This window comes from Bacillus sp. FSL W8-0629, assembly GCF_038593225.1.
GTDB classification, from domain to species: domain Bacteria; phylum Bacillota; class Bacilli; order Bacillales; family Bacillaceae; genus Bacillus; species Bacillus altitudinis.
Window position 1 is genome coordinate 2,208,181 of sequence record NZ_CP151975.1, and the last position, 56,057, is coordinate 2,264,237.

Sequence of the window (56,057 nt, forward strand, 5' to 3'; positions counted from 1 at the left end):
AACTTTTTCATAAGATAACCTCCACTTTCTTTTGAAGTATTTGTGCATCGAATTTCTTTTCAAGAAAACGAATGGCATTTTGATAATCATTTCGTTCCTTGAAGTATTTCGATATTTGTTCAGACAAATCCTCAAGCTCCACATATAATCTATTTTTTTCTATGTAGTCTAATTTTTCAGAGAATACGTCTGCTGCTCCACTATTTTCGCACATCAAATCCAAAATTTCAAATTTTACTATATATTCATTATTTTGGATATCACAGCTATATTGAATCCCCTCTTTAATATATTCTTTCGCCTCATGATCTCCTAAATGAACTAAGGCATTTGCGAGAACATATAAAGATTGGATGAAATAATGGCTATTGTCGCGATGAATTTGAATGCCCATCCCTTTTTTGGCGTATTGCGCGCTTTTTTCATAATCAGGTTTTGCGTAATAAAGAACCGCTAAATTGTGATAGCACTTCCCAATCAGCACTTCATTGTTAATGCGCTTACTTTTCTCAAGTGCCTCTTGGTACTTTTCCTCAGCTTCATCAAATTGTAGTAAATCTATACAGTTGCTCGCATGTAAGATTAAGCTGTCAATCGCCTGTGCGGTATATTCCTCATGCGCTTTAAACGTATCAATGGCTTTTTTAATATGATTAATGGAAATGAAATTTTGCTTCAGTTCGTAATAAATGGAAGCGACTTTATGATGAAAAGTTCCTACTTCAAGATCTTCATTCACACGTTTTAGACGCTGCTCAGCAATCTTATAAAAACTAATCGCCTCATCATATTTTTTGACATAGGCAGCATATTGGCCTTTATAAAAGTAAAAATAAAAATTAATAATGTCATCTGCTTTTTCATCCAGCGTTCCGACACTTTTCATAATCTGATTGGCCTTTTCAATATTTCCAAGTAACATTTCATGTCTGCCGTCGACTAGCTGATAATAAAGAAGAACTTCTCGATCCTCATCTGTATTTTTTAGCAAATTCTGAATTTTCTCTTTATAGACAGCAGATTTTTCTAGGTCATTCTGAGAAATGACCCTCGTCCACTTGCTAATTTCGTTCGCAACCTCAGCAGAGTGGATTTTCAGCTTTCCCATAACCTCACCCTCTTCTTTTCATTATTATAGCATAGTAAAAGAATGTGAAAATTATTAAATTCGACAATGGGAATATTCAGTTCAAATGGCACAATCTCTAAGAAGCCAGTGACTTTAAAACGCCAACCAATCAGGTCAATAGAAATAGAACTTTCGATCTCATTTACTTTATTTACTAATTACATAAGACCTTTTCCTCTCATCCTTTTTCTTACGAATGAGCGTTTTCTTCTTCTATAAGCCAATTGATTAGCGTAGCTGATTACCACTATTTTATGTCCTATTCATTTCTTTCATGCTTTATTTTTCATTTTATTCTGAAAATAAAGCGACCCGTTTGTCCAATTTAAACATTAAAGATGATTTTATCAACATAACCATTTTTTAGCAATATTTTACGAAAATAAAAAAACGCCTCATTGAAGAAACGTTTTTTTATGGAAGGTGACTTAGCTTGCTCTATGCTCTAAACGCAGACGATCAGCCACCATGGCAATAAATTCGGAATTGGTCGGTTTGGCTTTTGACATGCTGACTGTGTAACCAAAGAGTGACGAAATGGAGTCAATATTCCCTCTGCTCCAAGCCACTTCAATGGCATGACGAATCGCTCGTTCTACCCTGCTGGCTGTCGTGTTAAATTTCTTTGCAATGTCTGGGTACAATACTTTTGTAATACTGCCGAGTAGTTCAATATCATTGTACACCATCGAAATGGCTTCTCTTAAGTATAAATAGCCTTTAATATGAGCTGGCACGCCAATCTCATGAATAATCGTCGTAATGCTCGCATCTAAGTTCTTACGTTTCGGTTCAGGTTTGCTGCGAAGGACACTGTTTTGGATAGATGAAGATCGATGGCTGACTTGTGTGCCGTTTCCACTGACTTGACGAATATGACCTACGAGGTTTTCCATATCGAATGGTTTCAAAATGAAATAGGATGCGCCCAAATCGACTGCTTTTTTCGTTACGTCTTCTTGTCCGAAAGCCGTCAGCATAATGACACTTGGCTGTTTCGTCATTTCATTGTTTTCACGGAGGCGTTCCAGTACAGCAAGACCGTCTAAATGAGGCATGATAATATCTAAGAGGAGAACGTCGGGCTCTTTATCTTTAAATAATGTCAGACATTCCTGACCATTATACGCCACGCCAAGTACTTCCATATCTTCCTGTCCCTCAATATACTCTGTCAAAAGGCCAACAAGTTCTCGATTGTCATCAGCTACACACACTTTAATTTTCTCCACGTTCTTTCCTCCCCAATGTCGATTCCTTAGTCTTTTGCATTTCTCTTCTGAGTGTTCAATTCGACAAAACCATGCTATCCCCTTTAAAAAAGTTTAATTTTCCGAATAATAGAGCATTATCTAGCTTTTTCTACGTTTTTCTTAATGAATCGACGATTATTGCAATTTGACAACACACTGTTTTCCATTTTGTCGAAAAATCTCTTTTTCCTTATTTTATAACATGATGGAAGAGAAAGAAAGGGTAGAAAAAAACTGCCGGAAGATTCGCGGCAGTTTTTCATCAGCTTGCTTTTTTGTTTTTTTGATAAAGATCAATTCCTGCTTCTGACAGCATCCATTCAATGTGTACACCGTATCCGCTTGTCGGGTCATTGACGAACACGTGAGTGACCGCTCCAATGACTTTGCCATTTTGGATGATCGGACTTCCGCTCATTCCTTGAACGATCCCGCCCGTTTTGCTTAATAAGCGTTCATCTGTTACTTTAAGCACCATTCCTTTTGTTGCCGGGAATTTTTGCGGTGTTGTGCTGACGATTTTAATATCAAATTTCTCTACTTTATCATGGTCCACAACCGTTAATATTTCGGCTGGACCTTCTTTTACTTCATTTGATAATGCGACGGGAAGTGGTTTGTCTGCTACATGATTTTCAAGTTTTTCGGTTAACGTACCAAATATACCGAATGGACTGTTACGTGAAATATCACCTATCGTTTTTCTTTCGGAAGAAAACCTGGCCAATTTTTCTCCAGGGTTGCCTCCTGTCCCTTTTTCAATGGATGTGACAGTTGATCTGACAATTTCACCATTGTCGACCACGATTGGTTTTTTTGTATCCATGTCAGAAATCACATGCCCAAGGGCGCCATATTTTTTAGAAGATGGTTCAAAGAAGGTCATCGTCCCGATTCCTGCTGCGGAATCACGAATATAAAGACCGATTCGATAAGTACCTTCACTTGCATCTTTCGCGGGTGTTAATGTCGTTTGAAAGGTTTTATGGTCTCTTTTTATGAGTAAATGAAGGGTTTCCCCCGTTTTTCCGGCTTTCTGAATAAATGGGGTGAGGTCATTCATCTTCTCCATTTTCTGACCATTGATCTCAATGATCATATCCCCTGATTGAATGCCTGCAGCTTCACCTGGTGATTTTTTGCCGTCTGCTGTTGTGATTTGATGAAAACCGACAACGAGAACTCCGACAGAATGGAGTTTGACGCCAATGGATTGTCCTCCAGGAATGACTTTTAATTCGGGAAGAACATCGACTTTTGTTTTCTTAATAGGAAATCCTTTAAAATCATAAACAATTTCGGCTTTTCCCGCCTTTTGTCCCGTTACTTCAAGTTGATTCTTTTTCTCTGAAAGACTAAAGGCTGGTGAAGAAGCATTGGCTGACGCTTCAATGGACGTATCAATCGAATGCTTCTCGTGTTCAAATACTGCGACAGTTGTTGGAATGCTGATATATTCCTTCACTATGCTCATAAACCCTGTACTTATTAAAGAAACAAGGAGAATCACACCAATGGCTTTTCTCATCTTTTCGGGCATTCATTTTTCACTCTCCTCGCTCCTTACCCACACCAGAACATTAATGTTTTGGCTACATCTTTACTTTTGCCTTCTTAGCGAGGATTTATAACCGACACCTTTAGAAAATGATTGGATAAATTGATAAAAGAAAAAGACGATTTCATGCGTATATACGGCGAATATGAGACAATATAAAAAAGGCAGCTGTTGTTTCAGCTACCCTGTCGTTTTGACATCATTTGCTTGGTGCAGTAATTCTTTTGCATGCTGTTTTGTGAGCTCAGTGACTTCTACACCAGCAATCATTCGGCCAATTTCACTCACTTTTTCATCATCACTGAGTGGTTTGACGTTCGTCATTGTTCTACCAGCTTTAGCGCGTTTTGAAATAAAAAGATGTGTATCAGCCATTGCTGCAACTTGCGGCAGATGGGTAATACAGAGTACTTGTGAGCCTGCTGCTACTTTATAAATTTTTTCAGCAATGGCTTGTGCGACTCTGCCGCTAACACCCGTATCCACTTCATCAAATATAATGGACGTCACTTCTTGTTTCGCTGAGAAAATACTTTTCACTGCCAGCATGACACGTGAAATTTCTCCTCCAGATGCTACTTTTGACAAAGATTTCATCGGTTCACCCGGATTTGTAGAAATGACAAATTGCGCTTGATCTATGCCATTTTTCCCGAGCTGTACGGGTTTTCCATCTAAAAGCGGGCAGTCCGTACTGCCAAAAGGTGCATATCGAATCGTAAAAGCGGTATCAAAAGAAGACTTCTCCATATATAAATCCTTCAATTCAGCTTGAATGTGCTTCGCCAGTTTTTTCGCCCATTTTTTACGGAGCTCTGACACGTTGAGCGCTTCAAGCAATGCATCCCGGCTTATCGCATCAAGTTTGTTTTTAAGTGTCTGCAAATGGCTGTCTCGATTTTGGATTTGGTCTATCTCCTCTTCAATCTTAGCCGCATATTCTAAAATTTCCTCAACGGTTGTGCCGTACTTTCGCTTCAGCTGCTTCATCTCATTTAGCCTAGACTCTATAAAATCAAGACGGGCTGGGTCAAATTCTAATTGATCAAGCATGCTGCGCATTTGAAAAGTAGAATCTTCTAATAAATAATAGGAGTTTGACACTTGCTCAGAGAGCTTTTTCAGATCGTCATTGATCTCAGAAACTTGCTCAAGCTCGCTTGAAGCCATCCCAACCCAATCAAGTCCTCCCTGCTCATTACGCAGAGCATTATACGCGTTTTGAAGCGAGGAAAAGATTTTTTCAAAATTGCTGATTTGATGACGTTCCTCTTGAAGTTTCTCATCTTCCCCAGGCTCTAATTGTGCCGCTTCAATCTCTTCCAGCTGAAATTGCAATAAGTCTAACCGGTGAACCATTTCTTGTTCATTTTCAGACAGCTGTTTGAGTTTTTGCGCCGTCTTCATATATTGATCATACGCTTCTTGATACTGCGAGAGAGCAGGTGCAATTTCTTCTGCTCCAAATTGATCAAGCAAATGCAAATGATTTTCATCCTCCATTAACAGCTGATTATCGTGCTGTCCATGTATATCAAGCAAAAGCCGGCCAACTTCTCTTAAAAGCGAGATGGTGACAAGCTTACCATTAATGCGGCAAATGCTTTTCCCGCTTTGATTGATATCACGGCGAAGAATCATCATTTCATCAGATGCATCAATGCCTTGCTCCTCACAAAGGGCAAATACAGGATGATCTGCTGGTACAAGAAAAAGACCTTCCAGCTCTGCTTTTTTTTCGCCATAACGGACAAATTCGGATGATCCTCTTCCCCCTACGAGAAGTGAGACAGCGTCAATCATGATTGATTTTCCGGCACCTGTTTCCCCTGTTAGAACTGTGAGTCCTTTTTCAAACGAAACCGTTAACTCCTCAATGATTGCAAAGTTTTTAATGGTTAGTTCTGCTAACACTCATTTGACACCTCTTTTTGTAAACCTGATCTCTTTATAGAAGCTCTAAAATTTTGGACGAAACGGTATCCGTATCATCTGGCGTGCGGCAAATGATTAAGATGGTATCATCCCCACAAATGGTTCCCATAATTTCTTCCCAATCTAAATTATCCATTAAAGCACCGATGGCTTGAGCGTTCCCAGGCATTGTTTTTAAAACGATTAAATGACTGGCAGCATCCATTTTAATAAATGCGTCCATTAAGGAACGCTTTAATTTCGATAGCGGGTTAAACCGCTGATCTGCAGGAAGGCTGTATTTATATGTTCCGTTATTTGTTGGCACTTTGACTAAATGCAGTTCTTTGATATCTCTTGATACGGTCGCCTGTGTGATGTTATATCCATCCGCTTTCAAAATATCGACTAATTCGTCTTGTGTTTCGATTTCTTGGCTTGCGATAATTTCTCTAATCTTAATATGTCTTTGACCTTTGTTCATTTTGACCCCCCTAGGCGTTAGAATCTCAGTTTGTCTTTACGTTCTATGTTATATGATGCACACTTCAAAAAACAAGCATTACGTGAGAAACGGTCAATTCTGATCTTTTGACCATGTAAAAAGGAATAATAGCGAGCGATTATTCCGTTCAGCATGTAGACAAACCCTCGCATTCTTTGTCAGTCCTGCGCTCTGGTGCTCACGAATCCCAAATTCGCTCCGCGCCAGTACTCGTCCTTCCTAGGGCTGCAAAGGTTTTCTATCACGCTGAAAAGAAGACAAAGGGCTAAAATCAAGTTCATTTTAGCCCTTTGTCAACAATCTAAAAGGAATAATAGCGAGCTATTATTCCTTTTGTTTCAATAATTCATGTGTCAGCCGGCTCAGGACTGTTTTTCTTTTCTTTCAATACGGCATGGGCTTCTTTGACGACTTTTTCAAGTTCAGATACTGGAAGTGCCGTATTCTCTTCTTGATCGGGATGCAGGACCAAGTGGAGGAGAAATTCGATATTTCCATCTCCGCCTGTAATCGGTGAAAACGAAACATCCTTTACATCATAGCCTTCTTTTGCAGCAAATTGATTCATTTCTTCTAGCACACCAAGATGTACAGAAGGTTCTCGCACAATGCCTTTTTTTCCAACAAGCTCTCTGCCCGCTTCAAACTGCGGCTTCACTAGCGCAATACAGTCGCCGCCTGGGATAAGAATATGCTTTAGTGCGGGAAGAATGAGTTTGAGCGAGATAAATGATACATCAATAGATGCAACCTCTGGTAATCCTTCGGTGAAATCTGCCGGAACAGAATGGCGGAAGTTGGTGCGTTCCATGACGATCACCCGATCATCCTGTCGTAATTTCCACGCAAGCTGATTGTAACCAACATCCACAGCATAGGATTTGACTGCTCCATTTTGGAGTGCGCAATCTGTAAATCCCCCTGTTGATGAGCCGATATCAATTAAAAGCTTTCCTTCAACGGTTAAATCAAATTCCTGAAGTGCCTTTTCGAGCTTTAGCCCACCTCGGCTGACATATTTCAGCGGATTCCCCTTCACAGTCAGCGGGGTATCACGAGCGATTTTTTCTCCTGGCTTATCCAAACGGTTTTCATTTGAGTAAACGATCCCTGCCATAATGGCGCGTTTTGCTTTCTCTCTCGTTTCCATTAGTCCTTGTTCGACTAATAAAACGTCAAGTCGTTCTTTCTTTGATGTCATGATCCAATTCCTTTTCTTGGTGCTGCGGGAAGCAGGTCACGCAATGTTTCAGCAACCTGTGTTTTCGTCAGTCCAATTTCCTCAAGTAGCGCATCGACACTTCCATGCTCAATAAATTCATCTGGAATGCCCATACGTTCTACTTTGATATGAGATGCTTTCTTATCGTGTATATATTCTAAAACGCTGCTGCCAAATCCACCCTGAAGCACCGCTTCTTCTATTGTTAAAATTGGCAAACCTTCAGACAGTATCTCATTTAACATGCCTTCATCAAGAGGCTTAATGAAACGTGCATTGACAACACGGATTGATTTCCCTTCTTTTTGCAGTTCTTCTTCTGCCTGCAGCGCCATTTTAATGGTTGTACCGAATGTTAAAATGACAGCATCTTTCCCGGGACGAAGAACTTCCCAAGAACCAATTGGGATGGTTTTCAGCTGTTCATCCATTTTGACGCCTAGTCCATTTCCACGCGGGAAGCGCATGGCGATTGGACCATCATCATATTGAATGGCTGTGTTGACCATATGCTGTCCTTCATTTTCATCCTTTGGCATCATGAGAACCATATTCGGCATATGACGCATGAAAGCAATGTCAAACACACCTTGATGTGTTTCTCCATCTGCACCGACAAGACCTGCACGGTCAATTCCAATGAACACATTGAGATTTTGACGGCAAATATCATGCAACACTTGGTCATAGGCTCTTTGAAGGAACGTTGAATAAATCGCTAAAAATGGCTTCATGTCCTGTGTAGCAAGTCCAGCTGCCATTGTTGCAGCGTGCTGCTCTGCAATTCCAACATCAAACATTCGCTCAGGGAATTCTTTTGCAAATCCTTCAAGCTTTGAGCCAACGGGCATTGCAGGTGTAATCGCGACAATCCGCTCATCTTCCCGTGCCAGCTTTCTGACGGTTTCACTGACGAGACCACTCCACGACGGTGCAGCTGCTGTCGGTTTTACAAAGTCACCTGTGTCGATTTTGTATGGGCCTGTTCCGTGCCATGTGCCGATCTTATCAGATTCGGCCGGCTTATAGCCTTTTCCTTTTTTCGTGATGACATGAAGGAGAACCGGGCCTTTTGTTTTCTTTGCGTACTCAAGATTCTCAAACAAATCTTCATAGGAATGTCCGTCTACTGGTCCTAAGTAAGTAAAGCCCATTTCCTCAAAGAACATACCAGAGACAAGCAAATATTTCAGACTGTCCTTGATACGTTCTGCTGTTGCAGCAAGCTTCCCGCCTACTGCTGGGATACGCTTGAATAAATATTCAAGCTCGTCCTTTACCCATTGGTATTTACCAGCTGTACGTAGTCTGCCAAGCATTGTATGGATCGCACCAACGTTTGGCGCAATACTCATTTCATTGTCGTTTAAGATCACAATCATGTCTTTTTTTTCATCCCCGATATGGTTCAGTGCTTCTAACGCCATACCGCCGGTTAGTGCACCATCGCCGATAATCGGGAGAATGTATTCATCTGTTCCTTTAATGTCACGCGCTGCCGCCATTCCCATTGCACCAGATAATGAGGTTGAACTGTGTCCAGTCTCCCAAACATCATGTTCACTTTCATTTCGTTTAGGGAAACCGCAGAGCCCTTTATATTGACGAAGCGTATCAAACTCGGCGCCTCTTCCAGTTAACAGCTTGTGAACGTAAGACTGATGTCCAACATCCCAAAGAAATTTGTCTTTCGGGCTGTCAAATACTTTGTGAAGTGCAACAGTAAGTTCAACGACACCAAGGTTTGGACCAATGTGCCCACCAGAGTTCGCTAACGACTCAATTAAAAACGTGCGAATGTCCGCACTCAGCTCCTCTAATTCTGCATTTGACATTCCTTTTAGAAACGTTGGATTTTTTATTGATAAAAGATCCAATCAGGATCAACTCGCTTTCAACAAAATTTCTATCTACATATATAATGCCTTATTCCTATGAAAACCAATTCAGGAATAAGAGTTGTCTCATCATGATAAACTGTTTACAGTTTACCACAATTGCTCGAGGACCCTCAAATCTAGGCTGTTTTTAGTGATCTCGTGAGGCAATCAGATCGCATAAATCATGCAGCAAGTTTTGCTCCAACTCAAGATTTGAGACAATTTCTTTCGCACGAGTGATATGTTCATCCAGCTTTTCTTTTGCTCCTGAAAGCGTTAATAAAGAAGGATATGTCGACTTTTCATTTGCTGTATCGGAGCCGATCCGCTTTCCTATTTTCTCTTCGCTGCCTTCAAGATCTAAAATATCATCACGGATTTGAAAAGCAATGCCAATATGATAGCTGAATTCTCTCAGCTTTTCGATCTCATCATCAGATGCACCTGCCAGTATCGCACCTGCAACCACACTAAAGGTGAGTAGCTTTCCTGTTTTGCGGGCATGAATCGATTCTAATTCAGAAAGAGGGATTTGTTTCTGTTCTGCTTCCATATCATCAAATTGCCCGCCAACCATTCCGAGTGCACCTGCTGATGTAACAAGTTCATCGATGATTCGAAGCTTTTGATCAGCAGGTACATCGTCAGATAATTGCGATGTAATCAGACGGAAGCTTTCAGTGAGCAGCGCATCACCTGCAAGAACGGCTGTTGCCTCGCCGTATACTTTATGGTTGGTCGGCTTTCCTCGGCGCAGATCATCATCATCCATACAAGGAAGATCATCATGTATCAAGGAATACGTATGAATCATTTCCACTGCACAGCCTACTGGTATACCGTCTTCTTCCCTTTTTCCATACGCATTTAAAAGAGCAAGAACAAGCACAGGACGCAGTCTTTTTCCGCCAGCTTTCAGAGAATAAAGCATAGAAGATTTCAGGTCTTCTGGAATAGACAATTCCTGCACATATGTAAATAAATAGTCTTCAATTGCTTGTTTTCGTGTTGTTAAAAATTCGTTTAAGTTACTTGTCACCAGCATCTGCCTCCTTCACAGAAAAAGGAGCCAGTTCACCGTCCTCTTTTAAAATGAAATCCATTTGCTTTTCAACATGCTGTAATTTTTCATGGCAAAGTTTTGAGAGTGTCATACCCTCTTGGAAATAGTGAATAGCTTGTTCTAGCGGTACATCGCCTTCTTCGAGCTTTCCCACAATCTCTTCAAGTCCTTTCATGGCCTCTTCAAATGTCATTTGTTCTTCTTTTTGTTTATTTGATTCTGTCATGATGATTGCCCTCCTTCTCAATAACCTCACAAATCAGACGTCCATCCTTCATTGTAATCGTCAGTTGATCCTTCGTTTCTACTTGATTCACACTTTTAATGAGCTCATCTTCTTTATAAGCTAAACTATAGCCTCTTTCCATGACTTGAAGCGGATTTAATGCATTTAGTTTACCAAGAACCGATTGGAACTGCGAATGAATTGTTTTCATTTGCACATTCATGCTCCGAACGAGCTGTTCTGTTTCATTGGCGTGACGTTTTTTCGCCTGAAGCAGCTGCTCTTTTGGATGAAGCGGCTTCAGTCTATATGTTTGGCGGTCAAGTTGACTGCGTTTTTGTTCCATTTGTCTTGTCAGCTGTTTTTGAAAACGATCAAATACCATATCGAATTGCTGCTCTTTTTGCTCTTGTAATCGTTTTGGAAATCGGAAAGCATAAGAGGATTGAAGTGCCACAAGACGGTCTTTTGCTTGTGACGTTCGATTTTTTACTGCTCTTGTTAACCGAATGTCGATTGATTTGATTCGTTCAATTAAATCAGCGGTGCTTGGAACAGCTAGTTCTGCTGCTCCTGTTGGTGTGGGTGCTCTCATGTCTGCAGTGAAATCACTAATGGTAAAGTCTGTTTCGTGCCCAACTGCAGAAATGATTGGAATGTCTGATGCGAAGATCGCTCTTGCGACTGCTTCTTCATTAAAGGCCCAAAGTTCTTCAATCGATCCTCCGCCTCTCCCGACAATCAAGACATCACAAAGCTGTTTTTCATTGGCTTCTTTAATCCGTTCCACAATCGAACGCGGAGCATTTTCTCCTTGGACTAATGCCGGAAGCACAATGATCTTGGCCTGCTGATAGCGCCGATTGATCGTGGTAATGACATCTCGAACAGCTGCTCCTGTTGGGGATGTAATGACACCAACAACCTCTGGATATTCAGGAATTGTTTTTTTATAGCGCTCATCAAATAAACCTTCACTTGCTAGTTTCTTCTTCAGCTCTTCATAGGCAAGATGAAGAGCACCAACACCATCAGGCTGCATTTCTTTTGCATATAATTGATAGCTTCCGCTCGGTTCGTAGACTTGAATTCCGCCACGTACGAACACTTTCATTCCGCTCTTTGGTGAAAAAGGTAGCTTGGACGCGGAGCGCTGGAACATAACAGCTTGCATACGTGCATTTTCGTCCTTTAAGGTGAAATAAACATGACCTCTTGAATGAATCTTCACATTTGATAACTCACCTTTGATCCAAATATCTTCTAAATGAGGGTCAACATCAAATTTTCTTTTTATGTATTTTGTAAGGGCTGTGACCGTCACAAAGGCTTTTTCACTCATGACGTATTCCTCCTCTTCAAAAACGCACATTCATCCACCGGCAGCACGCAGGTGGATGAATGGATCAAGCTTATGATAATGTACGTTTTGCTGATTTAACCGTATTGTGTGCAAGCATCGTAATTGTCATTGGGCCCACTCCGCCAGGGACTGGTGTGATGTAAGAAGCTTTTTCTTTTGCTGCTTCAAAGTCAACGTCCCCTACAAGTTTCCCTGTTTCTAGACGATTGACTCCTACATCAATGACAATAGCGCCTTCTTTAATTTGGTCAGCTTTAATAAAGTTTGCTCGACCGACGGCAACAACTAAAATGTCCGCTTTTAACGTATGTTCTGAAATGTTCGCCGTTCTTGAATGACAGTAGGTGACGGTTGCATTTTCGTTTAATAGCAATTGTCCAACTGGTTTGCCGACGATATTGCTCCGTCCTACAACGACCACTTCTTTGCCAGAGAGATCCACACCTGTTTTGTTCAATAATTCAACAATACCTGCTGGTGTGCAAGGGAGGAATGTGTCTTCCCCAAGTAGCATTTTCCCGATATTCAGCGGATGAAAACCATCTACGTCTTTCTCTGGTGAAATTCGTTCAATGACGGCTTTTTCAGAAATGTGTTTTGGCAGTGGAAGCTGAACAAGAATTCCGTGGAATTGATCATTCGCATTGTACTGATCAATCATCTTTAGCAATTCCTCTTCTGTTAAAGAAGCATCTAAATGATCAAGCTGGAAATGCATGCCCATGGCTTCTGCTGCTTTTTTCTTCCCGCGTACGTAAGAAAGTGAAGCCGGATCATCACCGATTAGAATAACGGCAAGACCAGGTGTGACTCCTTTTTGTTTTAGCTCTTCTACTTCTTTTGCTAATTGTTCACGCTTTTCTTTTGCTGTTTCTTTTCCATCGATGATTGTTGCTGTCATGTCGAATCCTCCTATTGCTGCTTTAGGTCGTTTTTAATGTTTGAAAGTACACCATTTACAAATTTCGGCGCCTTATCGTCACCGAACAATTTAGCCAGTTCAATGGCTTCATTCATTGAAACACTCACCGGGATATCTTCTTGATATACCATTTCGTACACAGACAGCCTTAAAATGGCTCTGTCTACGTTCGCAATACGATCAAGTTTCCAATTCACAAGATGCTGTGAAATCATGTCATCGAGCTTGTCCTTTTGTTCGAGCACACCGAAAACCAGTTCCTCGAAAAAAGGATCTGATTCTTGTTCATCCAGCGCATGTGTAATGGCCTCTTTCGGATCAATATTGCTGACATCAATTTGAAATAATGTTTGTAGCGCCTTTTCTCTTGCAGTTCTTCTTTTCATTATTTACTCCTTTAACCACTTTATCCGCTTGTCGTTAAGCCATACAGAGATCATAACATATTTTGACCGCAGTCGCACCAAGATCCATGCGAGCTGTGACGAAAAACGAATCACTCCATGCGTGACGTAATCATCATGTGGAATTTTCCCAAAAATGGGCTTTAAAAAACCAAAGAGGCAATGCCTCCTTGGTTTCACTTCAACCCTTTTTACATTTCTTGATCAACTTCAGCTTCAGCTGTTTTTGTATCAAATTGAATGCCAACGACATGAATGTTGATTTCATTAATCGTTAAGGCCGTCATGTTTAAAAGGGTTTGACGGATATTTTCTTGAACAGCAGTGGATACCTTTGGAATGGATAGGCCAAATTCAACCACACAATACACATCAATTGTGATGCCTTCATCAGAGACATCTACTTTCACACCTTTACGGTGATTTTTCTTCCCAAAGCGTTCTGCCACATCAGCAGCGAAGTTGCCGCGCATTTCCGCAATTCCTTCGACCTCTGATGCAGCGATCCCAGCAATGACTTCAATCACTTCTGGCGCAATTTGCACTTTTCCCAATTGATCTTCATCAAGGTTCATTTCAAGCAAATTGTTTTCTGACACGATCATTCACCTCCGAAAGCTGTTATTATTTCATAATTTGATACGTTTCTAAAAACTTCGTATTAAAATTACCGCTCACAAATGTTTCGTGCTCTAGTAATCTGAGGTGGAATGGAATCGTTGTGTAGACTCCTTCAATGACGAATTCTTGAAGCGCACGTTTCATTCTTGCAATTGCTTCTTCTCTCGTTTTACCATATGTGATCACTTTCGCAATCATACTATCGTAATATGGCGGAATCACATAACCAGGGTAAGCGGCAGAATCAATACGTACTCCTAAACCGCCTGGCGGAAGGTACATTTTAATTTCACCAGCAGAAGGCATGAAATTTTTCTCAGGGTTCTCTGCGTTAATACGACATTCAATCGCCCAGCCTTCGTATACGACATCCTCTTGCGTAAGGGAAAGCTTTTCACCTGAAGCTACTTTGATCTGTTCTTTGATCAAATCAACACCAGTGACCATTTCCGTTACAGGATGCTCTACTTGGATACGTGTATTCATTTCCATGAAGTAAAACTTCTCTTCATTATAATCGTAAATGAATTCAACCGTTCCGGCACCTGTGTATTCAACAGCTTCGGCTGCTTTTACGGCAGCTTCACCCATTTGCTCACGAATATCTGCATTTAGTGCAGGTGATGGCGTTTCTTCCAGAAGCTTTTGCATTCTTCTTTGGATAGAACAATCACGTTCACCTAAGTGAATGGTATTCCCATGCTGATCAGCAAGGACTTGAATTTCAACGTGTCTAAAGTCTTCAATGAATTTCTCCAAATAGACACCTGGGTTCCCGAAGTTTTGTGCTGCTTCCTGCTGCGTGATGGTGACACCGTTAATGAGCTCTTCTTCTGTGCGAGCCACACGGATACCTTTACCACCGCCGCCTGCAGTTGCTTTAATAATGACAGGATACCCAATACTAGCTGCTGTTGAAACAGCATCATCAAGATCTTTTACAATTCCTTGAGAACCAGGGACAATTGGAACTCCAGCTTGCTTCATTGTTTCTCTTGCCACATCTTTCGTTCCCATTTTGGAAATTGCTGACGCAGTTGGTCCAACAAAGATGACATTACATTCCTCGCAAAGCTCTGCAAAGTCTGCATTTTCAGCAAGGAAACCATATCCTGGATGGATGGCATCTGTACCTGTTAGTTTTGCCACACTGACAATATTTGTCACATTTAAATAACTATCTTTTGAAGCAGTCGGTCCGATGCAATATGCTTCATCAGCCATTTGAACATGCAGCGCATCACGATCCGCTTCAGAAAATACCGCAACTGTTTCAATTCCAAGCTCTTTACAAGCACGGATGATTCTAACTGCGATTTCTCCTCTGTTTGCAATTAATAGCTTTTTAATCATGATCGTACTCCTTACTCTGCTTTCACTAGAAAGAGGGGTTGTCCGAATTCTACAAGCTGACCGTTTTCAGCTAATACTTCGACGATTTCGCCTTTTACTTCTGCTTCGATTTCATTAAACAGTTTCATCGCTTCAACGATACATACAACTGAGTTTTCCTTCACTTTAGAACCTGTTGTCACATATGGATCTGCTTCTGGTGAAGAAGAAGCGTAAAATGTGCCAACCATTGGGGATGTGATTTTATGCAGGTTTTCAGACGCAGTTGCCTCTTGTGCAGGGGCTTCGGTCTGAGCTGGAGCTTGTGCTTTAGGAGCTTGTTGAGCTGGAGCTGCTTGGACAGGAGCCACTGGTGCTTGTGCCGCAACTTGCTGAACGACTTCTTTATTTTTCTTTAACTTGATTTTTGCGCCTTCATTTTCGTACGTAAATTCATCAATTGTTGATTCGTCAATTAATTTAATTAGTTCATGAATCTCTTCAATTTTTAACATGGATTTGCACCCCTATGTATGGATTTATCTTTTTTTATAGGCTAGTACTAAAAGTACATACTATAACCATCTTACAGGAGGATTTCGTTGAATTCAACTATTAATGTGATGAGACACCTCGCGCAAGCACCTGAAAAAGGGCGTCAACCCGCATGAAAAAACGCCCTTTTCAGAAAAGGGCGCTTGTGCATTTTTTATTGATTCGATGGCTCAAAAGTGACGGCTACGTTATCAAGCCCTCTCATTTCTTTTGTGACCAAATCAATAATATCTGCTGCTTGGGACTTTGATTTTTTATCAGAACGAACCGTGATGTTCACTTTATCTCCTTCTGCACTGACGAGCGCATCTTTATATCCTTTTGTTTTGATTAATGTCTCCAGCTGACGCTCTGTTCCTTCTGCCTCACTAAGCGCTGTCATTTGATCATAAGCTTCACTTTTTTCTTGCGCTGTTGCATCATCGCTAGACACGATTTCGTTATACTCTTCACGCTGCTTGCTGCGCTTATCTTCCAGTTCAAGTCTGTAGGTTGTGAAAAGTTCATCGTCGGTCTGCTCTGATACAGCCTTTCCTTCTTCTCCACTTGTTTCAACATCTTCTTGTTTCGCATTGGTTTCTTTGTCAGTTGATTTCTCTTCTGCGTTCTTTTCGGTTCCTTTATCAGTCCCTTTTTCTGGCTCAGTCTTTTTCTCTTCCATTCCTTTTGATTTTGTATCTTCTACTGTCACAGCATTCTCACCTTGTGGGGACATGATATAGTACACACTTAATACGACAACTAAACTTAGCATCGTTAATAGCCAAACCGTTTGTTTTTTTAACATCATTCCGAATCCTCCTTGATTTTTTTAGGGGCAACAGCCACTCTATGGCTCGGTACATCAAGCACTCGTGTAACCGCTTCAATGATGGTTTTCTTTATTTGAACGTTGTCTACTCCTTGAGCAACAACGAGGACACCTCGAATGTCTGGCTTTTTCGTTTGGACAACAACAGGTGTTTCTTCATTTCCATTTTTAATAATGACAATCTCTTCTTCTTTTGTTTGATCCGTGACACTTCGCACGCCGCCTTCTTTGTCTGTTTCCTCGGTCGTAGTGCTTTTATTGGATTTGTTTTTTTCAAACACTTTTAAAGAAGTTGCGTCTACATTTACCACGATGGATACATCCTCAACACCAATGATCGTTTCTAAAATTTCTTTCAGCTGATTTTCGTATTCTTGTTCAACATCCTCTATCGAGTTGTTTGACTTACCTGAAGAGGATGGTTTGAACACCGCCTGCTCTTCTGAGGATGTTTTTTTAGACGCAGGAACAGCAGCCTCTTGTTTGCTTGATGGCGGTGACAAAATTTGACTGACTAACATGAATGACACGCCGATGATGAAGACAAGCAGTAAGTAATGGTGCTTCGTTAATTTTGGTTTCCCTTCACCTTTTTCAGGTGCTTGGAACATTGATTTCAGTTTTTGTCTCCAGTCCTTGTTATTCATGATCTGCTGCGTCACCTCCCTCAATGTTGAGCGCAATGTGTTCAGGCCGTGTATTCCAAACATCTGCAAGCGTCTCTTTCACCCTCGCCATCTCTTTTGCTGACGTCTCGGCGCTTTCCTCCTTTTTCCTGGAGAGATCAATGTCGACCTTTGCCACCGTTTCTACAGCATCACCTGTGAGCGGGACAAGGACTGCTTTGATGCGAAATTGATCTGCCTCCATATTCTGATCAAGGTGCTCCTCATCTGCCAACACTTCTACGTGTTTCATTTCATAGCTCTCCTTCTCCAGTGGCTCCTTTGCGCTTTTTTCTAGTTGGACAGCCATTTGCTTTAAAATATATGCACGCTGTGAAGCTTGTATTTCTTTTTTTTCTAAATTCATCTGATTTTTTATTTCTTCTGATTGCGCTTGGTCCTTCCCTTTCATGATTTCTGAGAAAATTTGGTCCGGATCTGCCCGGAATAACGCAAAGATCGGATTGAGCATCACGACAATTAACAATAAGCTGACGACCATTTTTGCATACTTCTGCATGCTTGAATTGGGAAGCAAAAGATCAATCACAATCGCAAATAAAATAAATAGGATAATACTTGTGATCCATTCTGTGAGAAAACTCAAATGGTGTCCCCTCCTTACTTCATCATCATGGTGAGGTTGCCAGCTGTGATGATAACGGTAATGCTTAAAAAGAACATAAGCGATACAACAGCTAATGCAGCAAATATATAAAGAACACTTTTTGAAATGACATCAAGGCAGCTAATAATCGGCCCGCCCCCTAATGGCTGAAGAATCGCAGCGGCCAGTTTATAAATCAGAGCGAGCGACAGCACTTTAATCGCTGGGAAAGCCGCAATTGAAATCAAAATGGCGACGCCTACAAGGCCAACCGTATTTTTCAGCAGCACAGAGGCGCTGATAACGGTATCTGTCGCATCAGTAAACATTCTGCCAAGGACAGGGATGAAATTTCCGGTAATAAACTTGGCTGTGCGAAGAGCGATTCCATCAGTGATAGCAGCAGATGCCCCCTGTACAGAAATGACGCCGAGGAATACAGTTAAAAAAACAGCGAGCCCCCCAATGGCGACATTTCTTAACAGCTGGGCAAGCTGGGTCACTTTGTATTCTTCGGTCAATGTACTGACTATGCTCAAGATCGCTGATAAAAAGATGAGCGGAAGAACGACATATTGAATAAAAACACCGCTCGTGTTCATTAAAAACAAAATCACAGGATGAAAGAATCCGGCTGAGACAAGCCCGCCTGATGAGGCAATAAGTGCTAATAAAAGAGGAATAAGAGCAAGAATAAAACTAGTCATCGTTTGAATGGCTTCTGTTGCATAAGAGATCGCAACATGAAAACTGTTTAATGCAATAATGATAAGCACCATATAAACAAGAGCGTATGCAACTTTACTAACAGTGCTTTGTTCAAACGCATTTTGCAAAAGCTGCAAAAGCGAACAAAAGATGGTAAGTAATATAAGTGTGCCTAAGAGCTTTCCATTGGCAATCAGCTCATGAAACAGATAATGAACAAAAGCCTTCAGCCACGTTTGGGGAGACAGCTCTTTATCGCCATCGATCATTTCCTTCACAGTACCTTTTTGGCTTTCAGGCAGAAAGCCGCCATACTCGTCCAATATCGTTTCCCAAAAGTCACTGATAGAATGAAGCTCTAAGGCATCAGCCTGTCCACCCGCAACTTCTTCTGCGACCGGTTCTTCACTTGATAAAGGCACACTTTCTTCTGCACCTGCATACGGAACGATCATCCAAAAGAACATCATAAACCCCAGCACAGCTGTCACCCGTTTCATCATCATCACCTCTTTTCCATCAAGTCATGGACGGGATCATACCTAGGATCGTCTCAATGATGACCGTTAAAATCGGTACCGCCATGACCAAAATAAGAATCTTGCCGCCAAGCTCTATTTTTGAAGCGATGGCGCCTTGTCCAGCATCCTTTGTGAGCTGGGCACCAAATTCTGCAATATAGGCAATGCCAATGATTTTCAAAATGGTTTCAACGTATTTCATATTGACGCCTGCACTTGCTGCAATTTTTTCAATCATGGAGATAATGGCATAGATTTGATCGATTAAATAAAGGAAAATGACACACCCAGTAAACACAACAAGCATAAAGGCAAAGGTTGGCTTTTGTTCTTTGACGATTAATGCTAGAAAAGTAGCGATTAAACCAAGTCCAACAATTTGAATAATTTCGATTTGTAAGCCCTCCCCTATCCTTGAAATAGAAATACGGCTTTAATCTTCTTAAACAAATCATCCACAATGGTAGCAACCATAAATAAAATGTAGATAAATCCAAGCAGTGTGACCCACTGTGCGTACTCTTTTTTCCCCATTTGATCTAAAATCGTATGGAGAAAAGCCACGACGATACCCACTCCCGCAATTTGGAAAATGACGTTTACATCAACGCCCATGCTCTCGACTCCCTTCCTCTCACATCAATAACAGAATCAGTAGTAACCCACTTAGAAAACCAAGACTTCTCACCATTTTTTCATTTTTCGCTTGGGCAACTTCAGCTTCTTTCTCCTCTGATTCCAAATGGCCTAAAGCTAGCTTGATATATTTTTGCTGAGCCGTCACATCATGCTGACCAAGGGTTTCTCCAAAGTGCTTCAGCGCCTCATATTCGCCTTTTTTTAATACGGTTTTTTTCCATACATCCTCTAGACTTTCATTCCATGCATGCCTCGCAGAAAAGGTTCCGACGTTGAGTTTTTCTGCAAATTGTTCAAATAGCCGATTCACAGGCGGTCCTACTTGGGACGCAATTTGGTCAGCGGCTCTAGCTAAAGGTGTTTGACCATACATAATTTCAGCTTCAAGAGATTGGAGTGCAAACCGGAGCTGGCGGATTTGCTTTGGCCGATCACTGTACCGCTTTGCAAACTCGAATCCTCCCCATGTCGTAGCCGCAACAATGAAAATAGCACCAATAAGCTTTAACATACGTCCACTCCCCGCCTCCGCTTCAGCTCTTGTCCCTCTTGGTCAAATATCCGTCCGATCGTGCCAGGCCCTTTTTCTCTATTTAATTCCACATATCGATCAAACACACGAAGCTGCCATAACGGTTCAAATGATGGCCGTTTAGATAAGTCTTCAAGAGAATACCCATGAGCTGAGACGATAATGGTGACTCCCGCATGGATTGCTTCTAACAGTGCCTGTACATCTTCACTTTTTCCGATTTCATCGACAATGATGACTTCTGGGCTCATGGATCTGATCATCATCATTAATCCTTCAGCCTTTGGGCACGCATCAAGTACATCAATCCGGTGCCCAAAAGAATGCTGCGGCACTCCTCTTATACAACCTGCGATTTCAGAGCGTTCATCTACAATCCCTGTTTTTCTAGGAGAAATGGCTGTTGTTCCTGTACTGACAAGACGTGCTAGATCACGCAGCAATGTCGTTTTCCCGGTTTGCGGCGGACCTATAATCAGTGTGTTACACCAATGTTTTTCATATAAATAAGGGAGAAACGGCAGAGCAATTCCGATCTTCTCTTTTGCGATGCGAATATTAAATGAAGAAATATCTCTTAAACCTTTGACGAATCCATTTTCGACGATGACCTTTCCAGCAAGCCCAACCCGATGTCCGCCAGATATGGTGATATAGCCCTGTTTTAACTCTTCCTCAAGTGTGTACATACTGTAATTACTGAGCCTGCCTAATAACTGAGCCGCATCTTCACCTGTTGTATAATAGGAAAGAAAGCGGGGTTTTCCTCCTTGCATCAGCTCAATTGGGCGATCGGTGCGAATGCGGATTTCTTCTATTTGCGCCCACTCTGCTTCTTTTAACATGCTGAGTTCTTGTCCAATTGAGTGCGGGAGAATATCCAACAAACTCCGCAACGAATTCCCCTCCTTTTTTTCTTCTCTAAAATGTATGATGCATGCCGTTAATTATGCCAAGCCATTTCACTTATAAATTCCAACAAGAATAAATACGACACCAATGAAAATAAACACAAGCTTCGCATAGGATAACTGCCCTGCAATTTGGTAGATTCCAATCGTCATCGTAATAATAAAAATGAGCGGCCCGATGATCGCTAATATACTATTGATGACAACCGCTTTACGCACATCATTTGTCACTAAAATGAGGATGGCGGCCGTCAGTTCAATCGCGGCAGATAAAAACCTCATCCCTGCCATGGTAGCGACTGATGGGTGTATACCCGGGAGAAATTGTTTCATATAGAACCTCCAGCTTTTTTTACACTATATGCTTCACTAGCTAGAAGTAGTCTTGTTTTTCAAAAGGAAGAGAGATGGATGAGAGAATAGAGTAAGGGGTGTCATAACGAGGCGTCCTATTTTTCAAATAAAAAAAGACTGTAAACACGAGGTTTACAGTCTCTCTCCGTTCATTACGCTCTTGAAACGTATGAACCGTCAGATGTATTGATCACTAGTTTATCACCTTGGTTCACAAAGAAAGGAACGTTCACGATTAAACCAGTTTCTGTTTTTGCAGGTTTTGATCCACCTGATGTCGTATCACCTTTAATACCAGGCTCTGTTTCTACTACTTCTAGTTCTACAGTGTTTGGAAGTTCTACCCCAAGTGTTTCATCACCGTACATGACGATTTGAACAGACATATTTTCAAGCAAATATTTGAGCTCATCTTTGATTTGCGCTTCGCTTAGTTCAAGTTGTTCGTATGAGCTTGTATCCATGAATACATGCTGATCGCCATTTGCATATAAATATTGCATTGTTTTTGTTTCAATTTGAGCTTTCGCTACTTTTTCACCTGCACGGAATGTTTTCTCTTGAATCGCACCTGTACGCAGATTACGCAGTTTCGAACGGACAAACGCTGCGCCTTTTCCTGGTTTTACGTGTTGGAAATCCACTACACGCCAAATACCGCCGTCCACTTCAATTGTCAGGCCTGTACGAAAATCGTTTACTGAAATCATTTTGTCATCCTCCTACATTTCACCATCATAATATGATAAGTTCTTTCGGTGAGTGGGTCAATCGTTTATTGCCGTCAGCTGTCAGGACAATATCATCCTCAATTCTCACGCCGCCGACATCCGGCAAGTAAATGCCTGGTTCAACTGTCACAACCATTCCCTCTTCTAACACGACATCTGAGCGTGAGGAAAGGCCAGGTGCTTCATGTACTTCCATACCAAGCCCATGTCCAGTCGAATGCCCGAAGTATTGACCGTAGCCATACTTTTCAATGATGTCTCGTGTGATGCGATCAGCTTCTTTTCCTGTTAAGCCTGGCTTGATTTTATCCACACCAGCGTTTTCTGCTTCTAATACGATATGATAAATTTCCTTTAATTTGTCGCTTGGTGTTCCTACAGCAATGGTTCTTGTCATGTCTGAACAATAGCCTTTATAATAGGCACCGAAATCCAGTGTCACCAAGTCGCCAGATTCAATCACCTTTTCGCTCGCTCTCCCGTGTGGCAGGCTTGAACGAACGCCAGAGGCAACAATCATATCGAATGAAGATCCTTCTGCCCCTTCTTTTCTCATGAAAAATTCAAGCTCGTTCATGACCGCAATTTCTGTCAGGCCCGGCTTGATGTACGTGAGAATATGATCAAAGGCATGATCTGCAATCTTCGCAGCTTCCTCTAATATCTTAATCTCTTCATTAGACTTAATCAAGCGCAACTTTTCAACTGATTCTGAGACTGGAACAAGCTCGATACCGCTTGCTTTCCCCGAGTACTGCTGGTAGGTGGCAAATGTCATATGGTTTTGTTCAAAACCTAGACGTTTCACCCCAAATTCGTTTGCCGTTTGGACAGCAGTTTCCACAATGTTTCCTTTATGTTCAATGATGTCATAGCCCTTTACTTGATCCTTGGCTTGCTCCGTGTAACGAAAATCCGTAATAAAGGCGGCTCGATCCTTTGAAACGATGGCAAGACCGGCTGATCCAGTAAAACTCGTCATATAATGTAAATTAAAGCTGCTCGTAATCACTAAACCATCTATGTCTAATTCGGCTAAAAGTTTTCTTAGTTTTTCAAGTTTCATGATACTGCTCCCCCTTTACTGACTAAATAACGAATCGCCAATTTATATCCTTCTAAACCAAGTCCAACGATTTGACCTTGGCATACTGGAGCAAGAACCGAATGATGGCGGAATTCCTCTCTCTTATGAACATTTGTGATATGTACTTCGATGACAGGTAACGTAATACTTGCAATGGCATCTCTCAGTGCATAGCTATAGTGGGTAAAAGCACCCGGGTTAAACACGACGCCATCGTACTGATCTTCTGCTTCATGGAGCGCATCGACCAGATCTCCCTCGTGATTCGATTGAAAGAACGTTAATTGAATATTTGCTCTTTCTGCAAACTGAAACAAATCCGTTTCTAAATCTGTTAATGTTTTACTTCCATAAACTCCTGGCTCTCTCTTGCCGAGCCTATTTAAGTTGGGCCCATTCAGCACTAGAAAATGAGGCATATGACCACTCCTTCACCCTAATTCACTCTATATCAATGTCTGTTTCTTTTTCCTTAGAAACCTTTCGTTTCCAAAAATAATTTTATCATATGAATGGTGGATTTACACTTTATTCTGTCTTTTTCCCGAGTGCCCTTGCAAGCTTCTGACTCGTTAATTCATTGTATTCAAATGAAATACTGTATCCGACAAACATGCCATATAAAATATATAGGCAAAATGTCGTCACAATGGTGCTTTGCTGCAAATCTTGCACTTGCTTCACATCGGGGAATATAGGATTAAATACATAAAAAACAAGCAGCCATAAAATCGCGCCATAGATCAGTCCCATCCAAAAACCTTTGATCCGTTTGAGCAGTCCATAATAAATAAAGGCTGCTCCAATAGATAAAATCCCTAAAAGTACAATACTCATAAATGTACCAAGTCCGCCTTTTTTCCATTCACCAAGCACAAATGGCTGCAACAGCATATTTGGACTCACCTCTGAAAAATGAAACATATGGGTCAGAAATCCGATAAAGCCCCAAAAAACTCCGCCGACAAAACCTGTGGCTGCTGCCCTTGCCACCATTGAAGACGTTTGTACTGATTGATTTTTTTCTTCTTGGTTTTTCTTTTCATCACGTTTCATATGAACACCTCCAGCAAGTAGTATGTCCAAAATGTCATGAAAAAAAAGGATTTCCGTGCGAGAGTGTAAAATTTTTATAACAGGGTATACTGGCTAAAAAGAGGTAGATAGAATTCTAGTAGATAATCGACCTGTGAGCTAGTGATTTCCCCTCTTTTCCTGTACAATAAGGGTATAAGGAAATGCATGTAAATTACAGGAAACAGGCAGGTTGATGAAATATGTCCAATCAAACAAAACCTCCAGCATATGGAGGGCAGGCAGTTGTGGAAGGTGTCATGTTCGGAGGTAAAAAGAACTATGTGACAGCGATTCGGCGTAAGGATGAGTCGATTGAGTTTTTAAAGCTTCCCCGGACCTCCAATAAACGAACCGCCTTTCTTAAGAAAATCCCTTTTGTCAGGGGTGTTGCTGCACTTGTTGAAGCAAGCGCAAACGGCAGTAAGCACTTAAACTTCTCCAGCGAGCGCTATGACTTAGATCCTTCTGAAGATCATTCTCTTGAAAAAGAACAAAAAAGCTCGAAATTATCAATGATCTTTGGCATTGCTGTGATCGGAGTTCTCTCTCTTCTTTTTAGTAAATTTGTCTTTACTTTAGTGCCTGTCTTTTTAGCCGAACTTGTGCGTCCGGTGTTTTCTGGAAACTTCGCACAAATTGCAGTGGAAACATTCTTTAAATTGATCCTGTTATTAGGCTATATTTACTTTATTTCCATGACCCCTTTAATTAAAAGGGTATTTCAATATCATGGGGCAGAACATAAAGTCATAAACTGCTATGAACAGAATCTTGACATCACAGTGGAAAATGTCCAAAGCCAATCTCGCCTGCATTATCGATGCGGCAGCAGCTTTATTTTATTCACTGTCATTGTCGGCATGTTCGTCTATTTACTCGTACCGACAGATCCTTTATGGGTGAGAGTTCTGAATCGCTTGGCGCTTATTCCGGTTGTTCTGGGCATTTCATTTGAAGTGCTTCAGCTCACAAACAAACTCCGTGACGTGCCAGTGCTTAAAGTGCTTGGCTATCCTGGCCTTTGGCTGCAATTGCTCACAACAAAAGAACCCTCTGATGATCAAGTCGAGGTAGCCATTGCAAGTTTTAATGAACTTCTTCGTTTAGAGGAAGCATCTGCGAAACAAGCATCAGATTCTGCTCATCAAGTGATCTAGTTTATAAATCCGGTAAATTCTTTCGGAGGTGGACAGTTATGAATCGCCGAGTACATCCTGCTTTTACCATTATTTTCGCTTTAGGTGTTTTGGGATTTGTGTATTTACTCACAACGAATCCAAGCAGACTCTTTACGATGCTGCTATCAGTTGTGATCATTGGAGCGGTTCTATTTTTCTTATTTAGATGGCTGATGAATCGAAGAACTGGAACAGAAGGAAATCTTTATCGTAAAGCAGTCAAACAATCAAAACGTCGCTACCAGCAGCCTAAACCAAAAACGAAAAGCCAGATGAAAAACCGGGTCACTCATTTGCGAAGCGTGCCGACTGACCACAAGTCTAAGCCCGTCCTTCTCAAAAAGAAAAGCCAAACACATTTGACAGTCATTGAAGGCAAGAAAAACAAAAAGAAAAATCGCGCCTTATTTTAAAATGTCCAGCTCTTTAAAAATTGCTCGGCCTTCTGTCTGCCTAGATCGACGAGCGCCTTTTTCTTTTCTGTCATGAGATGAAAATCAGTGGCAATGACGTGTTCTACAGGGATAAAAATAATATGACGTTCGTGTTTTGTGGCAATATGTCTTTCGTCATGAGCACCACGCATCGTTTCAAATAGAGCGCCAAACAGTTCAAACGCATTGCGGATGGAATGTTGAGGGCGTTCTTTTTCGTTTGGGGTTAATGTGACACCGACAAACGGTCTTTTTTTCTCTTCAGCAAAAAGCCAAATCGGAAAGTTGCTGAGCACGCCGCCATCCACGATGGTACAAATTCCTTTTGAAGACCTCAGTTTGACAGGTTCGAAAAAATAAGGCAAACTGCAGCTCATCCGAATGGCTCTGGCAACAGAAAACCGTTCTGGATTTAACCCATAGGAAGGAAGGTCATCTGGAAGGACGAGGATTTTGCCATTTGTTAAATCAGAAGCGACGATTTTGAGCGTATCTTTTTTCAGATCTCCGAATACGGTGACGCCTTTTCGTTTTAACACGTCTGTCAGCCATTTTTCTAGACGGTCACCTTTGTAAAGGCCAAGACGCCAATAAATAGACACCCACCTGAGCATTTTAAACGGGATGAATTGACACCTTCGGTCAAGCAATTGATGCTCATCCATTTCGTCTAACAGCTCCCGAATCTCCTGACTCGTAAAACCCGCTGCGATGAGTGAAGCAATGATCGCTCCCGCACTTGTTCCAGCGAGACGGACAAATTGAAATCCTCTTGCTTCAAGCGCTTCATAGGCGCCTGCAAGTGCTGCACCCTTAATGCCTCCACCTGAGAACACACCATCTATCTTCATCAAGGAGCCCCCTTTTCTGTCACACTATTAATAGTGTAGGAGCATTTGCCTTTCATTAGAACTATATTCTAAAAGGACACCCTTCGCCAGGTGTCCTTTCAGCGTGTAGACAAACCCTCGCATTCGGTGTCAGTCCTGCGCTCCGGTGCTCACGAATGTCAAATTCGCTCCGCTCCGATGCTCGTCCTTCCTAGACTGCAAAGGTTTTCTTTCACGCTGAAAAGAAGACAAAGAGCTAAAATAAAGTACATTTTACCCCTTTGTCAACAATTTAAAAGGACACCCTTCGCCAGGTGTCCTTTTTCTTAAGATTCTTGATTTGTTTGTTCGTTTTTCTTTTGAATCGCTTTCAGCTGAACGGATCGCTCATCGTTTTCTTCAAAGAATTGGACGAGGTCGCCGATGCGGTCAATGCTGTTCCAGCTGAGATGATGCTCAATACCTTCTACATCATCATAAATTTTCTCTTCATCTACACCAATGATTCTTAAAAATTGCTCTAGCAGTTCATGTCTGTATACGAGACGTTTTCCAATTTTTTTGCCTTTCGGGGTTAAAATTAGACCACGATATTTCTCATAAATGAGGTATTCATCTTTATCTAGCTTCTGAACCATTTTTGTTACAGAGGAGGGATGGACAGCGAGGGCTTCTGCAATATCAGATACTCTTGCATATCCTTTTTCTTCTATCAGCATATAAATTTGTTCAATATAATCTTCCATACTAGGTGTAGTCATAAAACCCCTCCAAAATGCACCTTTACTTAATAATCATAACAATTCTACACCATCGCCCATTAAAAAACAAGAAGAGTCCTTCGTCTTAACGCTTGTAATTCCAATCATCTGTGGCGTATTTCGTTTTGGCGAGGTGATGAACAAATGCCAACTCTTCATCTGTCAGCTCATAAGGCACAAGCTCGATATTTAATCCTTTTTCAAACCCTCGTTTAAATGCAACACGCGCATCGTCTATCGTACATGTTCGATCTGAAATTTCATTGATCGCCACCGCTTTGTTTTTAAAGCTGCGCTGCATCCGCTCTCTCACCCGGTCGTTTGGATACAGAAATAAATCAAACAATTTGTCCTCATCAAGATCAATTAAGATCGAGCCATGCTGGAGGATCACACCTTTTTGTCTTGTTTGCGCACTGCCTGCTACTTTTCTGCCTTCTACAACAAGCTCGTACCATGAAGGCGCATCAAAACATACAGACGATCTTGGATTTTTTAAGCTTTCTTTTTCTTTTTCTGTACGAGGAATGGCAAAATACGCATCGAGTCCCAGTTCTTTAAAGCCCTCTAAAATCCCTTCTGAAATGACGCGGTATGCCTCTGTCACCGTCGCTGGCATCTCTGGGTGCTCTTCTGACACGATCACACTGTAGGTCAATTCCTGATCATGAAGAACACCGCGACCTCCTGTAGGCCTGCGAACAAATCCAAGACCATAGCGCTCAACCGCTTCCATGTTGATTTCTTTTTCAACATGTTGAAAATATCCAACAGATAATGTCGCTGGATTCCAACCATAAAAACGGATCACAGGCGGGATCAGCTTCTCGCTATGCCAATAAAGCAAGGCTTCGTCCATGGCCATGTTAAAGGCTGGGTCTTGGTTTCCTGTATCAATGAAACACCATTTCTCTTTTTGCATATAAAATCCCTTCTCTTTTACGTAGTCAATGTTAGATAATGGTGGTGACCACCGATTTTCTCTCTTCATCAGTCTATCAAATAGGGAAGGAATTGAAAATAATTCTTACCATTTATGATGACAAGTTTCTTTTGCTTTACTATAATAGTATTTGTCTAAAACGTACCATCAGACAGGTGACTGTGCTGATGCTCAAGAAGGAGTCGAGTCGTATTGCCAATATTCAACTATATCGTCCTCTCACTTTGTGGACTTTTCGTTCTTTATTCCATCGGCAGTTACATTTATCAGCAGCGCATAATGAAAACGCTGACGGAAGCAGAATTTATCAAAGGTTACCGCAAAGCCCAACTCATTGATGTGAGAGAACCAAATGAGTTTGAAGGTGGACATATTTTAGGCGCAAGAAACATTCCCCTTTCACAATTAAAGCAGCGCAAAAATGAAATACGCCCTGACAAGCCTGTTTATCTCTATTGCCAAAATAATTTGAGAAGCGGAAAAGCTGCTCAAACGTTACGTAAAAATGGCTGTCGTGAGATTTATAATTTAAAGGGCGGCTTTAAAAAATGGGGCGGCCGCATTAAAACAAAGAACTAACAAAAAAGACTCTGGGAGCTATTGCCCCCATGAGTCTTTTTATTTTCTTTCAAAAACCAGCACTGGATTCCGTGCAGCCTTTGTTTCATCCATTCGTTTCACAACGGTAGTATGTGGTGCTTCCTGTACGATTTCTGGGTTCTCTTCCGCTTCTTTTGCAATTTGAATCATCGCTTCAATAAATGCATCAAGGGTTTCTTTTGATTCTGTTTCAGTTGGTTCAATCATGATACATTCCTCTACATTTAGCGGGAAGTAAATCGTTGGCGGATGATAGCCAAAATCAAGTAATCGTTTGGCAATATCCAGTGTCCGCACACCTAGTTTCTTTTGACGTTTACCTGAAAGGACAAATTCATGCTTACAGTGGCGGTCAAATGGCAAATCATAATGAGCACATAAGCGGCGCATCATATAGTTTGCATTCAACACCGCATGATCCGTTACAGCCTTTAAGCCGTCTGGTCCCATAGAGCGGATATACGCATACGCTCTGACATTGATACCAAAGTTCCCATAGAACGGTTTCACACGGCCGATGGATTCTGGACGATCGTAATCAAAGAAATAACGACCTTCTTTCTTCACAAGCACTGGCTTTGGCAAATATGGAATCAAATCCTTTTTCACGCCAACTGGACCTGAACCAGGGCCTCCTCCTCCGTGTGGACCTGTAAAGGTTTTATGAAGATTTAAGTGAACCACATCAAATCCCATATCCCCCGGTCTTGCTCTGCTTAATACAGCATTTAAGTTCGCTCCATCATAATAAAGCTTCCCGCCTGCTCCGTGGACGATTTCAGCCATTTCTAAAATATTTTCTTCAAAAAGGCCGAGTGTATTCGGATTTGTGAGCATGAGAGCCGCCGTTTCTTCATTGACAACACGGCGCAGGTCGTCTAAATCGACAAGCCCATGTTCATTAGATGCCACCGTAATCGTTTCAAATCCTGCTACTGTTGCAGATGCGGGATTTGTTCCATGAGCAGAATCAGGCACGATGACTTTTGTTCGTTTAAGATCTCCTCTTGCTTCATGGTATGCACGAATCATCATGAGCCCCGTCCATTCGCCATGTGCTCCTGCCGCAGGCTGTAATGTCACGGCGTCCATTCCTGTAATTTCTTCTAAATGGTCACCTAAATCATAAAGTAACTCTAATGCACCTTGCACAGTGTCTGCCTCTTGAAGTGGATGCACATGCGAGAAACCTGCAAGACGTGCCACCTTTTCGTTAATCTTTGGATTATATTTCATCGTACAAGAGCCTAGAGGATAAAAGCCAGAATCGACCCCGTGATTACGCCTAGATAATGCTGTGTAGTGACGCATAATATCCAGTTCAGAAACCTCTGGCAGCTTAGCATCTTCATGGCGGATATACACTTCATCAAATAAATCTGGGAGCTTCTCCTCAGGTACGTCTAAATCAGGCAGGCTGTAACCAATTCTTCCTTCTTTGGATAATTCAAAAATAAGCGGCTGATCTTGTTTATTCATGACGATCCCCCAATTCCTTGATGAACGTATCAATTTCTTCTTTTGTTCTTAGTTCTGTCACAGCGACGAGCATATGCTGCTGAAGCTCTGGATAATCCCGTCCCAAGTCATATCCGCCGATGATTCCTTTTTTAAGCAATCGCTCATTCGCTTCTTTCACAGGTTCATTCAGTTTCAACACAAATTCATTAAAATGAGCGCCCTCTATTTCAGCCTGTAACCCATGTTTTTCTGCCTGCGTCTTGGCATAATGGGCTTTTTGTACGTTTTGATAGGCAATGTCTTTGATACCTGTTTTCCCAAGCGCCGTCATCGCAACAGAAGCGGCTAACGCATTTAATGCTTGGTTTGAACAAATATTTGAAGTCGCTTTGTCTCTTCGGATATGCTGCTCTCGCGCTTGAAGGGTCAGCACAAATCCTCGCACACCGTTCTCGTCTTCTGTTTGCCCGACTAAACGCCCCGGCACTTTCCGCATTAATTTTTTCGTCACAGCGAAAAATCCACAATGAGGTCCGCCAAATGCAGTTGGAATGCCAAATGGCTGCGCATCACCAACGACAATATCTGCCCCAAGCTTTCCTGGTGGTGTCAGTAAACCAAGTGCAAGCGGGTTACTTGAGACAATGAATAAACTTTTCCCTTTATGTGCAATCGGTTCAATGTCTTTTAACGGTTCAACAACACCGAAGAAGTTTGGGTATTGTACAAGGACCGCTGCTGTTTCGTCGCAGACGGCTTCTTCTAATGCAGCTAGATCGGTCTGACCTTTTCGCGCAGGTACCTCGACGACTTCAATATGCTGTCCTTTCGCATATGTTTTCAGCACCGCTCTTGATTCAGGATGAACCGTCTCAGAGACCACAATCTTTTTCTTTTTTGTATGTCCTGCTGCCAGCATCGCCGCTTCAGCTAATGCCGTTCCGCCATCATACATCGAGGAGTTGGCAAGATCCATGCCAGTCAGCTCAGCAATCATTGTTTGAAATTCAAAGATTGCCTGCAATTCACCTTGAGAAATTTCAGGCTGATAAGGTGTGTACGCTGTATAAAATTCAGAACGTGAAATCACATGGTCGACAATCACAGGCTGGTAATGATCATACACACCAGCACCTAAAAACGAGGCATAAGCCACTGTATCTTTATTTTTTGCAGCAAGACGAGACAATTCCCGCACCAGCTCTGTTTCAGATGCGGCTTCTTTGATGTTGTACGCACCTTTGAATCTGACTTTCTCTGGGATATCTGAGAAAAGCTCATCAATTGACTGAACACCGATGACATCCAGCATTTCTTTTTGATCTTGCTCTGTTTGCGGCAAATACCTGTGCTTCATCCTCTATTCCTCCTCGTTATTTGGCTCTTTTATAAAATGGTGTGGCGACGATTTTGGCTTTTAGACGTTTTTTACGAACTTGCACTTCTACTTCTGTCCCAAGCTGTGCCTCTGATGTTTCAATCAAGGCAAGCCCAATATTTTTCTTTAATGTTGGAGATTGTGTACCGGTTGTGACTACACCAATCTGCTTATCTCCTGAGAAGACCGGATAGTCTGTCCGCGGAATCCCCTTATCTATCATTTCAATCCCGACAAGCTTTCGCTTCGGTCCTTCTTCTTTTTGTTTTTTAAGTGCATCTTTTCCGATAAAATCTGCTTCTTTATCCGTTTTAACAGCAAAACCAATGCCGCCTTCTAAAGGAGAAATATCCTTCGTGAGCTCTTGGCCATAAAGCGGGAGTCTTGCTTCAAATCTTAAGGTGTCACGTGCACCGAGTCCACATGGGATCAGTCCTTTCGGCTGTCCGGCTTCTAATAAAGCGGTCCAAAGGTGAACAGCATCTTCTGACTGGCAGTAGATTTCAAAGCCATCTTCTCCTGTGTAACCGGTTCTTGAGACAAGCACCTCTTTTTGCGCAATTATCGCTTTTGATAAAAACGTAAATGGCTTCAGTGATGTTACCTCTTCATCCGCAACATCTTTGATGATGTCAGCAGCAAGAGGTCCTTGAAGGGCTAACAAGGCGGTTTGATCAGAGACATTTTTAATGAAAACGTCTTCCTCACCTTGATGTTTCAGCAGCCAATCCACATCTTTTTCAATATTTGAAGCATTGATCACAAGTAAATAGTTGTTCTTTTCTTTTTGGTAGACAAGCAGATCATCCACCGTTCCGCCATCTTCATAACACATGGCTGTATATAGTGCCTTACCGTCTGTCAGCTTTGACAGATCATTGGTTAATAACCTTTGTAAAAAAGGAAGAGCTCCCTGACCTGTGACTTCCACCTCACCCATGTGAGACACGTCAAACAGCCCTGCTTTTGTTCGAACAGCTTCATGTTCTTCTTTAATGGAAGAAAATTGGACAGGTAATTCCCAGCCCCCGAAGTCAATGGTTTTTGCGCCAAACGTTTCATACGCATGAAAAAGCGGTGTTCGTTTCAACATCAATCGTTTCCCCCTTTTTTCTTACAGTGCACATCACAAGCTGAATTTTCAGAAAAAAATCACAGCAAAAAAGGACAGAACGCTCCCTTTTATCAAAAAGAAGTCTCTGTCCTTGCACCTGAAAGTTTACAGCACAACATCATTGTGCGTTTTCCCCTTTGGTGGTTTGCTAAAAATCGCTACGCAAACACTCTCCAGAGTTGCGTCCGGTAAGAGTACTTTTGCCTGAGAGATTCACTGAACCAATTCAGCTTGCTCCTTCGGCGCCTGTCAGTGCAAAATAACCGCTAGGTCTCTCCCCATACCATCATCCGCTCATATTCTTCACCTTTATTGGACATACTATCAAAATGGGTGACTTATTCTCTAGATCACTTACCAACATCCTACCATTAGAAATGGATGAAGAGCAACAGAAAAATCATTAACATTTTTAAAATAATCATTCATCATCGTTCGCTTTTATTGATATATAACATCTTTTAAATCGCTATGAAAAAATGAAGCGTTTAAAAACAGAACGATTTTATCATCACTCTACCAGAAAGGCAGGCGGTCACATTGAATATTCAAACGATCTTTGATCAAAAATGGGCAAGTGAATTTCAAAAGCGGCTTACAGCAGACGGTCCCTGGGCGAATTGGGATATGTACCGTTTAGCAGCACAAGTACAAAAAGTGACAGCCATTGATTCATTTGAAGGACTGCAAGCACCTGCGCATCTGCCTGCATTTACTCCTTTAAAACACCAGCTCGAAGTCGCTAGAAGAGTCGTAGAAGAGATGAATGGGAAAGCCATTTTAGCAGATGAAGTGGGTCTTGGAAAAACCGTTGAAGCAGGACTGATTATCAAAGAATACATGATTCGCGGACTTGCCAAGAAGATTCTCATTCTCGTACCCGCCTCCCTTGTGTCCCAATGGGTACAAGAACTGCGAACGAAATTTTACATAGATGCTGTCGAGCAAAAGAAGAGCTATGTGTGGGAGCAGTGCGATGTTGTGGTTTCCTCAATTGATACAGCCAAAAGACAGCCACATCGAGACACGATCTTATCCATCTCCTACGATATGGTCATTATTGATGAAGCACACAAACTGAAAAACAATAAAACGAAAAACTATGAGTTTGTGAGAAATTTGAATAAAAAGTTCTGCTTACTGCTCACAGCCACACCTATTCAAAATCGAATAGGAGAAATTTTTAATCTCGTTTCTCTGTTGAAGCCAGGCCATTTAGGTAATGAAACACAGTTTAAAGACCTCTTTGCCAAAAAAGACCTTCAACTTGAGGACCATGACCGGCTAAAACAGTTAGTCAATAAAGTCATGATTCGGAACCGGCGACAAGACACTGGCATCGAATGGTCAAAGCGGCATGTAAAGACGATTTCTATTGATTTCTCCCCGACAGAACAAGCACTATATGATGAAATTTGTAAGTTAAAAGAAAACCCTTCCTATACGAAGCACATGTTTTCAATTATGACCTTAGAACGAGAATGCTGTTCGAGTCGTGAGGCCGTCTATATGACCATTAAAAAAATGCAAGAAGAGGAAAAACACATTCTAGGTGCTTCTGCGATGATGCACATCATGGAGAAAATCAACCAGGTAGAACAAAATTCTAAAGCACTTGAAGTCGTTAAACTCATTCAACAATTAAATGAAAAAGTCATTATCTTCACTGAATACCGTGCGACACAAATTTATTTACAATGGTTTCTCCAACAAAACGGCATCAGTTCGGTTCCTTTTCGAGGCGGGTTTAAACGGAGTAAAAAAGACTGGATGAAAGATTTATTTAGAGAGCGGGCGCAAGTGCTCATTGCGACAGAAGCAGGCGGCGAAGGGATCAACCTTCAGTTTTGCAACCAAATCATCAACTACGACCTTCCGTGGAACCCAATGCGCTTGGAACAAAGAATTGGACGTATTCACCGGCTCGGTCAAGAGCGGGATGTCCACATTTACAATATGGCAACTAGCGGGACAGTCGAAGAACATATTTTAAAACTTTTATATGAAAAAATTCAGCTGTTTGAAAACGTCATTGGTGATCTAGATGATATTTTAACCCGAATTGATATCCAAGATGCTGAAACAGAATTGCATCAAATTCTCTTCCAGCACGAGTCTGACGTAGACATGAAAAAGAAATTAACCCAATTTGCTTCCTATTTAACAGAAGCACAAACACCGCTTTTAGAAGAAAGGCAGCAAGGTTCATAAAGGAGAGTTGACCAATGGAGCAGCGCGAGATTCACACATTTCTTCTCCGTTTCTTTCAGGCAAATCAATGCGACATACTTGAAGAAAGTGCAGGACACATGACCGTACAGCTGACAATCGAAATGGATAAATTGATCATGAACCGTCCTTTTTATTGGCATTGGCTCGAAAAAACGGGAGGCGTACCTGAGCCGCGGCAATTGACTTTGATCACCGATCAAAAAAAAGCTGATGACTCGGTCGAAGGAGAATTTGTCCACTTCGGCTCCCCTCGTTTATTCCAAATATTCGAGGTTGTGAAACAGCAAGGCCGTTTTATTCGACTGTACGAAAAAGTCAGACCGCTCACAAACAGCCAGATCGCACTGGAGCCGTGGCTTGGTCTCAATGTCAAAATATCCTATCTGGCAGACCGTAAAAAAGACAAACTGCTGTCTCTTGGACTTCATCTAATACGCGGAGAAGTCATCGAACAATTTCAAGAGAAGCTGGAAGCGCGTGAGCTATCGTCTCAAATTCCTGATTATTGCTTCACAATGAGTACGATGATTAAGCCAGAGAGCGGCGTCAAACGGCTGTACAGCCTGATGGAACGTTATGCCAATGAAGAGCCGGATGATTGGGCGGTAAGAGCTGTTCAAAAGTGGAAAGAAGACTCGGAACTTTTAAACCAATTTTATGAAGGGACTTCAGACACATCTGTAGAATATGAAATAGAAAGACAAGCACTTAAAACTTTATACGAACCAAAAATCAGTCTTACGATTGAAAATGGCGGACTTTTTTACTTACAGCAAAAAAGAGGAGGCTGACTTAGCGAGTCTCCCTCCCTTTCATGTGATATCAAATTTTCGATCAATCAAAAGCAACGTTTGTCTGTTTGTATTGGGCGGAAACATGACGCAAGCAATCTATGAGGTCTTATCACCTGTGTTTTTCCATTTCATGCGTTAAGTGCCTGAAATACACGATTCAGTATTTTAGGAGGGTATTTGTATGGAAAAGAAAACGAAGTTATTAGACAGTGAATGGGTTCAATTATTACGCGAAGCGCGCAAAGCAGGACTAACAGTTGAAGAAGTCCGTCATTTTCTCAAATCACGCGAAAAGTCCTCTGAGTCTCCCCCTATGGCAAGAAGTCATTCTATCAAACCTTTCTGAATGTGCTATAATATCGAAAGGAAGGTGATGACATTGATTGGCCAGCGTATTAAACAATACCGCAATGAAAAAGGCTACTCACTATCAGAACTGGCCGAAAAGGCTGGGGTAGCGAAGTCTTATTTAAGTTCAATAGAAAGAAACTTGCAAACAAACCCCTCCATTCAATTTCTTGAAAAAGTCTCCGCTGTTCTGGACGTCTCGGTTCATACACTGTTAAACGAAAATGATGAAACCGAATACGATGGTCAATTAGATAGTGAATGGGAAAAACTAGTTCGAGATGCAATGACATCAGGGGTTTCGAAAAAGCAATTTCGTGAATTTTTAGATTATCAAATCTGGAAAAAAAAGCAAGAAGAGGAGTAATGCGCATATTTTAGCGCATACTCCTCCAATTGCTATGCAGATCTTGTTATCAGTCTAAAGACTGACTTTATTTTTTATCTTCGCTGTGTGCTTTTTCGTTTTCTTTCACGTAGCCTTTTTCATCCGTATGCTTTTTTGGATTGATCGTTAAACCATTCCACTGAGTCGCTTCGAAGGAAAGATCAACTTGAATCGCATCGCCTTGGTATTTATTTTGGATATAGTTACCCGCTTTATCCTTCGTCTGGTCATTGACAAATTCAATGATCATTTCCATTTTATCGTAATCAAACGGATTCTTTGGAATGCCGTCATACTCTGGAGCTGTTGATCCATCAACGGTGGCAACATTAATTTTACCACTTTCATGTAAAAACTTCTCATCGACGGCATGACGAAGCTTTTCAAATGCGGTCTGATCCTGCTTTGACGTTAATAGATGCAGATCAAGCAGGTTTGCATGGTCTAAAATAATATTTTTCGGGTATCCATTCCCACCTTCGGCTCCAACCGTTAGAACACTCACCTGAAATTGGCTGAGGAATTCTTCAGCTGTATTCTTCCCGCCATTCTTCGCTGATGTTCCATCTTGAAACTGGCTATAATCAAGACTCATCAGCACTTGATTAATTGCAAGAGACCCTTTATTTTCAAAATTAAATTCCTTCTTTATACGGTCACCGGGTTTTATGTTCGCAAGGTTGATGGCGCCGGAATTCTCTTTTGCAGATAGATTCAGCTCTCCTGTAGAGTAGACCGCGTTTGCCGTCTCAACATCATTAAATGCAGCCCACGTTCCCCCGCCAATTAAAGCAAGACCTAACGCTCCCGATAAAACACCTAAACGAATTGATTTTTTCATTGCCATGATTGAACCCCCTAATAAATTGTTTTATTGAAACCTGATTTAGGTTACAAACGAAAATTTATGCTTGTTCCTCTGACATGTGTAACTCAGCCGTATGTCTTCGATGTTTGGCAGCACCAACAAAATGAATGGTTGAATAAACAAGCAGCATCACCCCTGGAATAATGAGCAAAAGAGCGGTCCCAGCAGACGTTCCTGCATACGAAAGAAGCTTTCCTGCATAAGGAATGTTCACGCCCGTATACTGCGCAGTCACTTGATTCGCTTTGACGAGCGTGCCGTCTTGATACATATTGTGGTCTCCTTTTGTCTCAAAGGCTTTATTTACTCCTTTTCCTTTCACCCCAACAATGCGGTGAGTCACAAAGGATTGGTCTTGCTTCGTTTGAAACGTAATAATATCTCCTTTTTTGAGTGTTTCAGGTGAGGTGACATGTTTCACAACAATCAATGAACCAGTCGAAAATTCCGGTTCCATTGATCCAGATAATACTTGCTTGAACTCATAACCAAAGATCTGAGGATCTCCGCCTGTTGTCCTTGATGACAACACGACAATAATACACACAATCATCATCGTGAAGACCAGCGCGTAAAGAATACTCCCAGACATTTTCATCCACTTTTTCATACCTTTCTCCCCTTTACATATCATATTTCATTCAGCAGGCAACCCCTATTTAGGACGCCTTTTCTTGACAGTTTGAAAGCTGCATATGTTGAGACGTAAAGAATGGCTTTTCAGCACCACCAAACCCTTTAGGATAATAGATTTTAAACAAATAAATTCCATTTGTTTTTGCTTTAACTGCCGTGACAGTCGTCGTTTCTTCTGATGAGAGGGACTGTATAGCACCTTTTTCAATAACATGGCCATCTTGTAATGGCACCTGAACACTCTCTACTTTATGTAGTTCCCACTTCCATTCAGAGTGCGTAATGGGTTGTCCAATATTTTTTAGTGACATGCTCAGCTTTTGAGGCGCACAGACTGTCCCCTCAATGATCGTTTGATCGATCAGTTTCAAATGACTTCTATCCCATTTCTTTGGCTGGCAATGCTGATCTGTCTCTTCGAAATTTTCACATGTTTTCATGACAAAATTCGAATGCTCGACATCGTTAAAAGAAGCGTTAGTAGACGTAATAAAAAAAGAAGTGAAAATCAAACAAATAGCACAAAATAGTACAAAGAGCGGCTGTTTCATTGAATCTTTCAACTCCTTGAACAATTGTTCTTTAAAAAGAACGATTACACTCAGTATAAGGAATTACCTATAAAATCCAAAACGTCAAATTAGTCCATTTTGTTCTTAAACAAGAACATTACCGAGAAAATTCTTCCATTTTCTCATTCTTTCGCCATATTCAATATTTTTTTCTGTGACATTTGTACTTCTTAAAAATTTACATAAAAGTGCAGGATTTGGTCAGGATAATAATTGGTGAGGTGATGTTAATTGAAATATGGAAGAATCATGATCATGCTCAGTTTACTGTTAAGCCCTTTGATCCAAAGCGCCCATCTAGCTGAGGCAAAAGGAATCACTGCTGCCGCAGATCAATGGGAAACAAGGGCAGTCAAAGAAGCAAAAAAACGGTATCCGTTAGCACATGTTTTATTCAAACAAAAAGTGTGGGATCGGCACCGGGAGAAAGAATCCGTGAAGCAATATCATATTACGTTGAAAGATCAGGCCAAAGAATTTGGGGTATATGTCACCATTTCCTATAACCCTTACTCGAACAAGGTCAATAAAGTCATTGTTGTGGAAGAATACAGCTAAAATGGCATGAAAAAAACCGCCTGCTGGCGGCTTTTTACTTTCGTCGATGACGTTGACGTTTTTTTAGCATCATTGAGAAGCCAAAAGGCAGAACACCGAATAAACGCTGAGAAAATGGTGGTTTTGTCTCCATTTTTTCCTGTTTATGTTCTTTCCGTTCGTCACGTGGTGTATTCATGTATTTAATAATTTCCTGCGTCATATATTTTACATAATCATTTGTCTTCATCGAACACTCACCTCTTCTTCCTTAAAGTGTTACCAAGAAGAGTATCGTTTTATACACTCGCTAATAAGTGCTGATCCATTGATTGATTTCTCCTGTCTCCTTATTCATCTCTAGTTCCCGCTCATCAGTTACACCACCCTTTGTCTCGATGTTAACCAAGAGGCGGACTAGCTTTTTTCTGTCATCGCACCCAATTCGCTTCAACGTCACTCGACCTTCTTCTGTGACAATTGGGCTCAATGGCTGATCACAAATACGATTTAATTTGTTTGCAGCTTCACTTAGACCTAAACGAAATAACTGCTGTTTTTGATAAAAAGAAACCGCGAGCTCTGCACTTTTCAACTCTTTTTGAAACCCAATGGTCATCGATCCTAGAATCAATAAAAATAAAAGAATGACAGCAAATACGTGAGGATAAATAAACCCGTCTTCTCTTTTCACGTTTTAGGAATCACTCCTTTGTAAGTGAAAAAAACAGCTTCATGTACTTGACCAAATACATCTGTGACTTGGAGAGTGGTGGTTTGCTCTTTTGTTCTTACATAGAATTGTTTCACCTTTTGTAATAAAGGGAGATGGCCTGCCTGATCCATTCGTTTACGAAGCATCTCTTGATACGGCTCAATCGTCACCACTCGCCCTTGATTTGAAATATACTCCAGTGCTGTTCCATTTTTCACCGCTCTTACAGCAACAGCACAATTTAGATCCTCCTCTAATTGCAGGACCGTTTGTTTCCACTCCATTTGCGAAAAATTGTTGATTTCTGCAAACGGATGAGCTTTTTCAGCAATTGATAAAAGCAGCATGCAGCCAAAAGAAAGCAGCAAAAATAGCTGCAATTGCCATATTGCTTGAGCAAGTGTAAAGCCTTGTTCATCGCTCCAAATGTCGAAAGCAAATCGTCTTCTTTTTTTGTACTTTGTATGAAACACATCCCTTCTCCTGACCCCAAATGAATTCATATGTGATCTCGCCTCGTTTCTTTGTACTTGATTCATTTTGACCTTCTATAAAAGCTGTATTCATATACTCATGTAAGATTTGATAAGCTTCCAGTTTAGCCCTTAATTCTTCTTTCCCAATTGTCAGTTTTTCAAAGGATGGCACGAGCACAAGAGCAGCAAATAGAAAGAGGTGGCAAGAAAAGAGCATCTCAAACGTACTAAATCCTTTATTGTTGCTGAATATGAATCCGCCCGCTCCCTAAGTAAATCGTGAGTTTATATATTTGACTGCCAAATTGAACAATGAGAGAACCGCCGCTATTTGGATGTCCGTTTTTATTAAAGTGAAGGCCTTTTTGAAATGTGGATTGCTTGATGGTGCCTTTTTTGTGTGGATTAGAAGCAATGATCTGCTCACTATTCTGTTCGATGACTTGATAAGATACATTGGGCGGGTGAAACTCAACAGTTACTCGTGTTTTTTTAATAAATGCAGTATAAGATGCCAATTGAAGATCTTGTTTTAGCAAGTTCACTTGCTTTTTTGCTTCAGCACTTTCTAATATATTGGGCACTTTTCCACCTATTATCGATAATAAGATAGAGAAAATCATGACGATCAAGAGCTGCTCAATGAGTGTAAATCCTTTCTCCTGGAAAAGCGATTTATTCATTTTTCACATCCCCGTTTTGAATGAAAATTGCCTTTCCATTTGGACAAGTTAATCCTTTTTTGACATAGCCTTCTTTTTCTAATTCAGCTAAAGATGGCGTCTTGCCGTCATGCTCTAATTCATATGCCATTACCTGTGTACTCACCATTGATTTCAGCCCTTCACAGCCCTTTGCTTGAATGCTTTGATGATGCCGAGTGATATTTGGAATGGTGATCAATAAAAGAATGGAGATCACAAGCATGACAATTAACATCTCTAACAGTGTAAATCCTTTATCATTCATGCCTTAGTCCTCCTTTTCACACTTGTTCCATTAGTTGATACATTGGTAAAAGAATAGATAAATACACAATGAGTATAAGAAATGCTGTTAAGCCATAGATGACAGGCTGCAGCCATGAAACCCATTTTTCAATTTTCAATTCTGCATTCTCTAAAAGAAATTGACTATATGTGTACATCTCTCTTGCTAGCATCCCACTTGCTTCCCCATGCTTAATGACAGCCGCAAAATGCCTTTCGAAAAAAGGAGACCGGCTTATTTGATGTTCCATACTCTCACCTTTTCTTAACTCCCCTATCATTTGTTCAGACATTTCTTGAAGGAAAGGTAAATAGGTCTGCTGTTTAAAAGCTTGCAAACTTTCGTAAATCGATAACCCAGCTTGAAGAAGTCCGCTTAGCTGAAGGGAAAAAAGATACGTATGCATCAGCTGCACCCCTTTAAATACCACCGGCAGCCTGCTAATGACTTTCAGTTTCTCAAGGGTCGATTTTTTCTTAAAAAAGAGCTCATAATATCCAAAAAGACAGATGCATATACAACCGATCATAAGCAGCAAAGCGTGTAGGAATTGGAAGAGGCCAAACATCCCTTGAATCAGCCATGTCATGCTTGTATTCATAGATGAATATAATAAAGAAAATTGAGGGACGATCATTTGCTGAACAATGATGAGCACAACAAAAACCGTAAACATAAGAAAAATCGGATATCGTAACATACGCTTGAATGTGTCAACCTGCATAATTTTTTTCTCTAGAAAACGGGCGCTTTGTTCAAGAGCTCGCGCTAGGCTGCCATGTTTCTCTGAAAAACAAAGAATAGCGACGGCTTCCCGCTGAAAATGAAGTCGCTCAAGTACAACGTAAAAAGGCTCCCCTTCAAGCAGCCACTGAATGCCTGGCGTTAATCGCTGCTGCTGTTTTTTTGATAACTGAATATTCACCATCGTTAGTGCATCAACCAATGTATATCCAGCTTGAATCAACTGAGCCAGTTTCGATAAGAATTCAGCTTGTTCTTTTTTAGACCAGGGTTTAGAGGTTCGCTTCTTCATAAACCCAGCGATGATATGTGCTTTTTGATAAATAGCCGAGTGCCACTCCTTTCCGAATTAACCTTTGCAGTGTTTCGTATGACGAATGAGCGTATTCTCCTTTTGCCTCTTTGATACACTCACCAAGCTCCTTTCCGTAAAGCAATTCAAATACATTTGTTCGTCTGACTGGCCGATTTAGTTTGCAATAAAGCTCACACGTTTCGCCGCAAAATGGACATGCGAGTTCGATTAACCGCTGAGCAGCAATAGCAACCATTGTTTGTTCGAGTTCATTCACCGTCACACCAAATTCGAGCATTCGATAAAGAGCTCCTTTTGCATTCTTTGCGTGCAATGTGCTCATGACTAAATGACCTGTCAAAGCTGCTCTAATAGCTGTTCTGGCTGTTTCCGCATCTCTTATTTCTCCAAGCACAATCATATCTGGATCATGTCTTAAAATAGCGCGTAAACCTGCCGCATACGTGATGCCAGCTTTTTCATTTACTTGAACCTGCAGCACTTCTTCATTTCTTGTTTCCACAGGATCTTCAAGGGTAATAATATTCCGATTAAAATGTTTTTTGGCAAACTGAATCAATGAATAAAGTGTTGTCGTTTTCCCTGAATTTGTTGGTCCTGTAAATAAAATGAGCCCATGCGAATGATTCAGAAACGATAATAATCTCGTTGAAGCCTTCGGGAACAGTGACAAATACTTTGTTTTCGGCACATGATCCTGCGGTAAAATCCGAATCACTAGACTTTCATCATTTACAGTTGGTAGTGTAGAGAGCCGAACAAACACTTGACCGCGCCTTAACATCACAGCCAATGAACCATTTTGTGGTCTCCTTCTTTCACCAATATCCATAGAAGATAAAAATTTGAAATGAGCAATGAGCCGCTCTCCGCTCTTTTTGTCAATGATCCGCTGCTGAATGAGGTCAGCGTCTACACGAAAAGAGACTGAAGCTTCCTTTTCTCTCGGAACAATATGCACATCAGATGCTCTCATGCGGCACGCCTCTTCTAGCAGCTCTTGCCCCAAATATTCAATACCATACAAGTGGTTCACTCCTTTCAGTGACCATATTGTATGATGGCGGAACGTGCCTGACAAAAACGCATTTCATGATTTTCATGACTGAAAAGGTGTGAAAATGTTCAATTTGAGGTGTATTTCATCTATAAATAACAGAAGGACATATCAAAAAATTTGACTTTTACAACAGCGGGTTCCATTCAGAGGAGAAAATAAAAAAGAAGTGCTATTGGCACCTCTTTTTTGATGATCATTTCATTTGGTTCTTTCATTATGGATGATCTGTTACAAGGAGGTGTCTCCAAATTTAATCCTCCTTAATAGATTACTGATTTGAAGATAAAGAATATCCTTTCGTGTCTGATTTATGGATAAAAAAAGAGACCAAATCTGTATGCGAATTGGTCATCTCATTCATATGCTCATTATATTGTTTCTCCTTGTCAACAGATCCGTTACTTTTACTAGTAACATTTTTTGGTTCACGTTGCTTCTTGCTGCTGCTCTTCAAAGATACGAAAGCCTCTTTTTTCTAAAGCTTTTGCAAGGCTGTGTTCAGTATTTACTTTTGAGAAATCAATGCCGAGTTTCACTACAGTTTGAGCGATTTCTGGGCGAATGCCTGATATAATCGTCTCAATTCCTAGCAACTTCGCACTATCAACCACTTTAAACAGCTGATAAGCAACCATCGTATCAACAACGGGAACGCCAGATATATCAATAAATAAATGGGTTAGACGCAGTCTAGATGCCTGTTCTAGTACTGATTCCAAAATGATTTTCGCCCGGTACGTATCAATTTCACCAATCAGCGGCAAAATACCGATCTCTTTTGAAACTGGAATAACAGGCGCACTAAGCTCTTGAATCATTTCTCTTTGTGCATTAAGCTGATTGATTGTCACGCGGTCATACTCTTCTGATAAACGCGCAATCATATCATCAAATGTAGCGTGAAAATGCTGATTCCAATCGCACACATCTTTGAGTGTCACTTCAAGCTCCGTTTGTTGTGTAAAGGTCTCAATTCTGGAACAAAAAATGTGGCGGAACACCTTAAATTGTCCGATGATTTCATATAAAGGTACTTCATGAACAGCTCGATCGCGGGCAATATCAACTGACCACTTTTTTAGATGGTCTTCTACTTTATCTGATAGCGTGACTAACGTTGCTGCAATCGTTTGGATAAATGCTGTGTTTTGTTCTTTCAGCTTCTTTTCTGTCTCCTCTGAAGCATGTTTGGAATATAATGAGCCTTCTTCTGTTCTTGTTTTCAGCCATTCTTCGGTCATGACAGGGGCTTCTTTAAGAATAAATTCATATAATTGCTCAGATTTTTCATTTTTCATTTCTGTCGTTCGCTCCTTTTTCACTTACAACTAGTGACAACCAACTTTTTATGTATAAATGACCGCAGATGGTGAACAATAGCATTACACGTTTCATATTGGGCTATAGCCAAGTGGTAAGGCAATGGACTTTGACTCCGTGATCGTTGGTTCGAACCCAGCTAGCCCAGTTCAGCACAAAAACGAAGACGGCTGAAACATCATTCAGCTGATCTTCGTTTTTGATTAGGAAACCGATTGATGAATCGCTTTCTTTTTTGAAATTTTCATGAGTTCCCCTGGATTATAGCCGACCACTAATTTATTTCCATCAATGATAATAGGTCTCCGGAGCAGCTTTGGTTTTTCAATGAGAAGCTGAAGTACCTCATTTACTTTTAAATCATTAATATTTAAATTTAAGCTTTTAAAAGCTTGGCTTCGAGTAGCTAAAATTTCATCCATTCCTTCTGTTGTTAAGGACAGGATTTTTTTCAATTCGTCAAGTGTTGGCGTTTCTCTGAAAAGGTGACGCTCTTTAAAATCAATTTGATTCGCCTTTAACCAATGTTTTGTTTTGCGGCAAGACGTGCAGCTTGGGTATGAATAAAAAGTAATGTCACTCATTAGTCTTCCTCCTTAGGTCGTTAACCTTTTCTCTTATGGACTAAGTACCCTCATGCATTTAGGCATAAACACTTTTTCATCACTTTTTCATCACTTTTTCAAAAAAATTTTTTCTAACGAAAGAACGAATGTTCACACGTTGTCAAAAATGTAAATGTTTACATAACAAGTGATCATCAGCTATAATATGAATCAAAGGGGTTTTTTAAGGGGAGGGAAAGAAATGAATCGCATGTTCCGCGTTCTTGGGTTTTGGACGGGTATTTTTGCTGTCATGTTCTATTTAGGACATATGAAAGATGCATCCTTGCTGTTCTTCGGTCAAACCGTTCTTTTTGTATTTTTATCCTACTTGAATTTATCCGAAAGAATGTATATTTACATTTTCGGAGCGTACTTGACGATTTTCTTTGCCGGATTTACATATTATTCGATTTTCATCATGGTTCCCGGTACCGGACATTAATAGAAAAAAGCATCTCCTTTGAAAGAGATGCTTTTTTCGTGCGTGCTATTATAAAGAAAACCCATTGATAAACGGATTTTGCTCCTGTTCTGTAAGCACAGTTGTTTCCTCGCCATGTCCACTTAACACAAGAGTTGATTCTGGCAATGACAACAATTTGTCATGTATCGATTGAAGCAGCACGTCTTGATTACCGCCCGTTAAATCAGTTCTCCCGATACCGCCTTGGAATAAAGTATCACCAGAAATCACAAATCCCTCTTCCGCTGAATAGTAAGACACACTGCCAGGTGAATGACCTGGTGTGTGGAACATTTCTAATGTAAACGATCCAATTTGAAGAGGTCCTTCTGACGTAATCAATTGTTCAGCTTCTTTGACCGTAATTCCGTTACCAATTAGTCGAGCTGAACCGTTTAGCTGAGCATTTGTCAGCCATTCTTTTTCCTTTTCATGGACATAAAGCGGAATTCCCCATTCTTGACGCACCTCATCTGCTGCACCAATATGATCAAAATGGGCATGTGTCAATAAGACAGCAAGTGGTTTCAGCTGTTTTTCTTTCACATAAGAAATTAGCTTTTGCGCTTCGCCGCCTGGATCAAAAATTAAACATTCTCCCTGTTCATTTTTCCAAATATATGCGTTCGCTTGCACATAGCCTAGCGGCATTCTTCTCCAATTCATTTTCATCACCTACTACTTTTTTCATTCTTTTTTATTATGAAGGCTATTCAATAAAAATTCAAACAATCGTCAACTTGAATGTACTCGACAAGCTTTATGAAAACGGTTAAAATGAAAAGAAAGGAAATCAAGGGGATTGATGACAAAGGGGGACTTTCATATGATGCTCGTCATTATTTTTGGTCTAGTCACGATTTTAGCCGCTCTCGGCATCTATCGCTCACTCAAAAAAGTGAACGTACTGGCCATTGCTTTCGCTGGCGCCACATTTTTGGTTTTTGGATGGTTTACCGTCATGACCATCATCTATAGCGGTTATCCAACTGCACATTAAAAGCCTGCAATTAGCAGGCTTTTTCTATTGATTCAAATGTTTATTCACGCTTTCTAATTTGCTTGAAAGGGTGGTCGTTTGATCTCTTCTGTCATCTATGCGGATATTGGTTGCTACTCGGTGTAAACCCTTTTCAAATGGAGCTTCATGAATACGCTGAATGACCTCAAATAAAACGGATAGCTCCCCTTCAATTAATGTATTCATTGGTGTGAGCTGATATTTGATTTTCCCTTCTTGTTGAAAGCCCTCTAACAATCTTTGTACGTCTGCTACATATGCACTCACGCTTGGTGTCTCAGTGCCTATTGGAATGATGGTGACATCTGCTATCGCCATGGTTCTTGCTCCTTTCAATGACATCCAATTTCTTTCTCGTTCTCATTGTAACCCATCGCGATTCAAAAATGCCATCATCATGTGGCGTGTAAGCTTGGTTTGTCCCGTTCTATCGTCAAATCTGCTCTCTCTACCTTCCCAATATTTGTGAAAAGGAGCAAGCATATACCTGAAATAGCCTCTATCAGTCCTCCTGCTGCAATGACATAACCTGAACCGAATAACGTCGCCATATAACCACCAATGAGAGCGCCTAACGGTATCATTAAATAAGAGATCATGTTAATAATCGCATACACTTGTGGCTGATCCTCCGCTTTTACTGACAATTGAATCATTGTATGTTCAGGTACATTGACTGCACTGATGGCTGCACCTAAGGCAAATGCAGATATAAACACAAGTGGTAATAAGGCATTCATCCCTGTAATGAAAAATGCAATTCCATCAACGATCCCTGCCCCGATAAACAACAGACCGTATCGATTCACTTTCACCTTTGTTAAAACGAATCCCATCAAAAATGCACCTAATGCCGTGGTCACTTTGATGAATGAATATACTACTGGTCCACTATGTAAATCTTCTGTTAAATAAATAACCGACAATGCCTCCCACGGTGCCGCAGCAAAATTGGAGCAGACACAAAAAATGGCTAATGGAAACAAAATATGATGACTTTTCACAAGTGAAAATCCTCTTATTAATCGTTTTCCGTATGATAATCCTTTTTTTCCTTTATCCATGATCGCTTCCGTTTTATATGTAATCAGCAAAACCAGCAAAGCGGACATGAGGTAAAGAGGAATAATCACAAGCATTGTATATCCTACCCCTACAAATGCAATCATGACACCACAAATCGTCACAGTCACAAGCCTGACCACATGACTGGCTGATTGAATGGTTGCATTCGCCTTTTGTATCACATCTTCATGCACAAGCTTTGGAATAATGGACACCGAAGCTGGTTCATAGGAACCACCAGTCGCTGAATGCAGCAACATACCGCCAATGATGAGTGCCAAAGGAGAAAAATCATAAAAGTAACTGACCACAATCACAAGTATAATCGCCGCCCGAGTTAAATCAGCAAAGCACATCCAAAATTTCAATTGATGCGGCTTCATCATTGGGGTAATAAACGGCCCAATAATGGCTTGAGGGACAAAACTAACGGCAATAAAAAATGCTGTTCCAATTGCTCCTTTTCCCCCTAGCACTAAAAGCCACAAAATGGTGTTAAAAGATAAACTATCAGCAGTAATTTTACACATTTTAGAAACAAATAGATAAGTAAAATTCCGTTTCCACAGGCTTTGAGCATTCAATCATCGACATCTCCCTAATTCATATCCTTTTTTTTACATCCACTCTTTCACAATAGCTTACAGGAATGCTCTCGTCAATCACATCAGCACGGTTTTTATTGACCATAAGAAATTGATTGGTTTGAAAATGATTGTTGACAAAGGGCGAAAATGAACTTAATTTTAGCCCTTTGTCTTCTTTTCAGTGTGATAGAAAACCTTTGCAACCCTAGGAAGGATGAGTACTGGCGCGGAGCGAATTTCCCTTTCGTGAGCACCGGCACGCAGGACTGACAAAGAATGCGAGGGTTTGTCTACACGCTGAAAGCACCGATTAGGTGCTTTTAATACTTACATGCTTCCCACAATAACCGCTTTGTTTTTTCATAGATCGAATCAAATTGACTCATAGAAAGCGGGTTCTTTCCTCGCCCAAGTTCCACCGTATATCCCTCACTTTTACATTGATAAATAAACCAATCACGATAACCTGCATAGCTATCAAGATATTGAATCGCTTTGTAACCGCTCACCCGTTCTAACCGTTCGACCGTCTCTTTTGAAATGGCCGGTTCGTGGCCAAGAAAACCCCAGTATATCTCTTCTCCTTGTGTATGAAGGGCAATCAGCCGGTCAAAGCGTTTTCGTAAGGCGAGATGTGCCATTGCTTTCGCTTCTGGTTCTGTTAACGGCTGATGCCCTGGGAAATCCCTATAAGACGGTGCCTTCGGCTTATTACGATAATATTCGATTTCCCAATAAGCAGGAAATTGATTGTTTAAATCAATTCCTCGAATATTCGCCTTCCATTCTCGATAATCGGAAAATCCACCATTTAGCGGCGCGAACTCCTCACGGCACAACCCTAAAGATTCTGGACCATTGCGAACCAAATCAACACCGTCTGGATTTACCATCGGGACAATAGACAAAGCAGTGGTCTGCAATATACGAACCGCTTCATGATGTCTTGCTTGCACTGGGTCCGAGGCCGCTAAACAAAGTGATTTAAGCCATTTTAATAAAACAGAGGTCGTGATCCATTCATTTGCATGAAAAGAGGCATTAACATGTATGGAATGTAAATGTTGTAAAGGCTCCGTACGGATTTCATAAATGGGTCTATCAAGCACTGATTGACCAATCACACTCATCTGAAGAAAAGGAAAAACAGCTTTCAAATATTGAAGCTCCCGTTCTAAGTGAGCGCTATCATATTCAAATGTTCCGCTGATCCAATCATCTGATTGCTGGAGCCGGTAAGGCGCAATGAAGCTTTGCACCTCACCTACCGATTGAAATGAATGGGTCCCTTCTGGAAGTCTATACCCCGGTAAAAGGAGGTGCTCCGTATTTGACTGGTTGGACAAACGGAAAGCTTCTTTCCCTATACCAAGCTGCTTTGCCACATCCTCCTTCCTTGCCTCATCCAGATGCCATTCAATTGTGCCAAACGACTTTTTCATTTACATCCCTCCCCTCTCACACTATATGAACCAGTAAGTAAAAAAAGAAAACCTCTGCATGTAAATAGCAGAGGTTTTCTTTTAAATTAAGACGCCTTTTTTAGCTCAGTGTCATCTTCTTTTTTAGATGGTGAATGGTCCGAGTTGTTTCGGTCATAAAATCTAAGGAGATCTCCATAGATAATTTGATCAGAGAATTGAAGCTCTTGTTTTGCCTTTTCTTCATAAGACTGACAACCAGACTCATCTTCTCTCGGCTCACCCGTTTCTTTGTTGTAGCACACACCAGCTGTAAAAACACTGTCCTTCGTAATAAAACTTCCATCTCGAAGCACTGTGAAGTCATTTGTATCTTTTGATAATAGGTCATGACCAAATTGAATTTGCTTGCTTGTATCGATTCCTAGAAGGTTCATGACTGTTGGACGGATATCTACTTGCCCGCCAACTGTATCAATCTCTTTTGGATGTTTATCCGTGATACCAGGAATGTGTACAACAAATGGTACTTTTTGAAGCTGAACTTCTTCAAAAGGTGTAATGTCTTTGTTTAAGAATTGTCCCATTGCTTCGTTATGGTTTTCAGAAATCCCGTAGTGATCACCATATAACACAAAAATGGAATTATCGTATAACCCTGCTTCCTTCATTTTTTTAAAGAAAAGCTTTAGTGCCTCATCTTGATAACGCACTGTAGGGAAGTATTTGTTCAACGTTTTGCTCTTTGAGTCATATTCATCAATGAGCTTATCTTCTTCATCTAAGTCAAATGGAAAATGGTTCGTTAATGTAATCAATCTCGTATAGAACGGCTGCGGGATCGTTTTCATTAAATCTACTGACTGCTCAAAAAACGGACCATCTTTTAGTCCCCAGCCAACTGAATTTTCTTCATTTACATCGAATGATTTAATATCAAAAAATTTGTCGTAGCCAAAGCTGTCATAGATCAGGTCACGGTTCCAGAAACTTTTGTTATTCGCATGAATAACAGAAGAATGATAACCTTCCTCTTTTAACAACTCAGGTGCGGCTTTGAACTCGTTGCTTGGATTTGTGAAAAATACAGCTCCTCTTCCAAGCGGATAGAGTGAATTATCAACAATAAACTCTGAGTCGGATGTTTTCCCTTGACCCGTTTGATGATAGAAATTACTGAAATTGTAGCTTTTCTTGATCAATTTGTTTAAGAACGGCGTGATCTCTTTCCCATTCAATTTTTCATTGATCACAAAGCTCTGAGTAGACTCAAGCGATACTAAAATGACATTTCGTCCTTTTGCTTGACCAAACGTCTTTTCATTACGGTCTGTTTGATTTGCGCTTACATAGTTTTCAATTTCAGTTAAGCTATTGCTGTCGGCAAGTGCTCGCTGAGCGGATTGCTTCGATTGCAGAACCCCATCATAAATATGGAAGTTATATAAGCTGATGTTTTTCACTAGCATCTCACGGTCAAATGAACGAGTTAACAGCTCTGGTCTTTCTGTTTCAGCCAAACCAAGGTTAAAAAAGAAAGTGGCTGCCACAAATAAATAATAAGCTGCACGTCCCTTACGTGAAATCGTTACATCTGTTCTAAAGGAAGGCTGTTTTTTATAGAGCCAAATTAAAATGATGATATCAACAAACATCAGAAAATCAACTGGTTCAATTAAAGAGGTAATACTTGACCCGAGGTCACCCATATTGTTTGTTTGAAATAGGACGGGGATGGTTAGAAAATCACTGTAGAATCGATAAAATACAATGTTAGCTAACAAAATAAATGTCAGAACAAAACTCGTCACGATGATATATCGATTGCGATTTTTTTCTTTAAAGAATAAACCGATACCGAAGATAAACAAGAGAAAGCTAAGCGGATTAATAAACAGGATAAATTCCTGCATGAAATTTTCAATTTTGATATTAAAACTAGATTTATAGATAACATAGGTTTTCACCCACATTAACAAAGTCGCAATCAGTAAAAATGAAATCGCCTTTAATCTTTTCTTTCGCATTGTAACCTCCTTATGCTAAAAACGCACTCAGGTTAGGGACATCCCCAATTATTGGTGCTTCTTCAAAAATAACTAAAGTATATCTTATCCTGTCTATGATGGAAAATCAATGTCTTTTTCCCCATGACAAACTTATGAATATGCTAAACATTCAATTTCATGCCTATCTATCGCTGATTTTAATAAAAATGACATCATTATGACATTTTTGTTCAAGACAGCCACTTGTTTTTTGCCATCCATGCACCGCCGATCACGCCTGCATCGTTTCCTAGTGAGGCAATCACCACTTCAACATCCTCAGCACATGGAGGAAAGGCATGATGCTTGACGACACGCTCTACTTTACTGCGAAGAAGCTCGCCCGCTTTAGATACACCGCCGCCAATGACGATTTTCGTTGGGTTTAAGGCACTGGCTAGATTCGCAAGGACAAGACCAAGATGGGTTGTTACTTCATCTACGACATGCATCCCAAGTTCGTCTCCGTTTTCTGCTGCCTCAAATACATCCTTTGCAGACAGCGAAGTAAGTGAGCCAAGTGATGATGTATGGCTCTTTGTTTGTAATGTATCTTTTGCGATTCGGACGATACCTGTGGCAGACGCAATGGTTTCAATACAGCCTGTTCTCCCGCAGTTACATGGTGCTCCTTGAAATGGAACGGCACAAATATGACCAATTTCTCCACCAGCACCTGTTTCGCCTTGAACCACTTCTCCATTGACAATAATACCGCCGCCAACCCCTGTGCCCAGTGTAACCATCAGGATGTTTTTGGCGCCATCACCTGCACCCTTCCACATTTCACCGAGTGCAGCAATGTTCGCATCATTTTCGATGACAGATGGAAGTCCTGTCTCTGCCTCTAAATGGTCTTTCAAGGGATAGTTTGTCCAGCCCAGATTCGTTGTTTTATAGACAATTCCGGATACTTTATCCACTGGTCCAGGTGCCCCCATACCGATCCCAATTAGGGCTGATTTCGGCATGCTGATCTCAACTAGTTTATGGTCAATTGACTTGGCAATGTCGACTGTAATTGTCTGCCCAGATTTATCCGTAGGAATCTCCCACTTATGCTGAATTTCACCATAAAGATTAATAAACGCAAGCTTAATTGTCGTACCGCCAAGATCAACTCCTACAAACCAATCCCCTGTCATATGTCCTCCACCTTCACATTGTTTTTCGATTTAATTTGGCTAGTTCCATTTGAAGGATGGTCATTGCGTTTGACCATTCAGTTCGATCGATGATGCCCGATGTGTACATTTCCTTCAATTCATCTGCCATAAATTCTAATTCCACTTCACGATCTCCGAAATACACGTAATTTCCAAATCTCATGAGCAGCTGCTGTACATCATATAACGTTTTCATTATTTTCACCATTTCTCTAAATCAACAGATAGGATAAGCGTATTCATAAATACGCTTTCAGTCAAGTCATTCAACGTGTTTGAGTGTTTTCAATATATTGTTTCAACTTTAAAAATTGGTCATTTTGCGGATCTTGTTTTAATGCTTTTTCGATGAAGTCGTCTGCTTCCGCTGTCTCGCCTTTTTCTACATACAACAACGATAAGTGATACAATTTATTCGGCTCATTTGGATCTTTTTCAAGCGACTTTTGCAAATACTCAATGGCCTTGTCAAGATGTCCAAGCTGTGCTTCGGAAAGCGCATATATATGAAGTGCTTCAGCTGAGGCATCCTTTTGCTTTACATATTCCTCTAGACGCTGACTTGCTTCGCTATAGTTCTTTTCATCAAATAAACTCGCTGCCTCGCTAGTTGCCGCCGCTTCTTTTTGATCGTCTGAATGAAACCCTGTATACAATCCAAAGCCGCCAATAAGGAGGAGAAGAAAACTAGCAAGAAGCATTTTGACAGGCTGAAACTGTTTAGGAAGACGGACCGCTAAAGCGGCTAAAAATCCCCCAGCGAGCCCCCCAAGATGCCCTGCATTATCAATCCCTGATACAGTGAAACCTATCCCTAAATTGATGAGGATAATCACAATAATATTTGTCCCCATTGTACGAAAGAAGAGCTTCCGGTTAGAGATCGCTAAATATAGCAATGCGCCTAAACAGCCAAAGATCGCACCTGATGCTCCTGCTGCGATGGCTGTATTAAACACAAAGCTCGCTATGGAGCCAAAGATGCCGGAAACTAAATAAATCAGCAAAAATCTTCCTGAACCATAAATTCTCTCAACAGCCGCTCCAACGGACCAAAGAGCAAATGTATTAAAGAGTAAATGCGTCAAACCAATGTGTAAAAACATAGGTGTCACAAAACGCCACCATTCACCCTCTAAAATCAGCACATTATTTTTCGCACCGAATGCTGTTAAAGTGGCTGTATTGGTACTTCCACCAGATAATTCGAGTAAAAGAAACATCACCACTTGAACTGCGATTAACAAGTAGGTAAAAATCGGTCTGCCATTTTGAAAAACGGCCCGTTCTTGTTCACGCTGCTTTTCCTGATCTTGAAATGCCTGAAGCACGTTCATTTTAAGCTGCATCACATCTTCGGCTGTATCTGCCTTCGCCTCTTCTACATCAATCGAAAGTGATGTATTCAGCCATTTTTGCAGCTCGTGTCCATCGTTTTGAAGGGTTTCTTCATTCAGTAAAACAGGTGTCACCGTCACCTTTTGTTGTTTTTGCGGTTGACCGTTTATGTCTTCCCAATCATCTACTGGATGATCAGCTGTAAATTGTAGCTGCAGGAGATGAAGAGAACGTTTACGCATGGCTTCTCTCAACTGATTCATCCGAAAGGCCTGCTCTTCCATATCTCGAACGATCTCCTGTCTAAAATTCACATCTCTTCTATAGAGACGGATGAGATCATATCCTGAGTTTCGTGGTGCTTCAAAAAAGATTTCATCTTCTGGGTACGGACTTTGAATCATCTCGTATCCTTTTTGTCTGAGTTCATCAATCACTCGCCAAAATAGACTATCTATGACATTCATTCATTCGCGCTCCATTTTTTACATTATTATAGCAAGAATTACTCTTATACGCATTTCTCATCAAAAAAATCCCGGCTTTTGCGGGATTAGAATGCTTGGCGAATAAATTTCGTCCGAAAATATGGGATTTTCATCAGCCATTTAATAAAAAAGTGACGCACTTGGTTTTGACCTAAGATCAAATTCATGAGCCGATAACGATTTTGCACAAGAACGAATGCAAACAGTGTGAACACAATGCTCCAAATCATTTTATTCATCATATTCCCTCCTATGTTCGTATCGTGGCTTAAATAGGATTTGTTTATGCATGAACCATCATTTTTATCGCTGACAATGGCGCGTCTTTTATTAATCAGTTTTCACAGCCTAATCCCATGTTCTTTTGATTGAATATAAAACTCTTCTCCATACTCTGTTTGAAGATAAGCTACATCAAATTGTTGAAGGTCAATCAAATCCTTGAACGTATGAGGCAGTTTACCATTCCACTCTAACTCTTCGATCTTATGCGGGAAGTTGTGATCGTTTGGATTTGGTGTATGGATATATACTGCGTCTAATGCAGGATCTTGTTCGTAAATACTA

At 40.9% G+C, this 56,057-nt stretch carries 67 protein-coding genes, 1 tRNA gene and 1 riboswitch (1 of these 69 running past the window's edge); of the genes, 11 read left to right on the forward strand and 57 right to left on the reverse strand.

Annotated features, from left to right (window positions below; all coding sequences use genetic code 11):
* Nucleotides 1–7: 7 nt before the first annotated feature.
* From NSQ17_RS11310 to NSQ17_RS11445, 28 genes are all read right to left on the reverse strand, one after another.
* A complete protein-coding gene (locus NSQ17_RS11310) occupies nt 8–1,108 on the reverse strand; it encodes a Rap family tetratricopeptide repeat protein (protein ID WP_024718885.1) in 1,101 nt (366 codons plus the stop codon).
* Between the two features lie 449 nt (nt 1,109–1,557).
* Nucleotides 1,558–2,361, reverse strand: coding sequence for a sporulation transcription factor Spo0A (spo0A, locus tag NSQ17_RS11315; RefSeq protein WP_008342226.1), 804 nt, complete (start codon nt 2,359–2,361; stop codon nt 1,558–1,560).
* Between the two features lie 283 nt (nt 2,362–2,644).
* A complete protein-coding gene (spoIVB, locus tag NSQ17_RS11320) occupies nt 2,645–3,922 on the reverse strand; it encodes a SpoIVB peptidase (protein WP_007501161.1) in 1,278 nt (425 codons plus the stop codon).
* Between the two features lie 198 nt (nt 3,923–4,120).
* A complete protein-coding gene (recN, locus tag NSQ17_RS11325) occupies nt 4,121–5,854 on the reverse strand; it encodes a DNA repair protein RecN (protein ID WP_008342224.1) in 1,734 nt (577 codons plus the stop codon).
* Nucleotides 5,855–5,888: 34 nt separating this feature from the next.
* Entirely contained in the window at nt 5,889–6,338 is a 450-nt protein-coding gene (argR, locus tag NSQ17_RS11330; RefSeq protein WP_007501163.1) for a transcriptional regulator ArgR, read from the reverse strand.
* A 367-nt stretch (nt 6,339–6,705) separates the two neighbouring features.
* The gene (locus NSQ17_RS11335; protein WP_007501164.1) at nt 6,706–7,560 is read right to left on the reverse strand and encodes a TlyA family RNA methyltransferase; all 855 of its coding nucleotides are present in this window, start codon (nt 7,558–7,560) and stop codon (nt 6,706–6,708) included.
* Nucleotides 7,557–9,458: a 1-deoxy-D-xylulose-5-phosphate synthase gene (gene dxs / locus NSQ17_RS11340; RefSeq protein ID WP_342467438.1), complete on the reverse strand. Its 1,902-nt coding sequence runs from the start codon at nt 9,456–9,458 to the stop codon at nt 7,557–7,559. Before dxs ends, NSQ17_RS11335 begins: the two co-directional genes overlap by 4 nt.
* 151 nt (nt 9,459–9,609) lie before the next feature.
* Nucleotides 9,610–10,500 carry a polyprenyl synthetase family protein gene (locus NSQ17_RS11345; protein WP_144679364.1) on the reverse strand — a complete coding sequence of 297 codons (891 nt, stop codon included), beginning with the start codon at nt 10,498–10,500 and terminating at the stop codon, nt 9,610–9,612.
* The gene (locus NSQ17_RS11350) at nt 10,490–10,750 is read right to left on the reverse strand and encodes an exodeoxyribonuclease VII small subunit (protein WP_003215880.1); all 261 of its coding nucleotides are present in this window, start codon (nt 10,748–10,750) and stop codon (nt 10,490–10,492) included. The genes NSQ17_RS11345 and NSQ17_RS11350 overlap by 11 nt, the downstream gene beginning before the upstream one ends.
* Nucleotides 10,734–12,092: an exodeoxyribonuclease VII large subunit gene (gene xseA / locus NSQ17_RS11355; protein WP_024718864.1), complete on the reverse strand. Its 1,359-nt coding sequence runs from the start codon at nt 12,090–12,092 to the stop codon at nt 10,734–10,736. The genes NSQ17_RS11350 and xseA overlap by 17 nt, the downstream gene beginning before the upstream one ends.
* Before the next feature lie 70 nt (nt 12,093–12,162).
* Nucleotides 12,163–13,014, reverse strand: coding sequence for a bifunctional methylenetetrahydrofolate dehydrogenase/methenyltetrahydrofolate cyclohydrolase FolD (gene folD / locus NSQ17_RS11360; RefSeq protein ID WP_007501171.1), 852 nt, complete (start codon nt 13,012–13,014; stop codon nt 12,163–12,165).
* 11 nt (nt 13,015–13,025) lie between these two features.
* On the reverse strand, nt 13,026–13,421 hold the full coding sequence (gene nusB, locus NSQ17_RS11365) for a transcription antitermination factor NusB (RefSeq protein WP_012010530.1): 396 nt from the start codon (nt 13,419–13,421) through the stop codon (nt 13,026–13,028).
* A 209-nt stretch (nt 13,422–13,630) separates the two neighbouring features.
* On the reverse strand, nt 13,631–14,038 hold the full coding sequence (locus NSQ17_RS11370; RefSeq protein ID WP_017357965.1) for an Asp23/Gls24 family envelope stress response protein: 408 nt from the start codon (nt 14,036–14,038) through the stop codon (nt 13,631–13,633).
* A gap of 25 nt (nt 14,039–14,063) precedes the next feature.
* Nucleotides 14,064–15,413 carry an acetyl-CoA carboxylase biotin carboxylase subunit gene (gene accC / locus NSQ17_RS11375; RefSeq protein WP_024718863.1) on the reverse strand — a complete coding sequence of 450 codons (1,350 nt, stop codon included), beginning with the start codon at nt 15,411–15,413 and terminating at the stop codon, nt 14,064–14,066.
* Nucleotides 15,414–15,424: 11 nt separating this feature from the next.
* Nucleotides 15,425–15,907: an acetyl-CoA carboxylase biotin carboxyl carrier protein gene (accB, locus tag NSQ17_RS11380; protein ID WP_019743732.1), complete on the reverse strand. Its 483-nt coding sequence runs from the start codon at nt 15,905–15,907 to the stop codon at nt 15,425–15,427.
* Nucleotides 15,908–16,101: 194 nt separating this feature from the next.
* Nucleotides 16,102–16,734 carry a SpoIIIAH-like family protein gene (locus tag NSQ17_RS11385; RefSeq protein ID WP_173408461.1) on the reverse strand — a complete coding sequence of 211 codons (633 nt, stop codon included), beginning with the start codon at nt 16,732–16,734 and terminating at the stop codon, nt 16,102–16,104.
* Nucleotides 16,734–17,405 (reverse strand): stage III sporulation protein AG, encoded by a 672-nt coding sequence (gene spoIIIAG, locus NSQ17_RS11390; RefSeq protein WP_035390787.1) that lies wholly within the window; start codon nt 17,403–17,405, stop codon nt 16,734–16,736. The genes NSQ17_RS11385 and spoIIIAG overlap by 1 nt, the downstream gene beginning before the upstream one ends.
* Nucleotides 17,398–18,030: a stage III sporulation protein AF gene (gene spoIIIAF, locus NSQ17_RS11395; RefSeq protein WP_327872535.1), complete on the reverse strand. Its 633-nt coding sequence runs from the start codon at nt 18,028–18,030 to the stop codon at nt 17,398–17,400. The genes spoIIIAG and spoIIIAF overlap by 8 nt, the downstream gene beginning before the upstream one ends.
* Before the next feature lie 14 nt (nt 18,031–18,044).
* Entirely contained in the window at nt 18,045–19,193 is a 1,149-nt protein-coding gene (gene spoIIIAE, locus NSQ17_RS11400) for a stage III sporulation protein AE (RefSeq protein ID WP_342468099.1), read from the reverse strand.
* 64 nt (nt 19,194–19,257) lie between these two features.
* Nucleotides 19,258–19,671, reverse strand: a complete 414-nt coding sequence (gene spoIIIAD / locus NSQ17_RS11405) for a stage III sporulation protein AD (protein ID WP_087978339.1) — start codon at nt 19,669–19,671, stop codon at nt 19,258–19,260.
* Nucleotides 19,668–19,874, reverse strand: a complete 207-nt coding sequence (spoIIIAC, locus tag NSQ17_RS11410; protein WP_003153142.1) for a stage III sporulation protein AC — start codon at nt 19,872–19,874, stop codon at nt 19,668–19,670. The genes spoIIIAD and spoIIIAC overlap by 4 nt, the downstream gene beginning before the upstream one ends.
* A 19-nt stretch (nt 19,875–19,893) precedes the next feature.
* Complete coding sequence (gene spoIIIAB, locus NSQ17_RS11415) at nt 19,894–20,409, reverse strand: stage III sporulation protein SpoIIIAB (protein WP_007501189.1); 516 nt, start codon at nt 20,407–20,409, stop codon at nt 19,894–19,896.
* Complete coding sequence (gene spoIIIAA / locus NSQ17_RS11420; RefSeq protein WP_024718857.1) at nt 20,403–21,326, reverse strand: stage III sporulation protein AA; 924 nt, start codon at nt 21,324–21,326, stop codon at nt 20,403–20,405. The genes spoIIIAB and spoIIIAA overlap by 7 nt, the downstream gene beginning before the upstream one ends.
* 66 nt (nt 21,327–21,392) lie before the next feature.
* Nucleotides 21,393–21,674 carry a YqhV family protein gene (locus tag NSQ17_RS11425; RefSeq protein WP_342467439.1) on the reverse strand — a complete coding sequence of 94 codons (282 nt, stop codon included), beginning with the start codon at nt 21,672–21,674 and terminating at the stop codon, nt 21,393–21,395.
* A 173-nt stretch (nt 21,675–21,847) separates the two neighbouring features.
* On the reverse strand, nt 21,848–22,405 hold the full coding sequence (gene efp, locus NSQ17_RS11430; RefSeq protein ID WP_007501192.1) for an elongation factor P: 558 nt from the start codon (nt 22,403–22,405) through the stop codon (nt 21,848–21,850).
* A gap of 25 nt (nt 22,406–22,430) precedes the next feature.
* On the reverse strand, nt 22,431–23,492 hold the full coding sequence (locus tag NSQ17_RS11435) for a Xaa-Pro peptidase family protein (protein WP_007501193.1): 1,062 nt from the start codon (nt 23,490–23,492) through the stop codon (nt 22,431–22,433).
* Complete coding sequence (gene aroQ, locus NSQ17_RS11440) at nt 23,489–23,932, reverse strand: type II 3-dehydroquinate dehydratase (protein ID WP_327878429.1); 444 nt, start codon at nt 23,930–23,932, stop codon at nt 23,489–23,491. The genes NSQ17_RS11435 and aroQ overlap by 4 nt, the downstream gene beginning before the upstream one ends.
* A gap of 109 nt (nt 23,933–24,041) precedes the next feature.
* Nucleotides 24,042–24,569: a YqhR family membrane protein gene (locus tag NSQ17_RS11445; RefSeq protein WP_035390792.1), complete on the reverse strand. Its 528-nt coding sequence runs from the start codon at nt 24,567–24,569 to the stop codon at nt 24,042–24,044.
* A 221-nt stretch (nt 24,570–24,790) separates the two neighbouring features.
* On the opposite strand from NSQ17_RS11445, the gene NSQ17_RS11450 reads away from it, so the two are divergent.
* Nucleotides 24,791–25,747 (forward strand): DUF1385 domain-containing protein, encoded by a 957-nt coding sequence (locus NSQ17_RS11450; protein WP_039165998.1) that lies wholly within the window; start codon nt 24,791–24,793, stop codon nt 25,745–25,747.
* Nucleotides 25,748–25,785: 38 nt separating this feature from the next.
* A complete protein-coding gene (locus NSQ17_RS11455) occupies nt 25,786–26,181 on the forward strand; it encodes an SA1362 family protein (protein WP_096881615.1) in 396 nt (131 codons plus the stop codon).
* Here the strand turns inward: NSQ17_RS11455 and NSQ17_RS11460 are convergent.
* From NSQ17_RS11460 to NSQ17_RS11470, 3 genes are all read right to left on the reverse strand, one after another.
* Nucleotides 26,178–27,053 (reverse strand): patatin-like phospholipase family protein, encoded by an 876-nt coding sequence (locus NSQ17_RS11460; protein WP_041091753.1) that lies wholly within the window; start codon nt 27,051–27,053, stop codon nt 26,178–26,180. The two genes, NSQ17_RS11455 and NSQ17_RS11460, sit on opposite strands and share 4 nt — an antisense overlap.
* A 305-nt stretch (nt 27,054–27,358) precedes the next feature.
* Nucleotides 27,359–27,793: a transcriptional regulator MntR gene (gene mntR / locus NSQ17_RS11465; protein ID WP_003215946.1), complete on the reverse strand. Its 435-nt coding sequence runs from the start codon at nt 27,791–27,793 to the stop codon at nt 27,359–27,361.
* An 85-nt stretch (nt 27,794–27,878) separates the two neighbouring features.
* Nucleotides 27,879–28,715 carry a biotin/lipoate A/B protein ligase family protein gene (locus NSQ17_RS11470; RefSeq protein WP_017357972.1) on the reverse strand — a complete coding sequence of 279 codons (837 nt, stop codon included), beginning with the start codon at nt 28,713–28,715 and terminating at the stop codon, nt 27,879–27,881.
* Nucleotides 28,716–28,934: 219 nt separating this feature from the next.
* On the opposite strand from NSQ17_RS11470, the gene NSQ17_RS11475 reads away from it, so the two are divergent.
* Complete coding sequence (locus NSQ17_RS11475) at nt 28,935–29,315, forward strand: rhodanese-like domain-containing protein (RefSeq protein WP_024718853.1); 381 nt, start codon at nt 28,935–28,937, stop codon at nt 29,313–29,315.
* A gap of 39 nt (nt 29,316–29,354) precedes the next feature.
* On the opposite strand, the gene gcvPB is transcribed toward NSQ17_RS11475, so the two are convergent.
* The 3 genes from gcvPB to gcvT are packed head-to-tail and all read right to left on the reverse strand — an operon-like array spanning nt 29,355 to nt 33,268.
* Entirely contained in the window at nt 29,355–30,815 is a 1,461-nt protein-coding gene (gene gcvPB / locus NSQ17_RS11480) for an aminomethyl-transferring glycine dehydrogenase subunit GcvPB (protein ID WP_342467440.1), read from the reverse strand.
* Nucleotides 30,808–32,154, reverse strand: a complete 1,347-nt coding sequence (gene gcvPA, locus NSQ17_RS11485) for an aminomethyl-transferring glycine dehydrogenase subunit GcvPA (protein ID WP_342467441.1) — start codon at nt 32,152–32,154, stop codon at nt 30,808–30,810. The genes gcvPB and gcvPA overlap by 8 nt, the downstream gene beginning before the upstream one ends.
* A gap of 16 nt (nt 32,155–32,170) precedes the next feature.
* A complete protein-coding gene (gene gcvT / locus NSQ17_RS11490) occupies nt 32,171–33,268 on the reverse strand; it encodes a glycine cleavage system aminomethyltransferase GcvT (protein WP_072367814.1) in 1,098 nt (365 codons plus the stop codon).
* A gap of 203 nt (nt 33,269–33,471) precedes the next feature.
* Nucleotides 33,472–33,579, reverse strand: a riboswitch (glycine riboswitch).
* A gap of 250 nt (nt 33,580–33,829) precedes the next feature.
* Here gcvT and NSQ17_RS11495 point away from each other — a divergent pair.
* The 4 genes from NSQ17_RS11495 to NSQ17_RS11510 all read left to right on the forward strand — a co-directional run bounded on the left by NSQ17_RS11495 (nt 33,830) and on the right by NSQ17_RS11510 (nt 37,030).
* Nucleotides 33,830–35,500 (forward strand): SNF2-related protein, encoded by a 1,671-nt coding sequence (locus NSQ17_RS11495; protein WP_008342199.1) that lies wholly within the window; start codon nt 33,830–33,832, stop codon nt 35,498–35,500.
* Between the two features lie 14 nt (nt 35,501–35,514).
* Nucleotides 35,515–36,312: a YqhG family protein gene (locus NSQ17_RS11500; protein ID WP_017367588.1), complete on the forward strand. Its 798-nt coding sequence runs from the start codon at nt 35,515–35,517 to the stop codon at nt 36,310–36,312.
* A gap of 184 nt (nt 36,313–36,496) precedes the next feature.
* Nucleotides 36,497–36,661 carry an anti-repressor SinI family protein gene (locus tag NSQ17_RS11505; RefSeq protein ID WP_008342197.1) on the forward strand — a complete coding sequence of 55 codons (165 nt, stop codon included), beginning with the start codon at nt 36,497–36,499 and terminating at the stop codon, nt 36,659–36,661.
* A 33-nt stretch (nt 36,662–36,694) separates the two neighbouring features.
* Nucleotides 36,695–37,030: a helix-turn-helix domain-containing protein gene (locus NSQ17_RS11510; protein ID WP_017357978.1), complete on the forward strand. Its 336-nt coding sequence runs from the start codon at nt 36,695–36,697 to the stop codon at nt 37,028–37,030.
* A 67-nt stretch (nt 37,031–37,097) separates the two neighbouring features.
* Here the strand turns inward: NSQ17_RS11510 and NSQ17_RS11515 are convergent, their stop codons facing one another.
* Genes NSQ17_RS11515 through tapA form a run of 3 tightly spaced genes read right to left on the reverse strand, consistent with a single transcriptional unit; the run spans nt 37,098 to nt 39,106 of the window.
* Entirely contained in the window at nt 37,098–37,898 is an 801-nt protein-coding gene (locus tag NSQ17_RS11515) for a TasA family protein (protein WP_008342195.1), read from the reverse strand.
* A 58-nt stretch (nt 37,899–37,956) separates the two neighbouring features.
* Nucleotides 37,957–38,529, reverse strand: coding sequence for a signal peptidase I (locus tag NSQ17_RS11520; RefSeq protein ID WP_017357979.1), 573 nt, complete (start codon nt 38,527–38,529; stop codon nt 37,957–37,959).
* Nucleotides 38,530–38,578: 49 nt separating this feature from the next.
* Nucleotides 38,579–39,106, reverse strand: a complete 528-nt coding sequence (gene tapA, locus NSQ17_RS11525) for an amyloid fiber anchoring/assembly protein TapA (RefSeq protein WP_160757525.1) — start codon at nt 39,104–39,106, stop codon at nt 38,579–38,581.
* 252 nt (nt 39,107–39,358) lie between these two features.
* On the opposite strand from tapA, the gene NSQ17_RS11530 reads away from it, so the two are divergent.
* Complete coding sequence (locus tag NSQ17_RS11530; protein ID WP_039166025.1) at nt 39,359–39,685, forward strand: DUF3889 domain-containing protein; 327 nt, start codon at nt 39,359–39,361, stop codon at nt 39,683–39,685.
* Nucleotides 39,686–39,719: 34 nt separating this feature from the next.
* Here the strand turns inward: NSQ17_RS11530 and NSQ17_RS11535 are convergent, their stop codons facing one another.
* From NSQ17_RS11535 to NSQ17_RS11575, 9 genes are all read right to left on the reverse strand, one after another.
* Nucleotides 39,720–39,914, reverse strand: coding sequence for a YqzE family protein (locus NSQ17_RS11535; protein ID WP_024718846.1), 195 nt, complete (start codon nt 39,912–39,914; stop codon nt 39,720–39,722).
* A 60-nt stretch (nt 39,915–39,974) separates the two neighbouring features.
* Entirely contained in the window at nt 39,975–40,358 is a 384-nt protein-coding gene (gene comGG, locus NSQ17_RS11540) for a competence type IV pilus minor pilin ComGG (RefSeq protein WP_160757524.1), read from the reverse strand.
* Nucleotides 40,355–40,852 (reverse strand): competence type IV pilus minor pilin ComGF, encoded by a 498-nt coding sequence (gene comGF / locus NSQ17_RS11545; RefSeq protein ID WP_160757523.1) that lies wholly within the window; start codon nt 40,850–40,852, stop codon nt 40,355–40,357. Before comGF ends, comGG begins: the two co-directional genes overlap by 4 nt.
* Complete coding sequence (comGE, locus tag NSQ17_RS11550) at nt 40,794–41,072, reverse strand: competence type IV pilus minor pilin ComGE (protein ID WP_306794195.1); 279 nt, start codon at nt 41,070–41,072, stop codon at nt 40,794–40,796. Before comGE ends, comGF begins: the two co-directional genes overlap by 59 nt.
* Before the next feature lie 19 nt (nt 41,073–41,091).
* Nucleotides 41,092–41,538, reverse strand: a complete 447-nt coding sequence (comGD, locus tag NSQ17_RS11555) for a competence type IV pilus minor pilin ComGD (RefSeq protein ID WP_342467442.1) — start codon at nt 41,536–41,538, stop codon at nt 41,092–41,094.
* Nucleotides 41,531–41,824: a competence type IV pilus major pilin ComGC gene (gene comGC / locus NSQ17_RS11560; protein ID WP_008342186.1), complete on the reverse strand. Its 294-nt coding sequence runs from the start codon at nt 41,822–41,824 to the stop codon at nt 41,531–41,533. The genes comGD and comGC overlap by 8 nt, the downstream gene beginning before the upstream one ends.
* 16 nt (nt 41,825–41,840) lie before the next feature.
* Nucleotides 41,841–42,881 (reverse strand): competence type IV pilus assembly protein ComGB, encoded by a 1,041-nt coding sequence (comGB, locus tag NSQ17_RS11565; protein ID WP_024718840.1) that lies wholly within the window; start codon nt 42,879–42,881, stop codon nt 41,841–41,843.
* Entirely contained in the window at nt 42,862–43,932 is a 1,071-nt protein-coding gene (gene comGA, locus NSQ17_RS11570) for a competence type IV pilus ATPase ComGA (RefSeq protein WP_058336648.1), read from the reverse strand. Before comGA ends, comGB begins: the two co-directional genes overlap by 20 nt.
* A gap of 458 nt (nt 43,933–44,390) precedes the next feature.
* The gene (locus NSQ17_RS11575) at nt 44,391–45,263 is read right to left on the reverse strand and encodes an STAS domain-containing protein (RefSeq protein ID WP_035390819.1); all 873 of its coding nucleotides are present in this window, start codon (nt 45,261–45,263) and stop codon (nt 44,391–44,393) included.
* A gap of 99 nt (nt 45,264–45,362) precedes the next feature.
* Between NSQ17_RS11575 and NSQ17_RS11580 the strand changes: the two genes are divergently transcribed.
* Nucleotides 45,363–45,433 (forward strand) — tRNA-Gln (locus tag NSQ17_RS11580).
* Nucleotides 45,434–45,488: 55 nt separating this feature from the next.
* On the opposite strand, the gene NSQ17_RS11585 is transcribed toward NSQ17_RS11580, so the two are convergent.
* Nucleotides 45,489–45,869, reverse strand: coding sequence for a Spx/MgsR family RNA polymerase-binding regulatory protein (locus NSQ17_RS11585; protein ID WP_007501232.1), 381 nt, complete (start codon nt 45,867–45,869; stop codon nt 45,489–45,491).
* Nucleotides 45,870–46,092: 223 nt separating this feature from the next.
* Between NSQ17_RS11585 and NSQ17_RS11590 the strand changes: the two genes are divergently transcribed.
* Nucleotides 46,093–46,335 carry a DUF2626 domain-containing protein gene (locus NSQ17_RS11590; RefSeq protein ID WP_003217440.1) on the forward strand — a complete coding sequence of 81 codons (243 nt, stop codon included), beginning with the start codon at nt 46,093–46,095 and terminating at the stop codon, nt 46,333–46,335.
* Between the two features lie 48 nt (nt 46,336–46,383).
* Here the strand turns inward: NSQ17_RS11590 and NSQ17_RS11595 are convergent, their stop codons facing one another.
* Entirely contained in the window at nt 46,384–47,022 is a 639-nt protein-coding gene (locus tag NSQ17_RS11595; RefSeq protein ID WP_017357989.1) for an MBL fold metallo-hydrolase, read from the reverse strand.
* 160 nt (nt 47,023–47,182) lie between these two features.
* On the opposite strand from NSQ17_RS11595, the gene NSQ17_RS11600 reads away from it, so the two are divergent.
* Nucleotides 47,183–47,356, forward strand: a complete 174-nt coding sequence (locus tag NSQ17_RS11600; protein WP_003217333.1) for a DUF2759 domain-containing protein — start codon at nt 47,183–47,185, stop codon at nt 47,354–47,356.
* A gap of 24 nt (nt 47,357–47,380) precedes the next feature.
* Here the strand turns inward: NSQ17_RS11600 and NSQ17_RS11605 are convergent, their stop codons facing one another.
* The 9 genes from NSQ17_RS11605 to NSQ17_RS11645 form a co-directional block, all read right to left on the reverse strand.
* Nucleotides 47,381–47,695, reverse strand: a complete 315-nt coding sequence (locus NSQ17_RS11605) for an MTH1187 family thiamine-binding protein (protein ID WP_017367597.1) — start codon at nt 47,693–47,695, stop codon at nt 47,381–47,383.
* Nucleotides 47,696–47,772: 77 nt separating this feature from the next.
* A complete protein-coding gene (locus tag NSQ17_RS11610; protein WP_025207623.1) occupies nt 47,773–49,026 on the reverse strand; it encodes an MFS transporter in 1,254 nt (417 codons plus the stop codon).
* Nucleotides 49,027–49,349: 323 nt separating this feature from the next.
* Nucleotides 49,350–50,471, reverse strand: a complete 1,122-nt coding sequence (locus NSQ17_RS11615; RefSeq protein WP_342467443.1) for a M14 family metallocarboxypeptidase — start codon at nt 50,469–50,471, stop codon at nt 49,350–49,352.
* Nucleotides 50,472–50,557: 86 nt separating this feature from the next.
* On the reverse strand, nt 50,558–52,477 hold the full coding sequence (locus NSQ17_RS11620) for an LTA synthase family protein (protein ID WP_025207626.1): 1,920 nt from the start codon (nt 52,475–52,477) through the stop codon (nt 50,558–50,560).
* 212 nt (nt 52,478–52,689) lie between these two features.
* On the reverse strand, nt 52,690–53,643 hold the full coding sequence (locus NSQ17_RS11625; RefSeq protein ID WP_008342319.1) for an ROK family glucokinase: 954 nt from the start codon (nt 53,641–53,643) through the stop codon (nt 52,690–52,692).
* Between the two features lie 13 nt (nt 53,644–53,656).
* On the reverse strand, nt 53,657–53,860 hold the full coding sequence (locus NSQ17_RS11630; protein ID WP_008342322.1) for a YqgQ family protein: 204 nt from the start codon (nt 53,858–53,860) through the stop codon (nt 53,657–53,659).
* Nucleotides 53,861–53,930: 70 nt separating this feature from the next.
* On the reverse strand, nt 53,931–55,469 hold the full coding sequence (locus tag NSQ17_RS11635) for a rhomboid family intramembrane serine protease (protein ID WP_268360751.1): 1,539 nt from the start codon (nt 55,467–55,469) through the stop codon (nt 53,931–53,933).
* An 86-nt stretch (nt 55,470–55,555) separates the two neighbouring features.
* Nucleotides 55,556–55,729 (reverse strand): hypothetical protein, encoded by a 174-nt coding sequence (locus tag NSQ17_RS11640; RefSeq protein ID WP_017367602.1) that lies wholly within the window; start codon nt 55,727–55,729, stop codon nt 55,556–55,558.
* Nucleotides 55,730–55,831: 102 nt separating this feature from the next.
* Nucleotides 55,832–56,057, reverse strand: the 3' portion of a protein-coding gene (locus NSQ17_RS11645) for a hypothetical protein (protein WP_061419592.1). It continues 239 nt past the right edge of the window; 226 of the gene's 465 nt are visible here — the last part of the coding sequence; its start codon lies beyond the right edge, outside the window; it ends in the stop codon at nt 55,832–55,834.

Bases quoted from the DNA above. Each gene is read 5' to 3' on its own strand.
- NSQ17_RS11310 (WP_024718885.1), bottom strand. From the start codon at position 1,108: ATGGGAAAGCTGAAAATCCACTCTGCTGAGGTTGCGAACGAAATTAGC.
- spoIVB (WP_007501161.1), bottom strand. From the start codon at position 3,922: ATGCCCGAAAAGATGAGAAAAGCCATTGGTGTGATTCTCCTTGTTTCT.
- argR (WP_007501163.1), bottom strand. From the start codon at position 6,338: ATGAACAAAGGTCAAAGACATATTAAGATTAGAGAAATTATCGCAAGC.
- NSQ17_RS11335 (WP_007501164.1), bottom strand. From the start codon at position 7,560: ATGACATCAAAGAAAGAACGACTTGACGTTTTATTAGTCGAACAAGGA.
- NSQ17_RS11350 (WP_003215880.1), bottom strand. From the start codon at position 10,750: ATGACAGAATCAAATAAACAAAAAGAAGAACAAATGACATTTGAAGAG.
- xseA (WP_024718864.1), bottom strand. From the start codon at position 12,092: ATGAGTGAAAAAGCCTTTGTGACGGTCACAGCCCTTACAAAATACATA.
- folD (WP_007501171.1), bottom strand. From the start codon at position 13,014: ATGACAGCAACAATCATCGATGGAAAAGAAACAGCAAAAGAAAAGCGT.
- nusB (WP_012010530.1), bottom strand. From the start codon at position 13,421: ATGAAAAGAAGAACTGCAAGAGAAAAGGCGCTACAAACATTATTTCAA.
- accC (WP_024718863.1), bottom strand. From the start codon at position 15,413: ATGATTAAAAAGCTATTAATTGCAAACAGAGGAGAAATCGCAGTTAGA.
- accB (WP_019743732.1), bottom strand. From the start codon at position 15,907: ATGTTAAAAATTGAAGAGATTCATGAACTAATTAAATTAATTGACGAA.
- NSQ17_RS11385 (WP_173408461.1), bottom strand. From the start codon at position 16,734: ATGTTAAAAAAACAAACGGTTTGGCTATTAACGATGCTAAGTTTAGTT.
- spoIIIAG (WP_035390787.1), bottom strand. From the start codon at position 17,405: ATGAATAACAAGGACTGGAGACAAAAACTGAAATCAATGTTCCAAGCA.
- spoIIIAE (WP_342468099.1), bottom strand. From the start codon at position 19,193: ATGATCGTTCCGTATGCAGGTGCAGAAGAAAGTGTGCCTTTATCAAGT.
- spoIIIAC (WP_003153142.1), bottom strand. From the start codon at position 19,874: ATGGGCGTTGATGTAAACGTCATTTTCCAAATTGCGGGAGTGGGTATC.
- spoIIIAB (WP_007501189.1), bottom strand. From the start codon at position 20,409: ATGTTAAAGCTTATTGGTGCTATTTTCATTGTTGCGGCTACGACATGG.
- NSQ17_RS11425 (WP_342467439.1), bottom strand. From the start codon at position 21,674: ATGAAACAATTTCTCCCGGGTATACACCCATCAGTCGCTACCATGGCA.
- efp (WP_007501192.1), bottom strand. From the start codon at position 22,405: ATGATTTCAGTAAACGATTTTCGTACAGGCCTGACAATTGAAGTGGAC.
- NSQ17_RS11435 (WP_007501193.1), bottom strand. From the start codon at position 23,492: ATGAAACTTGAAAAACTAAGAAAACTTTTAGCCGAATTAGACATAGAT.
- aroQ (WP_327878429.1), bottom strand. From the start codon at position 23,932: ATGCCTCATTTTCTAGTGCTGAATGGGCCCAACTTAAATAGGCTCGGC.
- NSQ17_RS11445 (WP_035390792.1), bottom strand. From the start codon at position 24,569: ATGAAACGTGATGAAAAGAAAAACCAAGAAGAAAAAAATCAATCAGTA.
- NSQ17_RS11450 (WP_039165998.1), top strand. From the start codon at position 24,791: ATGTCCAATCAAACAAAACCTCCAGCATATGGAGGGCAGGCAGTTGTG.
- NSQ17_RS11455 (WP_096881615.1), top strand. From the start codon at position 25,786: ATGAATCGCCGAGTACATCCTGCTTTTACCATTATTTTCGCTTTAGGT.
- NSQ17_RS11460 (WP_041091753.1), bottom strand. From the start codon at position 27,053: ATGAAGATAGATGGTGTGTTCTCAGGTGGAGGCATTAAGGGTGCAGCA.
- mntR (WP_003215946.1), bottom strand. From the start codon at position 27,793: ATGACTACACCTAGTATGGAAGATTATATTGAACAAATTTATATGCTG.
- NSQ17_RS11470 (WP_017357972.1), bottom strand. From the start codon at position 28,715: ATGCAAAAAGAGAAATGGTGTTTCATTGATACAGGAAACCAAGACCCA.
- gcvPB (WP_342467440.1), bottom strand. From the start codon at position 30,815: ATGAATAAACAAGATCAGCCGCTTATTTTTGAATTATCCAAAGAAGGA.
- gcvPA (WP_342467441.1), bottom strand. From the start codon at position 32,154: ATGAAGCACAGGTATTTGCCGCAAACAGAGCAAGATCAAAAAGAAATG.
- gcvT (WP_072367814.1), bottom strand. From the start codon at position 33,268: ATGTTGAAACGAACACCGCTTTTTCATGCGTATGAAACGTTTGGCGCA.
- NSQ17_RS11500 (WP_017367588.1), top strand. From the start codon at position 35,515: ATGGAGCAGCGCGAGATTCACACATTTCTTCTCCGTTTCTTTCAGGCA.
- NSQ17_RS11505 (WP_008342197.1), top strand. From the start codon at position 36,497: ATGGAAAAGAAAACGAAGTTATTAGACAGTGAATGGGTTCAATTATTA.
- NSQ17_RS11515 (WP_008342195.1), bottom strand. From the start codon at position 37,898: ATGGCAATGAAAAAATCAATTCGTTTAGGTGTTTTATCGGGAGCGTTA.
- NSQ17_RS11520 (WP_017357979.1), bottom strand. From the start codon at position 38,529: ATGAAAAAGTGGATGAAAATGTCTGGGAGTATTCTTTACGCGCTGGTC.
- tapA (WP_160757525.1), bottom strand. From the start codon at position 39,106: ATGAAACAGCCGCTCTTTGTACTATTTTGTGCTATTTGTTTGATTTTC.
- NSQ17_RS11535 (WP_024718846.1), bottom strand. From the start codon at position 39,914: ATGAAGACAAATGATTATGTAAAATATATGACGCAGGAAATTATTAAA.
- comGE (WP_306794195.1), bottom strand. From the start codon at position 41,072: ATGCTCTTTTCTTGCCACCTCTTTCTATTTGCTGCTCTTGTGCTCGTG.
- comGD (WP_342467442.1), bottom strand. From the start codon at position 41,538: ATGAATAAATCGCTTTTCCAGGAGAAAGGATTTACACTCATTGAGCAG.
- comGC (WP_008342186.1), bottom strand. From the start codon at position 41,824: ATGAATGATAAAGGATTTACACTGTTAGAGATGTTAATTGTCATGCTT.
- comGB (WP_024718840.1), bottom strand. From the start codon at position 42,881: ATGAAGAAGCGAACCTCTAAACCCTGGTCTAAAAAAGAACAAGCTGAA.
- NSQ17_RS11575 (WP_035390819.1), bottom strand. From the start codon at position 45,263: ATGAAAAATGAAAAATCTGAGCAATTATATGAATTTATTCTTAAAGAA.
- NSQ17_RS11585 (WP_007501232.1), bottom strand. From the start codon at position 45,869: ATGAGTGACATTACTTTTTATTCATACCCAAGCTGCACGTCTTGCCGC.
- NSQ17_RS11590 (WP_003217440.1), top strand. From the start codon at position 46,093: ATGAATCGCATGTTCCGCGTTCTTGGGTTTTGGACGGGTATTTTTGCT.
- NSQ17_RS11595 (WP_017357989.1), bottom strand. From the start codon at position 47,022: ATGAATTGGAGAAGAATGCCGCTAGGCTATGTGCAAGCGAACGCATAT.
- NSQ17_RS11600 (WP_003217333.1), top strand. From the start codon at position 47,183: ATGATGCTCGTCATTATTTTTGGTCTAGTCACGATTTTAGCCGCTCTC.
- NSQ17_RS11605 (WP_017367597.1), bottom strand. From the start codon at position 47,695: ATGGCGATAGCAGATGTCACCATCATTCCAATAGGCACTGAGACACCA.
- NSQ17_RS11615 (WP_342467443.1), bottom strand. From the start codon at position 50,471: ATGAAAAAGTCGTTTGGCACAATTGAATGGCATCTGGATGAGGCAAGG.
- NSQ17_RS11620 (WP_025207626.1), bottom strand. From the start codon at position 52,477: ATGCGAAAGAAAAGATTAAAGGCGATTTCATTTTTACTGATTGCGACT.
- NSQ17_RS11625 (WP_008342319.1), bottom strand. From the start codon at position 53,643: ATGACAGGGGATTGGTTTGTAGGAGTTGATCTTGGCGGTACGACAATT.
- NSQ17_RS11630 (WP_008342322.1), bottom strand. From the start codon at position 53,860: ATGAAAACGTTATATGATGTACAGCAGCTGCTCATGAGATTTGGAAAT.
- NSQ17_RS11635 (WP_268360751.1), bottom strand. From the start codon at position 55,469: ATGAATGTCATAGATAGTCTATTTTGGCGAGTGATTGATGAACTCAGA.
- NSQ17_RS11640 (WP_017367602.1), bottom strand. From the start codon at position 55,729: ATGAATAAAATGATTTGGAGCATTGTGTTCACACTGTTTGCATTCGTT.